Source organism: Streptomyces olivochromogenes (assembly GCF_021538895.1).
Classification (GTDB): domain Bacteria; phylum Actinomycetota; class Actinomycetes; order Streptomycetales; family Streptomycetaceae; genus Streptomyces; species Streptomyces olivochromogenes_A.
Genome location: NZ_JADDRL010000050.1, coordinates 1 through 56565, shown reverse-complemented (window position 1 = coordinate 56565; position 56565 = coordinate 1). Strand labels below are relative to the sequence as shown.

Here is a 56565-nt window from a genome sequence, read left to right as displayed (position 1 = left end):
GCTCCAGGATGTGCCGTTCCCGGGCACTGCGGTCACGGGTGCCGTCCCCGACGATCAGCGCCGCGAACTCGTCACCGCCCAGCCGGGAGGCGGTGTCGGTCTTGCGGACGGCGTCGTGGAGTCTGCGGGCGGCCTGGACGAGGAGCGCGTCCCCGGCCTGGTGCCCGATCGTGTCGTTGACGGCCTTGAACCCGTCCAGGTCGATGAAGAGGACGGCCGTGCCGCGCAGGGCGGCGCCGCGGTCGGAGGCGCGGCGGCCGGACAGGGCCTGCTGGACGCGCCGGGTGAACAGCGCGCGGTTGGGCAGGTCGGTGAGCGGATCGTGCTCGGCGTTGTGCTGGAGCTGCGCCTGCAGGCGCACCCGCTCGGTCACGTCACGGCTGTTGAAGATGAGGCCGCCGTGGTGCCGGTTGACGGTCGACTCGACGTTGAGCCAGCCGCCACCGCCGGACCGGAAGCGGCACTCGATGCGGGTGGTGGGTTCTTCGAGGGGGCTGGCGGCGAGGAAGCGGCGCGCCTCGTGCACCACGCAGCCCAGGTCCTCCGGGTGGATGAGGTTGGCCAGCTCCGTGCCCACCAGGTCCTCCGCGGGCCGTCCGTAGACCCCGGCGGCGGCCGGGGAGACGTACCGGAGGATGCCGTTGGGCGCGGCGATCATGATGACGTCGCTGGAGCCCTGCACCAGGGAGCGGAAGTGGTTCTCCTGCTGCGCCAGTTCCTGGGTGAGGGTGATGTTGTCGAGCAGCATGATGCCCTGGCGCGTGACGAGCGCGAGCACCACGGCACCGGCGGTGATCAGCACGACGTGGTCCGGGCTGCGGCCGTTGAGGACGTTGTAGAGGATGCCCAGGGTGCACACGGCCGCGGCCAGGTACGGCGTGAGCGCGGCCAGGGAGCCGGTGAGGGGCCGGCCGACCGGATACCGGCTGTGATCACCCCCCGGCACGGGCAGCGGCGTGCGGTGGTGGATGCCGCCGCGCTGTCCGGGCACGTGCTCGTGGACCACGCGCGTGTGCCCGTCCGGAGCGTGCCGCTCGGCCTCCTGCGGCCCTTGCCCGCGCGGTGCGGCCCACGGGGCGTAGGCGAGGAGCAGGGAGCCGGCGAACCAGCCCGCGTCGAGCAGCTGGCCGGAGTGGTAGCTGCTGTGCAGCAGCGGCGAGGTGAACAGGGCGTCGCACATCACGGTCAGGGCGAGCGCGCCGATGGCGGTGTTCACCGCCGTGCGGTTGCCCGGCGAGCGCCGGAAGTGCAGCGCCAGCACCATGCTGACCAGCGCGATGTCGAGCAGTGGGTACGCCAGTGACAGCGCGGTGTGCGCGACGCTCGGCCCGTCGAACCTGGCGGCCTGGGCGAGCGCGAGGCTCCACGACAGGGTGAGCAGCGAGCCGCCGATCAGCCAGGCGTCCAGCCCCAGGCAGATCCAGCCCGCCTTCGTCACCGGCCGCTTGGCGAGCACCAGCAGCCCCACGATCGCGGGCGGCGCGAAGCACAGGAAGAACAGGTCGGCGTAGCTGGGGCTGGGTACGGGGCGGGCCAGCACGACCTCGTACCACCCCCAGACCGCGTTGCCCAGGGCCGCCATCGCCGAGGAGAGGGCGAACAGCAGCCACGCGGGTCGAAAGCGGACCCGGGGCGTGCGCGCGTAGAAGAAGCAGGACACGGCGGCGGTGCCCGCCGCCGCCGTCAGCCCGAAGTCACCCATGATCAGGGCGACTTCGGCCGAACCCCAGCCGAGCGCGGAACCGACGGCGTAGGCCGCGCACACCAGGGTCAGAACCAGTTGCCGGACCATCCGCGCCCCACCGCCGACGGCCGGCGGTCGGGACAGCGGCGTCCCCGACGGAGACTGCGCCCGCAGCGCTCCATTGAGGGCGGTCGTCACGGTAGGCGGCGAGCTCACCGGGGCCTCCCGGTCCGCGCCGCTCCCGGGGCCCGCGAGTCCCGGTGCGCTGGGTGCGCATGCCTCTTGCGTGCCGTGTGCCCGCGCTGGTGGTGATGGCTGTTGTGGTGGCCGCGTCTGCGCGCGGTCGTGCGCCAGGGTCGCCGCCGGCGGCTCCGCCGCGTCGGATCGTTCGTCCATAGGCCGTGCATCGCCCGTCGCCCCCCTCACAAATCTGAAATGTCCATCCCCGGCGCCGAACGGTGCGCGGCGCAGCCCCTGTCGGGACGATACACCAGTCTCGTCACTCAGGGACATAGCTTCTCTACGCTCCGTGACGACCAGCGGCGATGCGGGCACGCACCGCGTCCGGGGGATTGCGCAGGGTGCCGGAACCGGACCGCCTGCCTGCCATGGCGGCCGTCAGGCGTCTGCGCTGCCCGTCGTAAGGATCACGTTGCGCAGGGGCTCCCGGTTCACGAAGCGGGTCAACTGGTCCACCAACAGCCGCTTGGCGCGCGGCAGGAAGGCCGAGCTGGGTCCGCCGACGTGCGGGCTGATCAGCACGCCCGGCGCCTGCCACAAGGGGTGACCGGGGGACAGCGGCTCGGGATCGGTGACGTCGAGCGCGGCGGTGATGCGGCCGGTCCGCAGCTCCGCGAGCAGCGCGTCCGTGTCCACGACCGGCCCGCGGGCCACGTTGACCAGCAGTGCCCCGTCCTTCATCCGGCCGAGGAAGTCCGCGTCGACCAGGCCTCTGGTGGTCTGGGTGAGCGGGGTGGACAGGATGACGACATCCGCCTGCGGAAGCAGGGAGGACAGTTCGGTGAGCGGATGCACCGGTCCGCGCGCCGAGGTGCGCTCAGAGCGCGCGACGCGCGCCACCCGCGCGAGCTCGAACGGCGTGAGCCGGTCCTCGATGGCGGCGCCGATGGAGCCGTAGCCGACGATCAGAACGGTCTTGTCGGCAAGGGCCGGCCGGAACCCGCTCAGCCATTCCCCCCTGTCCTGGGCCCGCACGAAGTCGGGGATGCCGCGCAGCGAGGCGAGGACGAGCGTCAGCGTGAGCTCGGCGGTGCTGGCCTCGTGCACCCCGCGCGCGTTGCACAACCGCACCCCCGCGCGCAGGTTCTTCAGACCCGGCTGCACATGGTCGATGCCCGCGGTCAGCGTCTGTACGACCTGAACGGACCGCATCCGGGCCATCGGCCGCACGCAGAGCTCACTGGGCTTCATGTAGGGCACGACGTAGACGGCACAGTCGCCCGGGTCGGCGGGGAACTCCTCACCCCCGTCCCAGAACCGATAGGCGGGCCCCTGGGGAAGCCCGGCGATCTCCTCCGGCGGGATGGGAAGCCACACGTCAGCAGTCATGGTCGGGAGGCTATGTCAGCGAAGCGGAGGCCAGAGGTTAGGTTGGGGGCCGGACGAGGGAGGTTCACGAGCAGGTGGAGTGCAGGACGATCGGCGCGGGGGGACTCGCGGTGGGGGCCGTCGGACTCGGATGCATGCCGATGAGCTGGGCGTACAGCGGGTCGCGGCAGCGGGGCGACGCATCGCTCAGAACCGTGCACCGGGCGCTCGACGCGGGCTCGACACTCCTCGACACGGCGGACATGTACGGCCCGTTCACCAACGAGCTGCTGGTGGGCCGGGTGCTGAAGGAGCGGCGCCCGGACGCCTTCGTGTCGACGAAGGTCGGCCTGCTGGTGGGCGAGCAGCACGTCGTGGCGAACGGCCGCCCGGGGTACGTGAAGCGGGCCTGCGACGCCTCGCTGCGCCGCCTCCAGACGGACGTGATCGACCTCTACCAGCTCCACCGGGCCGATCCCGAGGTCCCGGTCGAGGAGACCTGGGGCGCGATGGCGGAACTGGTCCGGGCCGGGAAGGTGCGGGCGCTGGGCCTGTGCGCGATGGGGGCGCGCGGCGGTCGCCGCTCGGGGGCGGGGCTGCACGACACGACGCTGCGCCAGCTCCAGCGGGTGCAGCAGGTCTTCCCGGTGAGCGCGGTGCAGGCGGAGCTGTCGGTGTGGTCGCCGGAGGCGCTGCGGTCCCTGCTCCCCTGGTGCGAGGCGCGGGGCGTCGGCTTCCTGGCCGCGATGCCGCTCGGCAACGGTTTCCTGACCGGCACCCTGACCCCCGGTGAGGGCTTCGAGCCGGACGACCTGCGTGCCCGGCACCCCCGCTTCACGGCCGAGATGATGGCCGCCAACCAGCCGATCGTGGCCGGCCTGCGCCGGGTGGCCCGACGCCACGGCCCCGAGGTCACCCCGGCCCAGGTGGCCCTGGCCTGGGTCCTGTCCCGGGGCCGCCATGTGATCCCGGTCCCCGGCACCAAGCAGGAGCGCTGGGCGGCGCAGAACGCCGCCGCGGCACAGCTGCGCCTGACTCCGGAGGACTTCACGGAACTCGCCCGGCTGCCCGCGGCTCAAGGGTCGTGGGACTGAGCGTGCACGCGATCAGGGGCCCGCGGGCGGATTCTTGACGGGAGACCGGGAACCCGGGCGGGGCCGACGGTGTATGAGAAAGGAGAGCCCTCGCTCGAACCGCCGCGTCGAAGGGACCCTGATCGTGCAACGTCGAGCTGTACCGGCCGTATGCGCCGCGGCCGCGCTCCTGCTGGCAGCCGGCTGCTCCTCGGGCGGCGGCGGAGCCCCGTTCGGTGCGGGGAGTACGGCGTCGAGGGGTACGGCGTCCACGGCGTCCCCCTCCGCGCGGTCGACCGAGGAGACCGCGCCCGCCAAGGGCTCGGTGAAGGTGGTGCGCACGGTCACCGAGGGTCTGAAGACCCCGTGGGGCCTCGCGCCCCTCCCCGAGGGCGACCTGCTCGTCTCCTCCCGCAACGACGGGACGATCACCCGGATCGACGCGAAGACGGGCAAGCGGACGGAGCTGGGCACGGTCTCCGGTGTGTCCGCGGCCGGCGAGGGCGGCCTCCTGGGCATCGCGCTCTCCCCCGACTTCGCCTCGGACCACATGATCTACGCGTACTTCACCTCGGCCTCGGACAACCGCGTCGTCCGCATGCTGTACGACGAGCAGCGGCCGCCCGGCGAGCAACTGGGCGCGCCCGACACGATCTTCAGGGGCATCCCCAAGGGCTACATCCACAACGGCGGCCGTATCGCCTTCGGCCCGGACAACATGCTCTACGCGGGGACGGGTGAGAGCGGGCAGCGGGGGCTGGCGCAGGACAAGAAGTCCCTGGGCGGCAAGATCCTGCGGATGACACCGGAGGGCGAGCCGGCCCCGGGCAATCCCTTCCCCGGCTCCCCCGTGTACTCCTACGGCCACCGCAATGTGCAGGGCCTCGCCTGGGACGACAAACAGCGCCTGTTCGCCTCGGAGTTCGGCCAGGACACCTGGGACGAGCTGAACGCGATCAAGCCCGGGGGCAACTACGGCTGGCCGGACGCCGAGGGCAGGTCGGACAACCCCGCGTACCAGAACCCGATCGCCCAGTGGCAAACCGACGACGCCTCCCCCAGCGGCATCGCGTATGTCCACGGCGTCATCTGGATGGCCGGTCTCAAGGGTCAGCGTCTGTGGCGCATCCCCCTCAAGGGCACACAGGCCTCGGCGGTCCCGCAGGCCTTCCTCACCGGCGCCTACGGCCGCCTGCGCACGGTGGTCGCGGCGGGCGGCGACAAGGTGTGGCTGGTCACCAGCAACACCGACGGCCGGGGGACACCGAGGAAGGGCGACGACCGGATCCTGGAGCTGGAAGTGAAGTGAGGGGCGTCCCTGCCCGGGTCACGATCCGTGCACTCCCGTCCGTTGTCTCGCGCCGAGGGCGTCGCCCGTCCCGGCCGGAAACAGGCCCAGGCGGTGTGCGACGGCCGCTGCCTCCCCTCTCCCGGCCACGCCGAGCTTGCCCAGGATGTTCGAGACGTGGACGCTCGCGGTCTTCGGGGAGATGAAGAGCTCCTCGGCTATCTGGCGGTTGGTGCGGCCGACGGAGACCAGGCGCAGGACGTCGCGCTCCCGGCTGGTGAGGCCGAGGGCGGCCACGGGGTCGTCCGGCGCCTGCCGCGGGGCGCAGGTCAGGGCGAGCCGGGCCCGCTGGGCGAGGAGCGCGACGGAGTCGGCCAGCGGGCGGGCGCCCAGGTGGTCGGCGACGGCCCCGGCCAGGCGGAGCAGCTCCGTGGCGCGGTCGCGTTCGTCGTCCCCGCCGCCGGACAGCAGGGCCTGGGCGAGGCGGTGGCGGACGCGGGCGAGGTCGTAGGGGCGCTCGAGGGACTCGTAGGCGGTGACCACCTCCGACCAGGTGTCCGGGGTGTCCTCGCCGTCGGCGCGGCGGAGTTCGGCGCGGACCCAGGTGTTGTGGGCGAGCCAGACGGGCGCGCCGGTGGTGAGCCTCTTGGCCGCGCCGCGGATGCGGTCGATGGCCTCGGCGCTGTCCGCCCGCGCGGCGGGCAGGGTGCGGGCGTCGGCCTCCGCGGTGGCGGCGGCCAGCAGCAGGGGCCAGGCGTAGCGGTGCGTGCCGGGCGGGAAGCCGGCCTCCAGGGCGCGCTCGAACTCGGCACGGACGTCGAGCAGGCGGCCCTCCGCCGCGGCGAGGCCGACGGCGATGCGGGCCAGCGGCAGCCACTGCTGGGGCATCGGGTCGTGGGTGCCGAAGTAGCCGCGGGCGGCGGCCAGTTGGCGGGCCGATTCGGCCAGGTCGCCGCGGCCCAGGGCGAGGTGGGCCAGGCACAGGGCGGCCGTGCCGAGGGGCTTGGTGCTCGGTCCGCGCCGGGCGGCGGTGGCCGCGGCCCCGACGGCCTCCTCCCAGCGGCCGAGGGAGTACAGCGACGCGGAGAGGTTGGCCCAGGTCCAGGCCTCGGAGCCCAGCAGACCGAACTTCCGGGTGAACCGGGCCCCTTCTTCGAGGATGGGAGCGGCCTCCCGGGAGCGGCCGACGGATTCGAGCTCGGAGGGGAGGTTCACATAGGCGCGCCCGGCGACGTAGGTGTAGCCCTCCTGGATCGCCTGCTCCTTGACCCGGTACATGTCGGCGAGGCCCGCCTCGACGTCGCCGGCGTCGACCCGGAGGCCGCCCAGGGTGACGCGCGCGTTCAGTTCGATCTCGCGGGCGTCCACCATGCGCGCGTACTGCACGGCGCGTTCCGCGGCGGCGAGGGCCTCGGGGCCCGGCTCGTGCAGCATGGACCAGTTGGCGACGCTGCCCAGCACCTCGGCGTGCACCTCGGAGGGCGGCAGGCCGCGCACCAGCTCCTGGGCGGTGGCCAGTTCGCGCCATCCGTCGCCGCGCCCCAGGGACTGGACCAGGCTGGAGCGCTGGGTCCAGAACCAGGCGGCGCGCAGCTGGTCGCCCTCGTCCTCCAGCAGGCGCAGCGCCCGCTTGGTGATCTTCAGGGCGCGTTCGCGTTCCCCGCACAGCCGGCCGGCGAAGGCGGCCTCCGCCAGCAGGTCGAGGAAGCGCAGCGGGGTGGTGGCCGGGTCGCAGCCGCAGGGCGGGTAGACCTCGGCGTAGTCGATGGGGCGCAGGGCGGCGCGGACGTCCTCGGGGGCGGTGTCCCACAGCTCCATCGCGCGTTCCAGGAGCCCCAGTTGCTCGCTGTAGGCGTGGCGGCGGCGGGCGGCGACCGAGGCGTTCAGGACGGCGGGCAGGGCCTTGGCGGGGTCGTGGGCGTGGTACCAGTAGCTGGCCAGGCGCATAGCGCCCTCGTCGGCGGGGACGAGGGTCGGGTCGTCCTCCAGCGCTTCGGCGTAGCGCCGGTTGAGGCGGGAGCGTTCGCCGGGCAGCAGGTCGTCGGCGACGGCCTCGCGGACCAGGGAGTGCCGGAAGCGGTAGCCGTCGCCGCCGGGCGCGGCGATGAGGATGTTGGCGTTCACGGCGGCGCGCAGCGCCTCGATGAGGTCGTCCTCGGCGAGCCGGGCGACGGCGGCGAGGAGCCGGTACTCGACGGTGGAACCGCCCTCGGCGACGATCCGGGCGACCCGCTGGGCGGTCTCGGGCAGCGCCTCCACCCGGACCAGGAGCAGGTCGCGCAGGGAGTCCGAGAGGCCGGCGCAGCAGCCCTCGCAGGCGGCGACGGCGAGTTCCTCGACGAAGAAGGCGTTGCCGTCGGAGCGTTCGAAGATCTCGTCGACCTGGGCGGGGTCGGGTTCGGCGGCGAGGATGCCGGCGATCTGGCGGCCGACCTCCTCGCGGGTGAAGCGGGCGAGTTCGAGGCGGTGGACGGTGCGCAGCCGGTCGAGTTCGGCGAGCAGGGGGCGCAGCGGGTGGCGGCGGTGGATGTCGTCGGAGCGGTAGGTGGCGAGGACGACGAGGCGGCCGGTGCGCAGGGTGCGCAGCAGGTAGGAGAGGAGGTGGCGGGTGGAGGCGTCGGCCCAGTGCAGGTCCTCCAGGGCGACGAGCACGGTGCGGTCGGCGGCGACGCCTTCCAGCAGACGGGCGGTGAGCTCGAAGAGGCGGGCCATGCCCTCCTCGTCGTGCCGGCGCGGGGGCCGGGCGGGTGCGGTCTCGCCCAGCTCGGGCAGCAGCCGGGCCAGTTCCTCCTCCTGACCGGCGGCCGCGGCGGCGCACTCGTCGGGCAGGGCGCGGCGCAGGGCGCGCAGCGCGGTGGAGAACGGGGCGAACGGCAGCCCGTCGGCGCCGATCTCCACACAGCCGCCGAGCGCCACGACGGCGCCCTGGCGGCAGGCGGCGGTGGCGAACTCCTCGACGAGGCGGGTCTTGCCGACTCCCGCCTCGCCGCCGACCACCAAGGCCTGCGGCTCGCCCGCTGCGGCGCGGGCGAGCGCGGCGTTCAACGTGTCCAACTCGTCCCTACGACCGACGAACACCGGACTGACGGACCTGGTCTCCACAGGTGTGAGCATGGCACGGGGGTCCGACGGCACGGCATCGGTTTTCCACAGCACCGGTGTGCTTGTCGCACCGGGTGCCATGACCGGCCGTGCGGTGCTCACGCGGTGCGGGCGGCTCGGTGCCGGCGGGAGCGGTCGGTATGGGCCTCGGTGGCCGCGGCCCGGCGGGCCTCCTCCTCCCGGCGTGCGGCGCGGCGGCCGCGTACGGCCTCGCGGGCGAGGCGTTCCTGCTCGGCCTGGCGGCGCAGCTCGGCGGAGCGAAACTGGTGGAGTGCGTACTCGAACATGGTGTCCCCTGAGGGTTGAGAGTGGGTTTCTGGCTTCGCTCTTCGCGATGCCTCAACCTTCGTCTCCCAGGGGGGTGCGCCACATCGGGAGAGTTCCGCATCTTCGGCCGGGCGCGGGGCGCCGGATGCGCGTAAGGGGCCTTAGGGCGCCCGTAAGGTGCTTACGGATGCCCTAAGACCCCTGGTGAACTGCGGGGATTCAGCTCGTGGACGGCAGTCCGAGGAGCGCGTCGGAGTACTTGAGGACGGCCAGGAGCAGGCCGATGACGCCGAGCGCGACGCCCGCCCAGGCGACCGACTTGATCCAGGGGGCCTGGGACCTGCCGGGGGCGCCGAACGCGGGCCGGGCCAGCACGACCACGCCGGTGATCAGCGCGGCCAGCGCGAACAGGCCGGCCCACAGCGCGGTGGTGTGCCAGGCGTCGCCGTACACCTCCTTGATCTGCTGGGCGACGCCCGCGTTCGACGCGGTCCGCAGCTGGCCGACGAGGGTCTCGCGCGCGGAGGCGACGGTGCCGATCCAGCCACCGTTCAGCGAGACGAGGCCGAGCGCGGCGGACACGACGGCGGCGGCGCCCTGTCCGACGCCGACGGGACGCTCCGCATCCTCGGCGGCCTCGTCGTCGCCGGCCGTGTCGGACTCCTCGGCCACGTCGGCCCCGGCCTCGGCCTCGGTCACCGCCCCGGCCCGCTCGTCGGCCTTCGTCACGTCGGTCTTGTCGGTGGCGTCCACCGCCGCCGCCTCGTCATTCGCCCCGGCGCCGGTCCCGGCCCCGTCAACAGTCTTGGTTCCCATGCCCCGCACCGTACGGACGCTGTCTGAGAAGTCCCTTAATGATCGTCGCGGGCGCGGCGCGCACGGCCCGCACGCCACTCGGGGGCCAGTACCGCCCACACCTCGATGTCGTGCCGGACGCCCCGGTGGAGGTGGCTCTCCCGGAGCACGCCCTCCCGCGTCATCCCCAGCCGCCGGGCCACGTTGAGGCTCGGCTGGTTGCCGGACGCCGCCCACCACTCCACGCGGTGGATGCCGCGCTCCTCGACCGCCCAGTCGATGAGCACGGTGATCGCACGCGTGATCAGCCCCTTGCCGGCCGCCGCGGGCTCCAGCCAGCAGCCGACCTCGCAGGTGCCCTGGGCCGCGTCGAACGTCCGGAACAGGACCCCGCCGACCAGTTTCCCGTCCAGCCAGATGCCGTGCAGGCTGCCGGAGTCGGCGGTGCGCTTCTCCGCGTACCTGAGCAGCAGGGCCCGCGCGGACTCGACGTCGGTCTCCCCCGCCCCGAAGGCGATGAACTGCCCGATGAACTCCCGGCCGCGGTCCAGGTGCGCGAGGAGCTCCTCGGCGTGTCGGGGCTCCAGGGGCCGCAGTTCCGCGCCGTCGTCACCCAGGGAAATCGCGTACATCCTGCCGTTGCTCCTTCTCCAGTTCCTGTACGACCCGGGTGAGCCTCTCATGCGCGGCGCGGCACTCGGGCGGTTCGATGCTGATCCGCGGCATACGACGGTCCAGCCAGCCCGGCAGCCACCAGTTGGCGCCGCCCAGCAGATGCATCAGCGCGGGCACGAGCAGGGTGCGCAGGACGAAGGCATCCAGGGCGACGGCGGAGGCCAGCGCGATGCCGAACATGGCGATCACGCGGTCGCCGCTGAGCACGAAGGCGAGGAAGACCGAGATCATGATGACCGCGGCGGAGTTGATCACCCGGCTGGTCTCGGCGAGGCCGATACGGACGGCGCGCCGGTTGTCGCCGGTCTCCAGCCACTCCTCGTACATCCGGCTGACCAGGAACACCTGGTAGTCCATGGAGAGTCCGAACAGGACCGACACCATGATCACGGGGAGGAACGGCTCGATCGGGCCCGCGCGGCCGAGTCCGAGCAGTTCGCTGCCCCAGCCCCACTGGAAGACGGCGACGACGATGCCGAAGGCGGCCGCGACGGCGGCGATGTTCATCGCGGCGGCCTTGAGCGGGATGCCGAGCGACCGGAAGGCGACCAGGAGCAGCAGGCAGCCGAGCCCGATGACGACGCCGACGAACAGCGGCAGCTTGCCGACGATCACGTCGGCGAAGTCGTCGTAGCTCGCCGTCACTCCGCCGACGTGGACGTCGAGCGAGGTGCCCGTCTCCGCGCGCGGGAGGACCTCGGTGCGCAGCCGGTCGACGAGCTCGCTGGTCTGTCGCGACTGCGGCGCGAAGGCGGGGACGACGGTGAGGTACGCGGTGTCGCCTGCGGTGTTGTAGCGCGCCGACGTCACCGAGGTCACGCCCTCGGTGGCGCGCAGGGTCGTGTCGAGGTTGTCGAGGGCCAGCTTGTCGTCGGCGCCGTCCACGCGGGTCACCAGGGTCAGCGGGCCGTTCACGCCGGGGCCGAAGCCCTCGGCGAGGAGGTCGTACGCCTGCCGAGTGGTCGACGTCCGGGGGTCGTTGCCCTGGTCGGAGGTACCGAGGTGGAGGGAGAGCGTGGGCAGGGCGAGCAGGGCGATGACGGCCACGGCGACGGCGCCGAGCAGCTTGGGGTGGCGTTCGACGAACGCGGACCAGCGGGCGGCCAGACCGGTCGGCAGCTCGGGTGCCGGTCCGTGCTCGGCCAGCCTGCGCCGTTCGCGGCGGCTGAGGGCGCGCGGCCCGATGTACGACAGCAGGGCGGGCAGCAGGGTCACGGAGGCCGCGACGGTGAGGACGACCGTGAGCGAGGCCGCGACGGCGACGCCGTTGAGGAAGCCCAGGCGCAGGATCAGCATCCCCAGCAGGGCGATGCACACGGTGGCGCCCGCGAACACGACCGCGCGTCCGGTGGTGGCGACGGCGGTGGTCACGGCCTCGGTGACGGTGAGGCCGCGCTTCAGTCCGCGCCGGTGCCGGGTGACGATGAACAGCGCGTAGTCGATGCCGACGCCGAGCCCGATGAGCAGGCCGAGCATGGGCGCGAAGTCGGCGACGGTCATGGCGTGGCCGAGCAGCCCGATCGCGGCGTACGCGGTGCCGACGCTCAGCAGCGCGGTGACGATCGGCAGCAGCGAGGCGGCGAGCGAGCCGAAGGCGAGGAACAGCACGACGGCGGCGACGACCACGCCGACCAGCTCGGCCACGTGCCCGCTCGGCGACTCGGTGAGGCCGATGGCGCTGCCGCCGAGCTCCACGTCGAGTCCGTCGGTCCGTGCGGACTCGGCGGCGCGGACGACGCGCCGCGCCTCGGACTTGTCGATGTCCTCGGCCGGTTCGTCGAAGGTGACGGTGGCGTACGCGGTGCGGCCGTCCTCGCTGATCCGGTCGCGGCCGTGTGCCGCGTAGGGACTCGTCACGGACGCCACGCCGGGCAGGTCGGCGATCTCTTCGAGGGTCCGTCTCATCGTCCGCTTGACGTCGGCGGCGCGGACGGTGCCGTGGGTGGTGTGCCAGACGACGGTGTCGGTGTCGCCGCCGAGTCCCGGGAAGCCCTCGTTCAGCAGGCGGGTGGCGCGGCCCGATTCGGTGCCGGGGGCCTCGTAGTCGTTCGAGTACGCGGAGCCCATGACGGCGGCGGCAGCGGTGACGCCGCCGAAGGCGAGGAGCCACAGCAGGACGGCGACCAGGCGGTGCCGGACACACCAACGCGCGAGGGCTGCCACGGACGTGCTCCCAGGGTGACGATTTGTGGATCTTTGTTCGGGAACATCCGTCCATGAACTGAACAACCCGCAAAGAACGCATGAGGATTCGGGGGACACTCTTGCAGGCAAAAGTGATCGTTTACCGCGTTCGTGGGGTTCTTCGCCAGAGTGGGAGACACGTCACAGGACAGTTGAGTGAACTCTGTCGTCCCGGCGGGTACTTCAGTCGAACTGGTCCCCGAGCGCCATGATCATCGTCCCCGCGACGAGGAGCCACAGGGCCCGGCGGGTACGGCCCCGGGCGCCGAGCACCGCGGCCAGCGCGCACACTCCGGCTCCGACGGCGTAGGCGGCCGGGACGACGACCGGCTTCGAGCCCGTGAGGCGCAGCAGCGCGGCGGCGAGGCCCGCGAGCGTCAGCAGGACACCGGTGCCGGTCGCCACCCAGCGCGCCCGGCGGGCGTCCTCGGCGTGGTCCGCCACGTCGTCGGCGTCGTCCATGTCCCCGGTGTCATCCATGTCGTCCACCTCGGCCGTTTCGGCCACCTCGGCTATGCCGGGTCGTACGTCGGAATCCGTGCGTCCACTCATGGCGGGCGAGCGTAGTACGTGTGGATGAATGCGTCGGACGCACCCAGGGGGATGCGTCGCGTACGACGCATCCCCCTGGGGCCGGTGACGGAGCGGGCTCAGCCTTCGCCGACGCCCAGCCTCTCCAGGATGAGCTCCTTGACGCGGGCCGCGTCGGCCTGGCCGCGGGTGGCCTTCATGACCGCGCCGACCAGGGCGCCGGCCGCCGCCACCTTGCCGCCGCGGATCTTGTCGGCGATGCCCGGGTTGCCGGCGATGGCCTCGTCGACGGCCGTGCCGAGGGCCGAGTCGTCGGAGACGACCTTGAGACCTCGCTTGTCGACGACCTCGTCCGGGGTGCCCTCGCCCGCGAGGACGCCCTCGATGACCTGGCGGGCCAGCTTGTCGTTCAGGTCACCGGAGTTCACCAGCTCGGTGACCCGGGCGACCTGCTCCGGCGTGATCGCCAGCTCGTCCAGCGCCTTGCCGGACTCGTTGGCGCTGCGCGCCAGTTCGCCCATCCACCACTTGCGGGCGGAGGCGGCGTCGGCACCGGCGTCGATCGTGGCGACGATCGGGTCCAGCGCGCCGGCGTTGAGGATCGCCTGCATGTCGGTGGCCGAGATGCCCCACTCCGCGAGCAGGCGGGTGCGGCGGGCCAGCGGCATCTCCGGCAGCGCGGCGCGGATCTCCTCGACCCACTCGCGGGAGGGGGCCACCGGAACGAGGTCGGGCTCCGGGAAGTACCGGTAGTCCTCGGCCTCCTCCTTCACGCGGCCCGAGGTCGTGGACCCGGTGTCCTCGTGGAAGTGGCGGGTCTCCTGGATGATCGTGCCGCCCGACGAGAGCACCGCGGCGTGCCGCATGATCTCGAAGCGGGCCGCTCGCTCCACGGAACGCAGCGAGTTGACGTTCTTCGTCTCGGAGCGCGTGCCGAACTTGTCGGCGTCCTTGCGCATCAGCGACAGGTTGACGTCGCAGCGCATCTGGCCCATCTCCATGCGGGCCTCGGAGACACCGAGGGCCCGGATGAGCTCGCGCAGCTCACGGACGTACGCCTTCGCCACCTCGGGCGCGCGGTCGCCCGCGCCCACGATCGGCTTGGTGACGATCTCGATGAGCGGGATGCCCGCGCGGTTGTAGTCCAGCAGCGAGTGCTGCGCGCCGTGGATTCGGCCGGTGGCGCCGCCGATGTGCGTCGACTTGCCGGTGTCCTCCTCCATGTGGGCGCGCTCGATCTCCACGCGGAAGGTCTCGCCGTCCTCCAGCTGCACGTCGAGGTAGCCGTTGAAGGCGATCGGCTCGTCGTACTGGGAGGTCTGGAAGTTCTTCGGCATGTCCGGATAGAAGTAGTTCTTCCGGGCGAAGCGGCACCACTCGGCGATCTCGCAGTGGAGCGCGAGACCGATCTTGATCGCGGACTCGACGCCGGTCGCGTTGACGACCGGGAGCGCGCCGGGCAGGCCGAGGCAGGTCGGGCAGGTCTGCGAGTTGGGCTCGGCACCCAGCTCGGTCGAACACCCGCAGAACATCTTGGTCTTGGTGCCGAGTTCGACATGGACCTCAAGGCCCATGACGGGGTCGTACGACGCGAGCGCGTCCTCGTACGACACCAGGTCGGTCGTGGTGGTCACGGTGAAACTTCCCTCTCAGCCCAGCAGGACGTCGTCGTCGCCCAGCCGCTTCAGCTCGCGGTAGAGGAGGGCGAGGCCGGTGACGATCGCGACGGCCGACACGGTGGCGTCGATCAGACGCAGCGTGTCGTGCTCGGCACGCGCCTTCTTGATCTGCTTGCAGACACCGACCGCGCCGAACGCGGTGGTACCCATGGACAGGTACGTGCCGGACTTCGACTTCTTGAAGCCCTTGGCCTTCGACAGTGCATTGCTCACAGCGACGGAGCCTCCTCGAGCAGCGGGTGACCCCACTTTTCCACGAACGCGGCCTCGACAGCAGCGCCGACCTTGTAGAGGCGGTCGTCCTTCAGCGCCGGCGCGATGATCTGCAGGCCGACCGGGAGGTTGTCCTCCGGGGCGAGACCGCAGGGCAGCGACATGGCCGCGTTGCCCGCCAGGTTGGTCGGGATGGTGCACAGGTCGGCCAGGTACATCGCCATCGGGTCGTCGGCACGCTCGCCGATCGCGAAGGCCGTGGTCGGCGTCGTCGGGGAGACGATGACGTCCACCTGCTCGAAGGCCTTCTCGAAGTCGCGCGTGATGAGCGTGCGGACCTTCTGGGCGGAGCCGTAGTACGCGTCGTAGTAGCCGGAGCTGAGCGCGTACGTGCCGAGCATGATGCGCCGCTTGACCTCGGGACCGAAGCCCGCCTCACGGGTGAGCGAGGTGACCTCCTCGGCCGAGTGGCTGCCGTCGTCGCCGGTCCGCAGGCCGTAGCGCAGGCCGTCGAAGCGGGCGAGGTTGGAGGAGCACTCGGACGGGGCGATCAGGTAGTACGCCGACAGCGCCAGGTCGAAGGACGGGCAGTCCAGCTCGACGATCTCGGCGCCCAGCTCCTTGAGCAGCTCGACCGACTCGTCGAAGCGCTGGATGACACCGGCCTGGTAGCCCTCGCCGCGGAACTGCTTGACGACGCCGACACGCATGCCCTGGACGCTGCCGTTGCGGGCGGCCTCGACGACCGGCGGGACCGGGGCGTCGATGGACGTGGAGTCGAGCGGGTCATGTCCGGCGATGACCTCGTGCAGGAGCGCCGCGTCCAGGACCGTACGGGCGCAGGGCCCGCCCTGGTCGAGGGAGGACGAGAAGGCGACCATGCCGAAGCGGGAGACCGCGCCGTAGGTCGGCTTCACGCCGACCGTGCCGGTGACGGAGGCCGGCTGGCGGATGGAGCCGCCGGTGTCGGTGCCGATGGCGAGCGGGGCCTGGAAGGAGGCGAGGGCGGCGCTGGAGCCGCCGCCGGAGCCGCCGGGGATCTTGGTGAGGTCCCAGGGGTTTCCGGTCGGCCCGAAGGCGCTGTTCTCCGTCGAGGACCCCATGGCGAACTCGTCCATGTTGGTCTTGCCGAGGATGACCACGTCGGCGGCCTTCAGCCGCTTGGTGAGCGTCGCGTCGTACGGCGGGATCCAGCCTTCGAGGATCTTCGAACCGACGGTCGTCGGAACGCCCTCGGTGGTGAAGATGTCCTTGAGCGCGAGGGGAACGCCGGCCAGCGGGCCGAGCTTCTCCCCCTTCGCCCGCTTCTCGTCGACGGCACGGGCCTGCGCCAGGGCGCCCTCGCGGTCGACGTGCAGGAAGGCGTGCACCTTCTCGTCGACGGCCTCGATCCGGGCGAGGTGGGCCTCGGTGACCTGGACGGCCGTGAGCTCGCCGGAAGCGATCTTCTCGGCGGTCTCGGCGGCCGTGAGCTTGATGATGTTGACGTTGTCCGTCATGGGATCAGTCCTCCCCCAGGATCTGCGGCACCTTGAAACGCTGCTGCTCCTGGGCCGGGGCGCCGGAGAGCGCCTGCTCGGGGGTGAGCGAGGGACGGACCTCGTCCGGCCGCATGACGTTCGTCAGCGGCAGCGGGTGAGAGGTCGGCGGTACGTCTTGGTCGGCGACCTCGCTGACGCGGGCGACCGCGCCGATGATGTCGTCCAGCTGGCCGGCGAAGTGATCGAGTTCTTCGGGCTTCAGCTCCAGACGCGCCAGCCGGGCGAGGTGGGCGACCTCCTCGCGCGTGATGCCAGGCATGCAGCGATCCTCTGGGGTGAGAGTTTGCGGTTTGGGCTGGGGCTAGTCGTCCCCTTCCCGTCGTCCGCCCGGAGGGCGGGGCGCGCGGCGTCTGGTGCGTGCGATCGCAAGGCGCCGGAGCGTCCTCGTGGCGGAGCCACGTGGACGATTCGGCAACGCGGCGAGCGTGCGTGCCAGGCGTCGCGCGCCAGACGGGAAGGGGACGACTAGCCCCAATCCTATGGGGCGGGACCTGGAAGCCGTTACACGGTTTGCCGGGTCCCGCCCCATGGTCATCCCATGGCCGCCCCTCGGGCGCCCCCTGGGCTCAGTGGCGGCCCTCCCAGGCCGCGCTCTTGAGGAAGTGGTTGTCGTACAGGTCCTGTACTTCGAGGAGGCTCTCCGGGGTGAGTTCGCCGAGGCGGATGCGCTGGAGGTGGCGGAAGTACTCGAAGCGCTCGACGCCCGGGGTGATGACGATGAGGAGATCCGCGGTGGCCCCGGGGGCGGCGGCGAAGGCGTGCGGCCGGCCCGGCGGGACGACGATCAGGTCGCCGCGTTCGGCGGTGACGACGTCGTCGCCGGAGAGGACCTCGGCGGCCCCGTCGAGCAGGTAGAACATCTCGGCAGAGTTGTTGTGCACGTGCGGGAAGGCCCCGTCGGCGCCCTCCGCGAGGGTGACCCGCACGGTGGACAGCGCACCGCCGGTGGCGCTGCTGTCGGCCAGCAGCTTCACACCGACCGGGTCACCGCCGATGACCTCGGCAGCGGCGTCACGGACGATCACCGATTCATCGAACTTCGGAACGAACAGCGACATTTCTGAACCCCCTGGTACCTGGTAGCGATTCGGACGTGATCAGACGGCGAAGAGCAGTGCGGCACTGATGAGAACAACGACGGCCGTGGCGAAGTGGATCCCGAAGGCCACGATCCGGGCGCCGCCGTTGCGCAGCACGATCAGGGTGTCGAAGAGCGGCACGATCGCGACGGCCACCATGAACCACGCCTCGGCGCGGGCGCCGGCGAAGGCCAGCAGAACCAGGCCCATCACGCCGGAGGCACCGTCCCTGAGGCCCTTGATCGTGAGGTAGGCGCCGGCGTCCCCCTCGGGCCTGGCCGGGACGCCGTAACCGGTGGCGGCGGCAGCGGGCTGGAACAGGAAACGGGCGCCTATGAACAGGACGAGCAGGTCGAGCAGGACGGCGAGCGTGTACGCGGTGACAGTCATGCCGGATCTCCTTGCTAGCAGCGCTAGGGACATGAGCAAAGCTAGCAGAGCACGGGCAGGATTGCTAGCGGTGCTAGAATCGGGAGCATGTCGATTCAAAGGCGCCGGGAGCGCGAGCGGGCAGAGCGCGAGAAGCTGATCGTCACGGCCGCGCGGGAACTTGCGGAGGCCGAGGGCTGGGACGCGGTGACCACACGGCGGCTGGCCGCCGAGATCGAGTACAGCCAGCCCGTCCTGTACAGCCATTTCAAGGGCAAGGACGCGATCATGGCGGCGGTCGCGGTGGAGGGCTTCGCGGAGCTGGCCGTGGAGCTGCGGGCGGCGCGGGCCGCGGCCGAGGGCGCGCGCGAGGCGCTGGCGGCGGTCGGCGAGGCGTACACGGACTTCGCCCGACGCCGGCCCGCCCTGTACGACGCCATGTTCACCCACACCGTGGACCTGCCGTTCGCCACGCCACAGGCTCCGGCGGCGCTGCACGAGGCGTTCGGCGAACTGCTGCGGGCCGTGGAGCCGATCGTGACGGAGGGCGACGACCCCGGCCTTCTCACGGAGACCTACTGGGCGGGCCTGCACGGCCTCATCACCCTGATGCGCAGCGGCCGCCTCCCCAAGGAGGCCCACGCCGCCCGTCTGTCCCTCCTGACGGCCCACTTCACGGCATGCGCGACCTGAATCCACACACGGACCCGCGGCCGCGGACACCGAGCACCCCTATGGCAAGCGGGCGGGCGGGTGGGAAAGTCCCGTCACTCCCCCGCCGGCAGGGCGGCCCGCGGACGCTGCCACCCCCGCGACCCCCGTGCCCGCAGCCACGCCGTCGTCTCGTCCGGCGGCATCGCCGCGGCGACCAGCCACCCCTGCACGGCGTCGCACCCCAGATCCCGCAACCGCTCCCACGTCTCGTCGTCCTCGACCCCCTCCGCGACGACGAGCAGCCCGAGCGAATGGGCGAGGTCGACGGTGCAGCGCACGATCTCCGCGTCCTCGGTGTCCACGGCCAGCCGCGCCACGAACGACCGGTCGATCTTCAGTTCGCTGACCGGCAGCCGGCGCAGGTGCACCAGCGAGGAGTACCCGGTACCGAAGTCGTCGAGGGACATCTTCACACCGTGCCCGGTCAGCCCGGCGAGCGTGTCGGCGGCGCGCTGCGGGTCCTCCAGCAGCACGTGCTCCGTTATCTCCAGCTGCAACGCCCCCGCCGGGACCCCGTGCCGGGCCAGTCGCGCGGCCACCGATCCGGCGAACCCCGGCGTATGGACGTCACGGGGGGAGACGTTGACCGCGACCGGCACCGTGAGCCCCTGCGCGCGCCAGCGCGCGACCTGTGCGAGGGCCGTCTCCAGCACGTACTCGGTGAGATGGGGCATCAGCCCCGAAGACTCGGCGATCGCTATGAACTCGTCCGGCGGCACCTTCCCGCGCTCGGGATGCACCCAGCGCACCAGGGCCTCGAGGCCGGCGACCTGTCCGTCGAAGCGGACCTTGGGCTGGTAGTGCAGCTGGACCTCGTGCGCGTCCAGGGCGCGGCGCAGATCGCCCAGCAGCCCGAGCCGGTCCGGTGTGTTGGAGTCCCGCTTGGACTCGTAGACCTCGACGCCCGTGCGGTCCCGCTTCGCCTGGTACATCGCGACGTCCGCCCGGCGCAGCAACCCCTCGGCGTCCAGGGCGTGGTCGGGGAAGACGGCGACACCCGCGCTGGCCTCCAGCACGAGCGTGAGCCCGTCGAGGTCCAGCGGCGAGCTGAGCGCGGCCACCAGACTGCGGGCGACACGGGTCGCCGACGTCGTGGAGTCGGCGACGGGCAGTAACACGGCGAACTCGTCGCCACCGAGCCGCGCGGCCTCCGCCCCGCGCGGCAGGGCCACCCGCAGCCGGTCGGCTATCTGCAGCAGCAGCCGGTCACCGGCGAGATGGCCGAGAGTGTCATTGACCGAACGGAAACGGTCGAGGTCGATCAGCATCAGCGCGGCCCGTGCGCCGATGCGTTCGGCGTCGTCGAGGGCCGTCCAGATCCGCTCCAGCAGCCACTGCCGGTTCGGCAACCCGGTCAGCGGGTCGCGCAGTTGCTCCTCCGCCCGGGCTCTGGCGATCCACAGGGTGGAGTCGAGGGCGATGAGCGGGATGGCGAACAGCGGGAGCAGCACCGGCTGGGCGTCGGCGACCACGCAGACCAGCGGGGCTATGCCGAGCAGCGCGACCGCGACCAGGCCCTGTCTGATCAGGGCGGTGCGGGCGACGGTGGGCAGGCCGCCGGGCGGCGCGTGCAGGTACCACAGCAGGATGCGGGTGACCGCGAGATAGGCGGCCGCGACCAGGACGACCTGCGGGACGGTGCTGACGCTCCAGCGGTCGGGGCTCCAGGGCGCCTCGACGCTCGGTACGCGGCCGAAGGCGCCGAGCACCAGGGCGCCGGCGCCGATGCCGAGGATGTCCACCGCGCCGTGCAGCACGCCCTGGCGCCAGCGGTTGCGGCGGGCTATGCCGACCAGGACGACGACGGTGAGGCTGACCATTCCGGCCGGCACCCAGCCGTACAGCAGCAGGACGGCGAGGGTGAGCGCGGCGCCGGAGCCGGTGCCGCCCCACCAGCGGGAGCGGCCGAGCATCACGAGGTGGCCGACGATGATGCCGGTCAGCACGGCCAGCGACCAGCCGACCGAGCCGGACGGGAAGAGCGCGTGGTGGCCGGTGAACGCGCGCAGGAAGCCGGCGCCCAGGGCGACTCCGGCTGCCGCGACGACGGCGGCCGGCAGCGCGGGCCAGGACAGCTGCCGTTCGGGTTCGGCGCCCGGCAGCGCGGGGGCGGCCTCGATGGCCAGCGGTACGGGGGTCAGGGCGTCCGGCGCGGTGCGGGGTCCGGCGGGGCGCGGCTGGGGCCGCGGGCGCCGCACGGTCCGTGCCACCCACCGACTCCCCCGCCACGCGCATGCCCGGCGGCGCAGACGCAGCCGTGAGTCCGGGGCGGCGCTTTCGGTCGGTTCCATTCCCGTCCCTCTCACAGCCGGCGGTGCCCACGCCACGCGGTCCGATGCCCGACGACCCTCAACGGCTCCGCGTTGGAAAACCCTTCCCCGCACTCCGCGCGAGCACGGGGATGCCCCGACCGCAGCTGGGCACGGCAGGCGCACATCTCAACAGTAGGCCGCAGAAGGCATTCACGGGCAGCGGTCGTCGACGGTTGCCCGAATGCGCCCCAGCCACCCGTATGCATCTGATATGCGCCGATCGGGTGGCCTTCAACCGCTACTCCTCGGCCGAAAGCGCGACTTCGGCCGCCGCTTCCGGTCCCTGTTCCAACAGGACGCCGAAGCCGTCCTCGTCCAGAACAGGCACTTTGAGCTGCATTGCCTTGTCGTACTTTGATCCCGGGTTGTCACCTACAACGACGAAAGATGTCTTTTTCGACACCGAGCCGGTCACTTTCGCTCCGCGACTCTGCAGCGCCTCCTTGGCGCCATCGCGGGTGAAGTGCTCCAGAGTTCCGGTGACGACGACAGTAAGCCCTTCCAGTGGACGAGGTCCTTCGTCCTCCGCGGACACCTCGTCCTCCAGGGGAACTCCGGCGGCCTTCCACTTGCGGACGATCTCGCGGTGCCAGTCCTCGGCGAACCACTCCTTGAGGGCGGCGGCGATGATGTCCCCCACACCGTCGGCGCTCGCCAACTCCTGCTCGGTCGCCTGTTCGATACGGTCGATGGAGCGGAACTCGCGGGCCAGGGCCTGCGCCGCCACCGGACCCACGTGCCGGATGGAGAGGCCGTTGAGGAAGCGGGCCAGCGGGCGCAGTTTGGCCGCCTCGATGTTCTCCAGCAGGGCCAGGGTGTTCTTCTTCGGCTCGCCCTTCTGGTTGGCGAAGACCGTGGCGATCTTCGCCTCGCCCGTGACGGGGTCCCGCTTGGGCAGGCCGCTGTCCGGGTCGCGGACGTACGCCTTGATGGGCAGCAGCTTGTCCACCGTCAGGTCGAACAGGTCGCCCTCGTCGACCAGCGGCGGTTCGGCCGGCTCCAGCGGGCGGGTGAGCGCGGCGGCCGCCACGTCGCCGAAGTGCTCGATGTCCAGGGCCTCGCGGCCCGCGAGGTAGGACACGCGCTCGCGCAACTGGGCCGGGCAGGTGCGGGCGTTGGGGCAGCGGAGGTCGATGTCGCCCTCCTTCATGGGCCGCAGCGCCGTCCCGCACTCGGGGCACTCGGCCGGCATCACGAACGCGCGCTCGCCGCCGTCGCGCAGGTCGACCACCGGACCGAGGATCTCCGGGATGACGTCACCGGCCTTGCGGATCACCACGGTGTCGCCGATGAGCACGCCCTTGGCCTTGACCACCTCCTGGTTGTGCAGCGTGGCGAACTCGACCTCGCTGCCCGCGACATGGACCGGCTGGACCTGGGCGTACGGCGTGACACGGCCGGTGCGGCCGACGCCGACCTTGATGTCGATCAGCTTGGTGTTGACCTCCTCCGGCGCGTACTTGTACGCGATGGCCCAGCGCGGCGCGCGCGCCGTGGAGCCGAGGCGGCCCTGGAGGCGGATCTCGTCGAGCTTGACGACCACGCCGTCGATCTCGTGCTCCACGGAGTGGCGGTGCTCGCCGTAGTACGCGATGAACTCCCGTACGCCGTCGAGGTCGTCGACCACCCGGTTGTGCGGGGAGGTGGGCAGGCCCCAGGTCCCCAGCAGGTCGTAGGCCTGGGAGAGACGGGTGAGGCCCGTGTAGCCCTCCAGGGCGCCGATGCCGTGGACGACCATGTGCAGCGGGCGGGTGGCGGTGACGCGCGGGTCCTTCTGGCGCAGCGAACCGGCCGCCGCGTTGCGCGGGTTGGCGAACGGCTTGTCGCCGGCCGCCACCAGGCGCTCGTTGAGCTCCGCGAACTTCGCCATCGGGAAGTAGACCTCGCCGCGGATCTCCACGAGGTCGGGGACGTGGTCGCCGTGCAGCCGGTCCGGGATCTCCGCGATCGTGCGGACGTTGGGCGTGATGTCCTCGCCGGTGCGGCCGTCGCCGCGGGTGGCCGCGCGCGTGAGACGGCCGTGCTCGTAGGTGAGGTTGACCGCGAGGCCGTCGACCTTCAGCTCGCACAGGAAGTGGTACTCCTGGTCGCCGAGTTCGCGGGCGATGCGATCGGCCCAGGCGGCGAGGTCGTCGTCGTTGAAGGTGTTGTCCAGGGACAGCATCCGCTCGCGGTGCTCGACCGAGGTGAACTCCGTCTTGTACGCCCCGGCGACCTTCTGGGTCGGCGAGTCGGGCGTGCGCAGCTCGGGGTACTCCTCCTCCAGCGCCTCGAGCGAGCGCAGGAGTCGGTCGAACTCCGCGTCGCTGACGACGGGAGCGTCCTTCACGTAGTACCGGAAGCGGTGCTCCTCGATCTGCTCGGCGAGCCGCGCGTGCTGCTCCCGTGCCTCGGCGGGCACCGCTGTCTCCGCTTGCTGCTTGTCGCCGGCCACCGTGTGGTCCTCCCGTCACTCAGGGTTGTCCGCGAGGGATCTCGCCGCCCGGGCGCAGTGCGCGAGAACCCGGCGCGCGTACGCGGGGGAAGCGCCCGCGAGTCCGCATGCCGGGGTGACGGTGACCGCCTCCGCGAGTAGCCCCGGATGCAGCCCCAGCCTGCGCCACAGCGTCCTGACACCCATGACGCTACCGGCCGGGTCCGACAACGGGCCCTCCGTGGTCGGCACGACACCGGCGAACAGCCGCGTCCCTCCTTCCACGGCCTCACCGATCGCGTCGTCGTCACGCTCGGTGAGGAGCGAGAAGTCGAAGGAGACCGCGGCGGCGCCCGCCCGGCGCAGCAGCGCGAACGGGACGTCCGGGGCGCAGGAGTGCACGACGACCGGGCCGTCGGCGTGCGCGGCGACGAGGTCCCGCAGGGCGGCCTCGACGACCTGCCGGTCCACGGCGCGGTGGGTGCGGTAGCCGCTGGCGGTCCTGACCTGGCCGCGCAGGACGGCGGTGAGCGAGGGCTCGTCGAGCTGGAGGACGAGCTCCGCGCCGGGGATGCGGCGGCGCAGCTCGGCCAGATGCAGCCGCAGCCCCTCGGCGAGGGAGGCGGCCAGGTCGCGGCAGGCGCCGGCGTCGGAGAGGACGGACTCGCCGTTCCTCAGCTCGACGGCGGCGGCCAGCGTCCAGGGCCCCACCGCCTGCACCTTGAGCGGGCCCTCGTACCCCTGGGTGAACTCCTCCAGGGCGTCGAGGTCCTCGCCCAGCCAGGAGCGGGCCCGCTTGGTGTCACGGCCCGGCCGGTCGCCGAGCCGCCAGCCGCTGGGCTCCACGCGCGCGTACAGCTCCACGAGCATCCCGGCGGTCCGCCCGATCATGTCGGCGCCGGGCCCCCGGCCGGGCAGTTCCGGCAGGAACGGGAAGTCCTCGAAGCTGCCGGTGACGGTCTTGACGGCCTCCCGGGCGTCCCCGCCGGGCATGGACCCGACACCGGTGGCGGCGCCGAACCTGAACTGGCTGTTTTCACTCACCCCGGAAGCCTATGTAACCGACCGGGGGTGGCTTCAACGGGTAGGCCACGTGCCGTTCCAGGAACGCGAGCAGCCCGGCCGGGTCGGCGACCGCGAGGTTGTTGCGGAAGCGGCGGGGTTCCCAGGAGACGTCGGTCTCCCCGTGCAGGCTGCCGCCGCCGAGGAAGTCGCCCCGGGCGTCCAGCAGGCCGACGGTCAGGCTGCCGTGACAGCGGCAGATGTCGCCCGTGAAGTCGCCGGTCGTGGTCAGGACGCGCAACTCCGCGAGGACGTCGTCGTCGTAGATCTCGGCCAACACGGGACGGCGGCCGAGCGGCCCGGCGTCGTCGCCGCCCCGCAGGATCAGCGCGGCCTCGGTGCGGTCCCAGACCTCGTCCAGCCAGGCCCGGACCTCGTCGGCGGACGCTCTCATCGCCCGGGGCGGACCGTCAGGTCGTTGACCTCCGCGTCCCTCGGCAGGTCGATGGCCATCAGGACGGTCGTCGCCACCGACTCGGGGTCGATCCACCGCTCGGGGTCGTACTCCTTGCCCTCCTGCTGGTGGACCTTGGCCTGCATCGGGCTCGCGGTGCGGCCGGGGTAGACGGAGGTGACGCGGACGCCGTTGTCGTGCTCCTCCTGGCGCAGGGAGTCGGCCAGGGCCTTCAGACCGTGCTTGGAGGCGGCGTACGCGGACCAGCCGGCGTGGGCGCTCAGGCCCGCGCCGGAGTTCACGAAGACCACGTGGCCGCGCGCGGCGCGCAGTTGCGGCAGGAAGTGGCGGGTGAGCTCGGCGGGGGCGACGAGGTTGACGTTGAGCTGGTGGCGCCAGGACTTGGGGGTCAGCTCGCCGACCGGACCGAGGTCGACGACCCCGGCGATGTGCAGCAGCGAGTCCACGCGGTCCGGGAGCGTCTGGTGGGAAAAGGCCCAGGAGAGCTTGTCCGGGTCCGAGAGGTCGCCGACCAGCGTGCGGGCGCCGGGGAACTCCCCCGCCAGTTCCTTCGCGCGGCCCGCGTCGCGTGCGTGCAGCACGAGTTCGTCCCCGCGCGCGTGCAGACGGCGGGCGACCGCCGCGCCGATGCCGGAGCCCGCCCCGGTGATCACATGAAGAGCCATGCCCGCCATGCTCGCATCATTCGACGCCCAGACGCTCCTCCGGGTGGGCGAGCGCCCCCGCGGGCTCCTACGCGAAGAACACCAGGTCGCTCAGCGGGCGGGGCAGGAAGCCCTCGGCCTCCATACGACGGAACTGCTGCTTCAGGCCGTCGTAGAAGCCGGCAGCCGCTTCTTGCTCCCCCACTGCCCCAAAGGCGTGGGGGAACCCCCATGGCGAGGTCCGCGGCGACCGCCTTCATCAGCCCCACGTCGTACCCGCCCCACCTGGGGGTGCCCCCACGCCCTTAAGGCAGTGGGGGAGTGTGACCGCCCTTGCCGATCAGTCGCGCGAACTCGCGCGCGGGTCGTGTGTAGCGGTCGTCGAGGTCGGCGGCGGAGAGGAAGACGCAGATTCGCATGGAGCCGGCCTAGGCGGGAAGAACCACGGGCCCGCGGGTGCTGTTCGATGTATGGCCGAAGGACACACGATCACCATCGAACAGGGCGAGCAGCGCGTGCGCGTGGTGCACGGGGAGCAGGTGCTGGCGGAGTCCAGCCGCCCGCTGGTACTGCGCGAGACCGGCTGTCCCCCGCGGTACTACATCCCCGGCGAGGACGTGCGCCTCGACCTCCTCACGCCCTCCGACACCCACACCTACTGCCCCTTCAAGGGCACGGCGTCCTACTGGTCCCTGCCGGACGCCAAGGACCTCGTATGGGCCTATCCCGAGCCCAAGGACGGGGTCGCCCGGATCAAGGGACACTTCTGCTTCTACGAAGTAGAAGTGTCGTAACCGACGAGCCGCCCGGGCGGTGGCAGTCTCCACAAGCATGGACAAGCAGATCACTTCGCGCGACGGGACGCCCCTCGCGTACGCACGCACCGGGCAGGGCCCCGCGGTCGTCCTCGTGAGCGGCGCGATGTCCACGGGCGCCACGGTGGCCCCGCTGGCGGCGCGGCTCGCGGACCGCTTCACGGTGGTCCCGTACGACCGCCGGGGCCGCGGCGCGAGCGGCGACACCCCGCCGTACGCCGTGGCCCGTGAGGTCGAGGACCTGGCGGCACTGATCGAGGCGGCGGGCGGGGACGCCGCCCTGTACGGCATCTCGTCGGGCGGCGCGCTCGCGCTCACCGCGGCGGCGAGCGGGCTGCCGGTCCGTCAGGTGGCGGTGTACGAGCCGCCGTTCGCCGTGTACGAGGGCGGCGCCGAGGAGCGCGCGCGGTACACCCGGAACCTGACGGAGGCCCTCGCTCAGGGGCGGCGCGGCGACGCCGTGGAGCACTTCCTGCGGCTGACCGGGCTGGCCGAGACGATGATCCAGGGCGCCCGTCAGTCCCCCATCTGGGCCGACATGGAGGCGATCGCGCCGACCCTGGCCTACGACGACGCCGTGATGGGCGACGGACTGGTGCCCCGGGAACGGCTGGCCGCGATCACCGTCCCGGTGCTGGCCGTGGCGGGCGGGGCCAGCCCCGCCTGGCTGCGCGAGGCCACCCGGGCGGTGGCGGAGACGGCACCCGAGGGCTCGTACCGCACCCTGGAGGACCAGACCCACATGGTGGACCCGGACGTCCTCGCACCGGTGCTGGCGGAGTTCTTCGCCGGCTCCTAGACCGCCGCGGCCGTCGCGCGGGTCGTCGAGGCGATCGTCGCCGAGCCCACCACGCGCGTGCCGTCGTACAGGACGATCGCCTGGCCGGGGGCGACGCCGCGGACCGGCTCGGCGAAGGACACCCGCAGCTCGCCGTCCACGGGGCGGGCCGTCACCTCGGTCTCGCCGCCGTGCGCGCGCAGCTGCGCGGTGTACGTGCCGGGGCCGGTGGGCGCCGCGCCGCACCAGCGCGGCTTGATCGCGGTGAGGGCGGTGACGTCGAGGGCGGCGGCCGGGCCGACGGTCACCGTGTTGTCGACCGGGGAGATGTCGAGGACGTAGCGCGGCTTGCCGTCGGCGGCCGGGGTGCCGATGCGCAGCCCCTTGCGCTGGCCGATGGTGAAGCCGTACGCGCCCTCGTGCGAGCCGACCTTGGCACCGGACTCGTCGACGATGTCGCCCTCGGCCTTGCCGAGGCGGGAGGTGAGGAAGCCCTGGGTGTCGCCGTCGGCGATGAAGCAGATGTCGTGCGAGTCGGGCTTCTTCGCGACCGCGAGGCCGCGGCGCTCGGCCTCCGCGCGGATCTCGTCCTTCGTCGTCACCGTGTCGCCCAGCGGGAACAGGGCGTGCGCGAGCTGCTTCTCGTCCAGGACGCCGAGGACGTACGACTGGTCCTTGGCCATGTCGGAGGCGCGGTGCAGCTCCCGGGTGCCGTCCTCGTTCACGATCACCTTGGCGTAGTGGCCGGTGCAGACGGCGTCGAAGCCGAGGGCCAGCGCCTTGTCGAGCAGGGCGGCGAACTTGATCTTCTCGTTGCAGCGCAGGCACGGGTTGGGGGTGCGGCCGGCCTCGTACTCGGCGATGAAGTCCTCGACGACGTCCTCGCGGAAACGGTCGGCGAGGTCCCAGACGTAGAACGGGATGCCGATGACGTCGGCGGCGCGGCGGGCGTCGCGCGAGTCCTCGATGGTGCAGCAGCCCCGCGCGCCGGTGCGGAACGACTGCGGGTTCGCGGAGAGCGCGAGGTGGACGCCGGTCACGTCGTGGCCCGCCTCGGCCGCGCGGGCGGCGGCGACGGCGGAGTCCACGCCGCCGGACATGGCGGCGAGGACGCGGAGGGGGCGGGTGCGCTGCGGTGTCTCAGTCATAACCCCTCCAGGGTACGGGTGCGTGGGAACCGGGATCCGCGCGTATGCGTTGACGATCACATGGGGGCGACACGGGCGGGTGCGGCGAGCGGCGACTCGGATCGACGGCTGGGGCGGCGCGCCCTGCTCATCGGCGGGGCCGCGGCCGCCGTCGGCACGGCCGCGCTCGCCCGGGACGAGCTCTCCCACCTGTGGTGGCGGCTGCCGGGTGTGGAGAAGCCGCGGGTGGCGGGGGCGGTGGACTTCAGGGGCGCACGCTGGGTGGCCGCGTCCCCGGCGAACTACCGGCGGGCGGACCGGCCCGACGACTACCGGATCGACCGGGTGGTCGTCCATGTCACCCAGGGCAGCTACCGGACCGCGGTGAAGGTCTTCCAGGACCCGGCGCACGAGGCGGCGGCGCACTACATCGTGCGCAAGGACGGGCGCGTGACCCAGCTGATCCGCGAGCTGGACGTGGCGTTCCACGCGGGAAACAGGTCGTACAACGAGCGCAGCGTCGGCATCGAGCACGAGGGGTTCGTGGAGCACGCCTCGTCCTTCACGGACGCGATGTACGCGTCCTCGGCGCGGCTGACGGCCACGATATGCGGGCGGTACGGCATACCGGTCGACCGGGAGCACATCATCGGGCACGTGGAGGTGCCGGGCACCGACCACACGGATCCCGGGCGGTACTGGGACTGGGACCGGTACATGAGGCTGGTGGGCCGGGCGAGCGCGAAGTGACGCGTGTGCACGCGGTGGTGGGCGGTGGCGCCGCGGGCCTCAGCTGAGTCCCGCGGCGCGAGCGCGTTCGACCGCGGGGCCGATGGCCTTGGCGACCGCGTCGACGTCGGCCCGAGTGGAGGTGTGGCCGAGGGAGAAGCGCAGGGTGCCGCGGGCCAGGTCCGGGTCGGCGCCGGTGGCGAGAAGGACATGGCTGGGCTGGGCGACGCCGGCGGTGCAGGCGGAGCCGGTCGAACACTCGATGCCCTGGGCGTCCAGGAGCAGCAGCAGGGAGTCGCCCTCGCAGCCCGGGAAGGTGAAGTGGGCGTTGGCCGGGAGGCGGTCGACGGGGTCGCCCCCGAGGATCGCGTCCGGAACCGCCGTACGGACGGCCTCGATCAGGGCGTCGCGCAGGGCGCCGATCTCGCGGGCGAACCACTCGCGCTGCTCGGCGGCCAGCCGCGCGGCCACCGCGAACGAGGCGACGGCCGGGACGTCGAGGGTGCCGGAGCGGACATGGCGCTCCTGCCCGCCGCCGTGCAGGACCGGTACGGGGGTGTACTCGCGGCCGAGGAGGAGCGCGCCGATGCCGTACGGGCCGCCGATCTTGTGGCCGGAGACCGTCATCGCGGCGAGGCCCGAGGCGGCGAAGTCGACCGGTACCTGGCCGACGGCCTGGACCGCGTCGGCGTGCAGGGGGATGCCGAACTCCCCCGCCACGTCGGCCAGTTCACGGACGGCCATGACCGTGCCGATCTCGTTGTTGGCCCACATCACGGTGGCGAGCGCGACGTCGTCGGGATCGCGGGCGACGGCCTCGCGCAGGGCGTCGGGGTGGACGCGGCCGTAGGCGTCGACGGGGAGGTACTCGACGGTGGCGCCCTCGTGTTCGCCTAGCCAGTGGACGGCGTCGAGGACCGCGTGGTGCTCGACGGGGCTGGCGAGGACCCGGGTGCGGCGGGGGTCGGCGTCGCGGCGCGACCAGTACAGGCCCTTGACGGCCAGGTTGTCGGCCTCGGTTCCGCCGGAGGTGAGGACGACCTCGCTGGGGCGGGCGCCGAGGGCGTCGGCGAGCGTCTCGCGGGACTCCTCGACCGTGCGGCGGGCCGCGCGGCCGGACGCGTGGAGGGAGGAGGCGTTGCCGGTGACGCTCAGCGCGGCAGTCAGTGCCTCTGCCGCCTCCGGGAGCATGGGGGTGGTCGCGGCGTGGTCGAGGTAAGCCATGGTGAGCCCGATTCTACGGGGCCCCGTTCGGCGACCCTGCGTCAAGGCCGGGCGGTGGCGGCGGCCGTGCCCCGTCGCCCTCGGGGCGTCAGCCGTCGGTCAGGGCTCGTTCCTCGGGTTCACAGGCTCCACGACACGGTGTGGGACAGCTCCATGGCGACCACCAGGACCGCCAGGTCGGCCACGCCCAGCCCCAGGCCCAGGTACGCGCGGCCGCGGCGGCTCGTACCGCGCCAGAGCGCGACGGCGGCCAGGGCGATGGCGATGGGACCGAGGAAGACGTTGAGGACCAGCAGGCCGAGGAGGCCGAGGATGAAGGACGCCACGGCCATGCCGTCGGCGTCGCGGGTGGGCGTACGGGTTTCGGTGCGGCCCGGGGCCGGTGCGGTGAGTTGCATGGTGCTCAGCTCCTGAAAGTCGGTTCGGACGGTCAGTTGGCCGATGAGTGGCGACGGCGGCCGTGGCGCTCGCGGAGCGCGAAGACGCCGAGCCAGACGGCGATGACGGCGGCCACGACGGCGGTGACGCCCAGCGGCGCGTGGGCGACGGTGCCCAGCACCACACCGAGCAGCATCAGCGCGGCGACAAGGAACAGCATGGGATTCGATCCCCCTCCGTAAAGTTTCGGTGAACAGTTGTAGTAACAGTTGTTCACTGACTCTGAGTCTAGCGCGCCGCACGGCTTTTCAATTCCGGAGAACAGTTGTTAACTGGATGACATGAGTCACACCCTCGGGATCCGGCAGGCCCAGAAACAGAAGACCCGGCAGGCGCTCCTGGACGCGGGGCTCGGGCTGCTGGAGGAGCAGAGCCTGAGCAGCCTGGGCCTGCGCGAGGTCACCCGTGCCGTCGGCGTCGCCCCGACCGCCTTCTACCGGCACTTCCGCTCCACGGCGGACCTCGGCGTCGCGCTCGTCGACGAGGCGCTCGGCAGCCTGCACCCCATGGTGCACACGGCGGTGTCCACGGCCGGCGACAGCGACGAACGCATCACCCGCGCCATCCGGCTGATCGCCCGGCACGTGGAGACGCACCCCGCGCACGTCCGGTTCATCGCCCGCGAACGGCACGGCGGCGTCCAGCCGGTGCGGGAGGCCATCCGCGCCCAATTGACCCGGTTCGCCGAGGAGGTCAAGGCCGAGCTGGCCAACGACCCCGAGGCGACGGGCTGGAACGACGACGACCTGCGCATGCTCGCGCACCTCTACGTCGACCAGATGCTCATCACCGCCTCCCTGTTCCTGGAGGCGCTGGAGGCCTCGGCCTCGCAGGAGGAACTGGAGCGCGTCGCCCAGGTCGCGACCCGCCAGCTGCGGCTGATCACCATCGGCCGCCGGCACTGGCTGGACTGACCCCGCCACGACGCGCGGGGGCGGCGCGCCCGCTTCCCGGACGCGCCGCCCCGTCGTATCCCGTACGCCTTCCGTACGGCCGAACCCCGTACGCCTTCGTACGGCCCTCCCCCTCAGCCCTGCCGGGCCTGCTGCCCCTCCTGCCCCTGCCCCTGCTGCCCTCCGCCGGGGCCGCCGCAGCCGCCGCCCTGAGCGCCTCCGGGGCCGCCCTGGCCGCCGCCGGGCGCGCCGCTCGGCATGCCCGAGGGGGCGCCACTCGGGACGCCGGTCCCCGTGCCGGTCGGCCTGCCCGCGGCGGCGCCGGTCGGCATGCCGGACGGGGTGCCGCTCGGGCGCCCGGACGCGCCGCCGGCGGGCAGCCCGGAGGGCGCCTGACAGCCCTTCCGCGCACCGGAGTTGCCACCGGACGACGACGAGTCGCCCGAGCCGCACGCGGTCAGCAGCAGCGGGGACAGGGCCAGCAGGGCGACGGCGGGGACGAGGCGTGCACGCTTCATGAGGGACAGCTCCACGAAAGATGAGGGGGACCTGAGGCGGGCACTCAATCAACTGCGCCTGGGCCGTACTTGGGCCCGCCCTGTCCCTGGCCTGTCAATCGGGCAAAGCACGCCCCAAGGACCCCCGTCGACCTGCCACGTCAGTCGGCGGTCCGGGCCGCCGGCCGGTACAAGGCCGTGACGGAACCCGCCGCCTCGGCGAGATCCGCGCGTACCTCGGGCGGCGAGAGCACCTCCACCCGGTCGGCGAACACGAGCAGTTGGCGGGCGGCGAGGACCGCGGGATACGTCAGCCGGGCGGTCACCCACTCGCTCTCGCCGTCGTCCTCGGGGGGTTCGGCCAGCGACGGGGCCGTCAGGCGCAGGAACAGGCCGAGCCGCTCCCGGTGGACCCGCACGGTGACGTCGACGCCGCCCGGCCGGTCCTCGACCTGGCGGCGCAGCGCCTCCCAGGCGTCGGCGAGTTCGACGCCGGGCCTGCGCCGCACGGGATCGTCGAGGAGCGTGGCCGACACCACCCGGTCCGCCCGGAACAGCCGCGGCTTCGCCCGCCGGTCGGCGACCAGGTACCAGATGCCCGCCTTGGCGACCAGTCCGTACGGATCGACGGTGTACGTCCGCGTCTCCCGCTCCCCGCCGTGCCGGTAGCGCAGCCGCAGCCGCCGGTCGGCGAACACCGCGTCCTGCAGCACCGCCAGGTCGACCAGCTTGCGCGGGCCGCCCCGCCAGCGCGTGGCGTCGACCAGGATGCGGCGCGAGGTCACCTCCGCCGCCGGGCGGTGCGGCGCCGGCAGGGCGGCCATCACCTTGCGCAGCGCCGAGCCGAGCGCCGCGTCGAGGCCCAGCGCGGCGTGCGCGCCCTGGGCGGCCAGGATGAACAGCGCCCGGGACTCGTCGGCGGTCAGCCCGGTGACGTCCGTACGGAATCCGGCGAGGAGCTCGATGCCGCCGTGCCGCCCGCGTTCGGCGTACACCGGGACGCCCGAGGCCGACAGGGCCTCGATGTCCCGGTAGATGGTGCGCACCGACACCTCCAGTCGGCCGGCCAGTTCGTGCGCGGGGACCCGGCCGCGGGTCTGCAGGAGCAACAGGATCGACAGCAGGCGGTCGGACTTCACCCGGTCAGGGTCGCGCCCCGGAGCGTCCGAGGCAAATGTTGACGGAAACTGTCAGGTTATTCGCTGATCATCGTCGCATCGCCATACCGACGCACGGAGAGGCACACCATGAACCCGATCGACCCCCGCCCCCTCTACACCCGCGCCACCGAGCAGGCGGCCGCCCTCGTCAAGACCGTGGGGCCCGAGCACCTGGCCGGGCCGACGCCCTGTTCCGAGTTCGACGTCCGCACCCTGCTGAGCCACATGGTCGGCGGCACGCTGCGGATCGCGGTGGTCGGCGAGGGCGGCGACGGCCTGGCCGTGCACCCCTTCGCCGAAGGCGTCGGGGACGAGGACTGGGCGGCCGCGTACGAGGAGGCCAGGACGCGGGCCGTCCGGGCCTGGGAGCCCGACGAGCGGATGGCCGCGACCGTGCGCGTGCCCTGGGGCGAGATCCCGGGCCACGCAGCGCTGTCCGGCTATGTGATGGAGATCGTGACGCACACCTGGGACCTCGCCGAGGCCCTCGGCGGCCCGTACGAACTCGACCCGGAACCGGCCGAGTTCGCGCTCGCGGTCGCGCGCCGCGTGCTGCCCGACGCCGAGCGCGGGGCGGGCGTCCCCTTCGGCTCCGTACGGGAGGCCGCCGAAGGAGCGGACGTCTACGGGCGACTGGCGGCCTGGCTGGGGCGCGAACCGCTCAGCCGCGCTTGACCCGGGCCAGCTGGCGGGACTGCGCGACCAGCCGGTCCTCGCTGTCCCAGACCTCGGCGTCCTCCTCCAGGAAGCCGCCGGCCAGGTTGCGGGTGGTGATCGACACCCGCAGCGGGCCGGGGGCCGGGCGGTGACGCACGTGCACGGTCAGTTCGACCGTGGGGACCCAGCCGGAGATGCCGATCTCGAACGCGGTGGGCGGCAGGGCGTCCACCGCGAGCAGCATCGCGAGGGGGTCGGCGTCCCGGCCGTCGGCGAGGCCGAACCAGGAGCGCATCTCGCCCTTGCCGGACGGGGCACCGAGGGCCCAGCCCAGGGTGCTGGGGTCGAGCTTGAGCATCAGGCGCTCGGCGATGGGGGACGTGTCGTCGACGGGGCTCGGACCGTCCTCCGGGCCGATGCAGTGCTCCAGGGGCGGGAAGGCGGGCGGCCGGGCCGTCGTGCGGACGTCGTCCGGGAGCGTGCCGAGGTCGCCGTAGGAGGCGAGGACGCGGATGCGTTCGACCTCGTTGCCCGCCTCGTCCCGCTGGAGGAGCGAGGCCTGGCCGGTGGAGAGGGTGCGGCCGGTGCGCACGGTCTCGGTGCGGATCACGGCGGGGCCGGGCCGGGAGGCCGTCAGGTAGTGCGCCGAGATGGTGAACGGGTCGGGGTGCGGCAGGGCGTCCGCGAGGGCGCGGCCGAGGACGGCGAGCAGGTAGCCGCCGTTGACGGCACCGAAGATGGTCCAGCCCGCGGACAGGTCGATGTCGTAGACACCGGGCTCGCGCCGGGTGACCGCCGTGTCGCGGTCGAACTCGCTGTCGCCGATCGAGGCACGCGCGGCGGGTGCGGTAGCTGCTTCTGCCATGCGTGAACCGTACAACATAAAATTACTAAGCGGTAGCTTTTTCCCTTACCGCGAGGCGATCCGTCCCCCTGCTGGGTGAGGTTCCGGCAATTTCTCGGTAAGTGTCAGGACACGTCCACAACCCGGAGGCCGTCAATCCCCTCTATGGGGACATGAGCCTCACCGGGACTCCGTTCCTCTACACCGCGATGGCGCTGGCCGCCGTCGCCCTCATACTGCCCCTTGTCCTGTGGTCGCGGTTGCGCGGCCCCCGGTCCGTGCGCGCCGCGGCCCGGGTGCTGATGCTCCTCTTCGCCCAGGGCACCGCGGTGACCTTGGTCTTCGTGCTGGTCAACAACTCGAACAACCTGTACGACAACTGGGCCGACCTGCTCGGCACCGGCGACCACGTGCAGCAGGCCATCGACCTCGGCAGGGACGGTACCGGTGGGATAGCGGTGAAGAAGCTGCCCAAGGTCAAGCAGCAGTTCCACCGGGCCGCGGGGCCGGGCATGCACTCGGCAGGCGGGGTGCGGGTCACCCAGCTCAAGGGCCGGGTCTCGGGCGTGAACGCCGAGGTCTACGTCTGGCTGCCGCCCCAGTACAACGAGCCCGCCTACCGCCACCACCGGTTCCCCGTCGTGGAGGTGCTGCCCGGCTACCCCGGTTCCGCGAAGGCCTGGTTCGGCACGCTCAAGGCCCACGAGCAGCTGCTGCCGCTGATGCGCAACGGCCAGGTGGCGCCGTTCATCATGGTGTCTCCGCGCACCACCCTGCTGGCCGGAGTGGACACCGGCTGCGCCAACATCACGGGCACCGTCAACGCCGACAGCTGGCTGAGCATCGACGTGCCGAAGATGGTCATGGACAACTTCCGCACCGAGCCCGCCCCCAAGGGCTGGGCGGTGGCCGGGTACTCGGCCGGCGCGCACTGCGCGGTCAAGCTGGCGGTCGCCCACCCCGACCGGTACCGGGCCGCGGTCGGCATGTCCGGCTACAACGACCCGATCAGCGAGCGCAATTCGCTGGCCGCCCAGAACCCGGCCGTACGCGCCGCGAACAATCCTTACCTCCTTCTCAAGAAGGCGGCGGTTCCGCCCGCGATCGCGCTGTACATCTCCGGGCAGTCGGGCGACGGCTACCAGGCGGGCCTGGCCCTCCAATCGGTGGCCAAGGCACCGACCACCGTGCACGTCCAGTTCGTGCCGCGCAGCGCGGGCGGCCACAACATGGCGCTGTGGCGGCCGCAGGTGACGACGGTCTTCCGCTGGCTGACGCTGCAGATGGGCAAGAGCCGCCCCGGCGCGGGAATCGGCGCTACTCCTCCGTCACCGTCGACCGTCGATTCCAGGCGCGCGGCGCTCGCCAGTGGAAGCGCATCGCGAGAAGGCGCAGCACGAAAGCGGTGACCACGGCCAGGCCGCTGGTGAACGGGTTCAGCGCGTCGTAGTGGATGCACAGCGCCACCATGGTGGCGCCGACGATCGCCGGAACCGCGTACAGGTCCCGGTCCCAGCGCAGCAGCGAGGGCACCTCGTTGGCGAGTACGTCCCGGAGCACGCCGCCGCCGACCGCGGTGGCGAGGCCCAGGGTGGCCGAGGCGGTGAGGTTGAGGCCGTAGTCGTACGCCTTCGTGGTGCCCGCCACACAGAACAGCCCCAGGCCGGCCGCGTCGAAGATGTTCACGCCGACCTGGATCCGCTCCACCTGGGGATGCAGGAAGAAGACCAGGAGGGCGGCGAACAGCGGGGTGATGAAGTACCCCAGGTCCGTGAAGGCGGCCGGGGGCACGGCCCCGATGACCACGTCACGGAACAGCCCCCCGCCGAGTGCGGTGACCTCGGCGAGGACCGCTATGCCGAAGATGTCGAAGTTCTTGCGCACGGCCAGCAGCGCGCCGGAGATGGCGAACACGAAGATACCGATGACGTCGATCGTGTGCTGGACGGAAGGGCTGAAGAGTTGCTGGAACACCCTTACATTCTTACCTGCCGAGAGGCGTGAACCTTACAAAGCCAGGCTTACGCGGCCGTTTCCCTGCCGTGAAAAGCAGAAGAGCGCGACCAGGACCCTGGTCGCGCTCTCCCGTTTCTCGCCCTACTTGTCGGTCGACTCCGCCGCGGATTCCTCGGCGTCGGCCGCCGCCGCCTCGGCGGGGGCCTCCTCCGCGGTCTCGGCCTCGGCGTCGGCGTCAGCCGCCGGCTCGGCGTCGGTCTTGGCCTCGGGCGTCGTGTCCTCGGCGGTCGCCGAAGCCTCCGCGGCCTCGGTGGCCGCCTCCGTCACCGCCGCGGACTCCTCCAGGACCGCGTCCGGGACGAGTTCCGAGGCCTCCTTCGCCGCGGAGAGCAGGACCGTGTCCTGCGGCGCCTGGTCGGCGAAGTTCTCCGGGTGGTGGCAGGCGACGCGCTGGCCGATCTTCAGCTCGACGAGCTGCGGCTCGGTCGTCCTGCAGATCTCCGTCGCCTTCCAGCAGCGGGTGTGGAACCGGCAGCCGGAGGGAGGCGCGATCGGGGACGGGACGTCACCGAGGAGCAGGATGCGCTCGCTCTTGGCACCCCGGCGGGACGGGTCCGGGACCGGGACCGCCGACATCAGCGCCTTGGTGTACGGGTGCATCGGCGCCTCGTACAGCGAGGCGCGGTCGGCGAGCTCGACGATCTTGCCGAGGTACATCACCGCGATGCGGTCCGACACGTGCCGGACGACCGAGAGGTCGTGGGCGATGATCACGTAAGTGAGGCCCAGTTCCTGCTGGAGGTCGTCCATGAGGTTGACCACCTGCGCCTGGATCGACACGTCCAGCGCGGAGACCGGCTCGTCCGCCACGACCAGCTTCGGCTTCAGGGCGAGCGCGCGGGCGATGCCGATGCGCTGGCGCTGACCGCCGGAGAACTCGTGCGGATAGCGGTTGTAGTGCTCGGGGTTGAGGCCGACCAGCTCCAGGAGCCGCTGGACCTCCTTCTTCACCCCGCCCTCGGGCTCGACGCCCTGGAGCCGGAAGGGCGCCGAGACGATCGAGCCGATGGTGTGCCGGGGGTTCAGGGAGCCGTACGGGTCCTGGAAGATCATCTGGACGTCGCGGCGCATCGGGCGCATCTTCCCGGTGCTCAGCCGCGTGATGTCCCGGCCCTCGAACTCGATCGAGCCGCTGGTCGGGTCCTGGAGCCGGGTGATGACCCGGCCCATGGTCGACTTGCCGCAGCCCGACTCGCCGACGACGCCCAGGGTCTCGCCCTTGCGCACCTCGAAGTCGATGCCGTCGACGGCCTTCACGGCGCCGACCTGGCGCTGCAGGAGGCCCTTCTTGATCGGGAAGTGCTTCGTCAGGCCCTTGACCCGGAGCAGCACCTCACGCTCGGCGGAGCCGTCCGCGGGGGCCGACGCCTGATGCGGGACCGCAGCCGTCCCGGCGGTGTCCTTCTTGTTCGTCTCACTCACAGCTTCGGCGCAATCTCTTCGGTCCAGATCCGCGTACGGTCCTCCGCCGAGAGGTGGCAGGCGGACCAGTGGCCGCCCTCCACCTGCTCCAGCTCGGGACGCACCGTGCGGGTGACGTTCCCCTTGGGAAGGTCCGCGTACGGGCAGCGCGGGTGGAAGGCACAGCCCGAGGGGACGTTGATGAGGCTCGGCGGCTGGCCCTTGACCGGGGTGAGCCGGTCCGCGGTCTCGCGGTCGATGCGCGGCATCGAGCCGAGCAGGCCCCAGGTGTACGGGTGCTGCGGCTGGTCGAAGATCTCCCCGACCGGTCCGCGCTCCACGCACCGGCCGCCGTACATCACCAGGACGTCGTCGGCGATCTCGGCGACCACGCCGAGATCGTGCGTGATCATGATGACCGCGGAGCCGAACTCCTTCTGCAGGTCCCGGATCAGGTCGAGGATCTGCGCCTGGACGGTCACGTCGAGGGCCGTGGTCGGCTCGTCCGCGATGAGCAGTTCGGGGTTGTTGACCAGCGCCATCGCGATCATGGCGCGCTGGCGCATACCGCCGGAGAACTCGTGCGGGTAGCCGTCGATGCGCTTGTCCGGCTCCGGGATGCCCACCCGGTCGAGCATCTCGATGGCGCGCGTGCGGGCCACCTTCTTGCTGACCTTGTTGTGGACCCGGTAGGCCTCGACGATCTGGGCCCCGACCTTGTAGTACGGGTGCATCGCGGACAGCGGGTCCTGGAAGATCATCGCCATCTTGCGGCCGCGCAGCCGGCGCACCTCGTCCGGGTCGGCGCCGATCAGCTCCTGGCCGTCCAGCCACACCTGGCCGGAGACCTTGGCGTTCGCCGCGCGGTGCAGACCCATGAGGCCGAGGGACGTCACGGACTTGCCGGAGCCCGACTCACCCACGATGCCCAGGGTCTGGCCGCGCTTCACGTCGAAGCTGACGCCGTCCACGGACTTGACCAGACCGTCGTCGGTGCTGAAGTGGATGCGCAGATCGCGAACGGAGAGGAACGCGTCTTGGGCGTCGGAAGGGGCGGCGACGTCCGTGGCCGGTTCGCCCAGTGCCGCCTTTTCGAGCTTGCTCACGAGTACCTCACGCGGGGGTCGATGGCTGCGTACACCAGGTCGACGACCAGATTGGAGAAGACGATGAAGAAGGCGGCGACCAGGGTCACGGCCATCACGATGGGAAGGTCGTTGTCCTTGATGGCCTGGATCGAGTACGCGCCGATGCCCTGGAGCGAGAAGACCGTCTCGGTGAGGACCGCGGTACCGATGAGGGTGCCGAAGTCGATGCCGAAGATGGTGACGATCGGCGTGAGGGTCGCGCGCAGGCCGTGCTTGGTGACGACCGTGCTCTCCCGCAGGCCCTTGGCGCGGGCAGTCCGGATGTAGTCCTCGCTCATCGTCTCCAGCATGCCCGCCCGGGTGAGCCGGGCATAGGTGGCGGAGAAGAGGAACGCGAGGCTGACCCAGGGCAGCAGCAGGTGCCAGGCCCAGTCACCCGGGTTCTGGGTGAAGGGCACGTAGTCGGTGCTGTCCCAGATGGGCCACTGGTAGATGAACAGGACGTTGATGACCTGTCCGGTGAAGAAGATCGGGAGCGAGACGCCGGCGAGCGCGATGAACATCGAGATGCGGTCGACGGGCTTGCCCTTGCGCAGCGCCGAGATGACACCGGTGGTGACACCGAAGATCAGCCAGATCACGGCCGCGCCGACGGCCAGCGAGAAGGAGACCGGGATCCGCTGCGTGAGCTGCGGCCACACCTCGACGTGACTCTTGAAGGAGTACCCGAAGCAGGGGGCGTTGCAGTGTGTCGCGTCCGGACCGAACTTGTAGTCGGCGCCCACGAACAGGCCCTTGATGTAGTCCCAGTACTGCATGTAGATGGGCTGGTCGAAGCCCAGGTTCCTCTTGATCGCGGCGATGGACTCGGGGTTGGCGTCCTTGCCGACGTACTGGGTGGCCAGTTGGGTGGCCGTCTGGCCGCCCAGGCGGGGGACCAGGAAGAAGATTGCGAAGGTGACTGCGCTGACCACCAGCAGCAGCACCAAAGCGCCGAAGACGCGTCGGATGATGTACGCAGCCACAGCTGTCCGGCTCCGGGGGGCCGGGACGGAGTGTGTCCGTCCCGGCCGCCCGGTGCCTTCACCTGCCTTTCAGGGGTATCCGGCCTGCTGTTACTTCGAGGAGCCCAGCAGCGTGTAGTCGTACATGCCGAGGTACGCCTGCGTGACCGTGACGTTGGTCGCGGACGTAGGCCTGATCAGCAGGTTCTTGCGGTAGATCAGCGGGACGACCGAGGCGTTGTCCATGACCATCTTGTCGATGTCGCCCCAGGCCTTGGTGCGGGCCGAGGAATCGGTGTTCGAGATGGCGTCGGACAGAGCCTTGTTGATCTTCGGGTCGTTCAGCTCCATCAGGTTGTTGCCGCCCGAGGGCTTGATGGCCGAACCGTCGATGATCTGGTCCAGGAAGCCGTAGCCGGTCGGCCAGTCGGCGCCCCACGCCATCATCATCATGCCGAGCTTGTGCTGGTGGACGTAGCTCGGGACACCGGCGAAGTTGGAGAAGTACTTGCCGGAGGGGAACTGCTTGATGTCGACCTTGATGCCGGCACCCTTGAGCGAGTTCTGGATGGCCGTGGCGGCCGCGACCTCGGCGGGGCGGTCGGCGCGGGCCGTCAGCGTGGTGGAGAAGCCGCTCGGCTTGCCGCACTGCTTCAGCTCGTCCTTGGCCTTGGCCACGTCACCCTTGTGGCCCGCCGTGGCGTAGCTGTCGAACTTGGTGTAGCCGTTGACCGACGGCGGCAGCAGCGTGGTGGCCACGTCACCCTTGGGCGAGCCGCCCATGGCGTCGATGACCGACTGCTTGTCGAGGGCCCACTGGACGGCCTTGCGGCAGTGGACGTTGTCGAACGGGGCGACGTGCAGGTTCAGGGCCATGTAGCCCGTGGCGCCCGCGTACGAGTTGTCCGTCTGCTTGGCGTACTTGCCGTTCAGGATCTTCGGCTGGGTCTGCGGCTGCACACCGGCGCCGGTGATGTCGGCCGTGATCTTGTCGGCGAGCAGGTCGTTGTCGACCGTGACCGGGTTGACCTTGAACTTGACGTTGATCTTGTCCGGCAGCGCCTTGCGGATCGGGTCCGACTTCGGGTCCCAGTTCGGGTTGCGGACGAGGGAGGCGCTGGCGCCCTCCTCGTACGAGGCGAACTTGTAGGGGCCCGAGGACACGATGTGCTGGACGTACTTCGCGCCGTCGTCCTTCGCCTGCGGCACGGGGGCCGTCTGGGAGAAGGTCGCCAGGTAGTCGAAGTCGGCGAAGGGCTTGGCCAGGTGGAAGACGATCGTCTGGTCGTCCGGGGTCTCGATCGAGTCGAGGCCCTTCTTGTCCTTGTAGGGGCCCTTGTACTTGTCGCCGCCCTTCAGGTACGCCTTGAAGTACGTCGGACCGTTGGACAGGGCCTCGGGCGCGAAGTTGGAGCGCTCGACCGCGTACTTCACGTCCTTGGACGTGATCGGCGTGCCGTCGTCGAACTTCAGGCCCGAACGCAGGTGGTACGTCCAGGTCTTGGCGTCGGCGCTGGCCTTGCCGAGGGAGTCGGCGAGGTCGGGGACGACGGTCAGGCCGTCCTTGCCGGCAGCCGGCTTGAACGTGACGAGCGTACGGGCGTACAGACGCGAGAAGTTCTGCACGAAGCCGTAGTACGTGTTGCCCGGGTCGAGGGAGTCCGGAACGTCGGAGTCCTCAAGGTTGACCGTCCCTCCCTTCTTGCTCGACGCGTTGACGATGGAGTTCAGCGCCGAGTCCTTCGCGCCGCTGCTGCCACCACCGTTGTTGTTCTTGCTGTCGTTGCCGCCGCCGCACGCGGCAGCGCCGAGCGAGACCGCCAGGACCGTCGCCACGGCGGCGGTAACCCTTCTCGTCTTCACGTGAGGAATGCCCCCTCGATCGTTGGATCACTTGCTGCGAGGGTCGAGCGCGTCACGCAGCCCGTCACCCAGCAGGTTGAATGCCAGGACGGTGATGAAGATCGCCAGTCCGGGCACGAACATGAACTGCGGATCTGCGGTGTAGAGATCCACAGCATTGCTGAGCATTCCGCCCCAAGAAGCCTGCGGCGGTGCGATACCGACTCCGAGGAAGCTCAGCGCGGCCTCGAAGAGGATGTTCGTCGGGATGATCAGCGTCGAGTAGACGATGATCGGCGCGACGAGATTGGGGAGCAGCTCGCGGAACAGGATGTACGGGCCGCGGGCGCCCAGGCTGGTGGCGGCCTCCACGAACTCGCGTCGCGAGAGGCTCATCGTCTGGGCGCGGACGATACGGCCGATGTACGGCCAGCTGAAGAAGCCGATCACGAAGATCAGCACGCCGATGCGCAGCGACAGCCCGTTGAACCCGAAGAAGCCGTCCTGCACGGAGGCGGAGATGGCGATGGCGAACAGCAGCAGCGGGAACGCGAGGAAGGTGTCCATCAGCCGGCTGATGACGCTGTCGACCCAGCCGCCGTAGTAGCCGGCGACGATGCCGAGCACGGTGCCGATGATCACGGACAGCAGGGTGGCTCCGCCTGCGACCAGCAGCGAGACCCAGGAGCCCTCGATGATGCGGGCGAGCATGTCGCGGCCGTACTGCGGCTCCACGCCCAGCGGGTGGGCCCAGCTCATACCGCCCCAGCTGCCCTTGGGGGCCAGCAGGGCCGGGTCGATGAGGTCCTGGTGGAACTGGTTGGGGTCCAGACCGAAAGCCCACTCGATCGGCTTCGCGAGCACCGCCATCAGCACGAGCAGGATGACGACGACGCCACCCGCCACGGCCAGCTTGTCCCGCTTGAACCGAGTCCAGGCGATCTGTGAGAGCGAACGCCCTTCGATCTGGGCTTTCTTGGCCCCGGCGAGCACAGCCTCGGGCGGGGTCTCGGCCTCGGCCCCGGTGGTCTCGATCGGTGCGGTCACAGTGAACCCGACCCCTCTCGCCGGTGGTGACCGGCCTGCGCCTGCCGCGGATTGCGGCTTTGTCGACTTGCCATCGATCACCGGATCGACCGACCCGGTGTCTGAGTCGCGAGTCTTCAGCGTGGCCGCGATCACCCGCCAGAGCTGATGGCGAAAGTATGCGCAACCGTGATGCAGTGAAGGGGATTCCGTTATCCGAACAGCGGGTAATGCCCCTCGGACACCGGGCAGTTAGGACACAACGGCAATTTTGCGCGCTTCGCCGTGTTGGATCTTCGTCTACGCGCGCAGAGATGTGTCGGGGACGTAAAAACTGTGGGGAGACCGAAAAACGGGCCCGACGGGCCCGGTTCGGTTGTACGTCAGTAGCCGCCGCGTGCCGGTGGGTAACCGTAACCGGCGGCCGGGGCCGGCGGCTGGGCGGCGTGCGCCTCACGGTCGTAGAAGGGGCGGGCGTTCTCCCGCATCCACATCACGACCGGGTCGTACTCGTCGGTCATCGCCACGGTCGACACCGGGAGTCCGTCCGGGACCGCGCCGACGGACTGCTGCATCATCGCGCGCACCGAGTCGACGGCGGGCGGACTGGTGTCGTAGACGTCCAGCCCGATCGCGAGGTACGGCGCGCCGAGCGCCGGCTGCACCCAGGCGCGGCGCAGGGAGCGGATCGCCGGGGTGCGATGGGCGTTCTGCGTGAGCAGGGCGTAGAACTGGGGGATCTCGATGCCGGGCTCCGACAGGCGCAGCGGGCCGGCGGGCTGGCGGTCCAGGCCGGTGGCGATGCGGCGCAGGTCCAGCCAGGGGACGCCGACGCCGCCGCCCGGGGCGTGCGGGTTGAGCCAGAGGCCGTACTGGTCCGGATAGAGGGTGCGGGCCACGTCGAGCCCGTCGACGACCTCGTACGACCGGTTCCAGCCGCTGGCCGACAGCTCCTGCGCGGAGGTCACACAGGGGGCGTAGCCGAAGCCGTCGACCTCCATGTTTCCGTACTGGGCGTCGGGCGAGCCGGACTGGCCGTGCCACAGGAGCATCCAGATCTGGCCGGAGTTCGGGGTCGCGAGCGCGCGCAGCAGTGCCTCGTAGGCGTCGTAGCGCCCGGGCGTGACTTGGCGCAGCATGTGCTCGACGCTGCCGCTGCGGCTCGGGCTCACCTGTCGTACCGCCCCTTCAATTCGTTCCCCGCGTTCGGAGACAGCTTAAGCGCCCTGAAGCGCGGGGCCCGTAGGCCGTACGTCAGCCGCCGTGCTGAAAGAAGGGCCGGACGTTCTCCCTGAGCCAGTGGCCCACCGGGTCCTCGGCCACGTCCAGGAGGACCAGGTTGACCGGCCACGGGAGCGGGACCTTGCCGAGGGCGCGGCCGAGTGCCTCCAGGGGCTGGGCGCGCAGGTCGCCCTCCCACTGCGAGAGTTCGACGCCCACGAACATCACCGGGTCCGCCGTCTCGATCGCGGCCAGGCAGCGGCGGGCCGTGCGGACGACGCCCGTGGCCGCGAACTCGGCGGAGGCGGCGGCGAGGAAGTCGACCGGGTCGTCCTGCCAGTCCGGTTCGAAGAGGCGGACGCGGCCGCCGGAGGCGGGACCGTCCAGCGGGGTGCGGCCCGCGCGGCACAGCTCGGCCACCGCCTCGGGCGGGAGCGGGATCCCGACCACGCCGTCGGGGTTGACGGCGATGCCCACCTGCGGGGGCAGCCCGCGGGCGAACTCGGCGGCGGGGGCGATGGTGAACGAGATATGGGCCCCGACGACCTGGCGGAACTGCTCCTCGGAGCTGAACACCGGGACGTAGACCTGGCCGTCGATCTCCATCGTGGGCAGGTCGAGGTTGCCGCTGTCCGGGCCGCCGCCGTTGGGCAGCGGGATCCACAGGAAGCTGCGGCCCAGGACCTCGATGACGCGGCCGCCCGCCGAGGGGACGCCGATCGAGGCCGACAACACCTCCTCCAGCTCGTTGCCGGGCCATCCGCCGTGCGGATGGGGGTGCGCCTGTGCCGGGAAGTCCGCGGGAATGTCCGCCGGGAAGTCCATCTGCCTACCGCCTGCTGGGAACCACTGGTATGGCTGGAAAGGCTAGCGGGTGCGGGTGACAGGGCGTCCCCACCGCGGGCCTCACCGCCAGAAGCCGATGTGGCGCAGCGCGTCCGCCGCCGCCCGGTCCAGCAGCACCGCCGAGCCGCAGCCGGCGGGCGGGCGGCCCTGTTCCACCGCGCGCACGAGGCGGGTGGCGGCCCTGCGGTGGCGCAGGAAGGCGTAGCGGGAGACGCCCCGGCCGCGCTCGCGCTGGCCCTCGCGCGCGGTGCCCGGGGTGACGTCGAGGAGCAGCAGGTGCAGCGTGCCGCCGCGCCTGCGGGCCTCGCGGGCCAGCCAGTCGCGCACCCAGGCCTGCGTACCGCAGTCGTGCACGACGACCCCGTCGCCGGTGCGCAGGGCGCGGCGCAGCCCGGCGTAGTGGGCGAGGCGGACCAGGGGGCGGTAGAGCGCGTACGGGAGGAAGCGGGGCAGGCGGGCCGCCCAGCGGTCGCGGGTGTCCTGGGAGTCGATGCGCAGTCCCCGCACCGCCCGCTGCATGAGCGTCGACTTGCCGCTGCCGGGCAGCCCGGTGATCACGACCAGGTCGCGGGGGCCGAAGAGCAGGCCGTGCGGGCTGCGGCCGGCCCGCTCGCGCAGATCGCGGACGACGGCTGCGGGGCGCTCCTCGCACCGCTCGCGGGCCGGTGCCGCGGGCTGCTCGGGCAGCGCGATGCCCGTGGTCGTCGCGTACGCCGTGTGCCTGTTCACCGTGATCGTCCTCCCCTTGGGCCCGGAGAATCCCCTGCCCATCGAGTGTAAAGAGAAGGTAATGCGCGGTGTCTCGTGTTTTCGTGCGCGTACTGCCACAGCCCGGTTACAGATGCGGACCCTGCCATGCGCGGGCGAGGCGTGCAATGATGTGCGCGCCAACTGCATACCGGCCGTTTGAATCCGCGCGGGAGAGTCCCCAGCAGCCAGCTGCGCCGGGGCGCCGAAGGAGCAAGTCCCTCCCTTGAATCTCTCAGGCACCGTTACCGCGCGGGCGAGGCACATCTGAAAAGCGGGCCGCTGTGACAGCGGCTCCACCCAAGGTGCAAGCCGTGTCCTCCCTATAGGGGTGGTCATGGCGAACCTCTCAGGTTCCGATGACAGATGGGGAGGAACGACCTCGCCTGTCATGCCTTTGGGAGACGACCGACCGATGAGCAGTACCGAACTCCGGCACACCGCGCTCGACGCCCTGCACCGCGCGCTCGGTGCGACCATGACCGACTTCGCGGGCTGGGACATGCCGCTGCGCTACGGCTCCGAGCGCGACGAGCACGTCGCCGTGCGGACGAAGGCCGGGCTCTTCGACCTCTCCCACATGGGCGAGATCACCGTGACCGGCCCCGAGGCCGCGCGCCTGCTGAACTTCGCCCTGGTCGGCAACATCGCCTCGGTCGGCGTCGGCCGCGCCCGCTACACCATGATCTGCCAGGCCGACGGCGGCATCCTGGACGACCTGATCGTCTACCGGCTGGCCGAGACCGAGTACATGGTCGTGGCCAACGCCTCCAACGCCCAGGTGGTCCTCGACGCGCTGACCGAGCGCGCGGCGGGCTTCGACGCCGAGGTGCGCGACGACCGTGACGCCTACGCGCTGATCGCCGTCCAGGGCCCCGAGTCCCCCGGCATCCTGAAGTCCCTCACCGACGCCGACCTGGACGGCCTGAAGTACTACGCGGGCCTGCCCGGCACGGTCGCGGGCGTCCCGGCGCTGATCGCGCGCACCGGCTACACCGGCGAGGACGGCTTCGAGCTGTTCGTGAAGCCGGAGCACGCCGTCGAGCTGTGGCAGGCGCTGACCAAGGCCGGCGAGGGCGTCGGCCTGGTCCCCTGCGGCCTGTCCTGCCGCGACACGCTGCGCCTCGAGGCGGGCATGCCGCTGTACGGGCACGAGCTGACCACGGACCTGACCCCGTTCGACGCCGGTCTCGGCCGCGTGGTGAAGTTCGAGAAGGAGGGCGACTTCGTGGGGCGCGAGGCGCTCACCGAAGCCGCTTCCCGCGCCGAGCAGAACCCGCCGCGCGTCCTGGTCGGCCTGGTGGCCGAGGGGCGTCGCGTCCCGCGCGCGGGGTACGCGGTCGTCGCCGGCGGCGAGGTCGTCGGCGAGGTCACCTCGGGTGCCCCCTCCCCCACGCTGGGCAAGCCCATCGCCATCGCGTACGTCGACGCGGCGCACTCCGCGCCGGGCACGGCGGGCGTCGGTGTGGACATCCGCGGCAACCACGAGCCCTACGAAGTCGTGGCACTGCCGTTCTACAAGCGTCAGAAGTAAAGACTGATCTTCCAGGGACCCCCGGCGCGCCCAGCTGTGACGCCGGGCACAGCCCCCCTGCCCACCAGCGCATTCATCAGTCCCCTCGTCATCAGCACACCCTCGCGTACAGGAGAATTCAGGCCATGAGCAACCCCCAGCAGCTGCGTTACAGCAAGGAGCACGAGTGGCTGTCGGCCGCCGGCGAGGACGGCGTCGCGACGGTCGGCATCACCGAGTTCGCGGCCAACGCGCTCGGTGACGTCGTCTACGCCCAGCTCCCCGAGGTCGGCGACACGGTGACCGCGGGCGAGACCTGTGGCGAGCTGGAGTCGACCAAGTCGGTCTCCGACCTGTACTCCCCGGTCACCGGTGAGATCGTCGAGGCGAACCAGGACGTGGTCGACGACCCGTCGCTGGTGAACTCCGCCCCCTTCGAGGGCGGCTGGCTGTTCAAGGTCCGCGTCACCGAGGAGCCGGCCGACCTGCTCTCGGCCGACGAGTACACCGCCCAGAACGCGGGCTGAGGAGGGGTAGCCGTATGACTGTCCTGAACACGTCCCTGCACGAGCTGGACCCGGAGATCGCCGCGGCGGTCGACGCCGAGCTGCGCCGCCAGCAGTCCACGCTGGAGATGATCGCCTCCGAGAACTTCGCGCCGCTCGCGGTGATGGAGGCCCAGGGCTCGGTCCTGACCAACAAGTACGCCGAGGGCTACCCGGGCCGCCGCTACTACGGCGGCTGCGAGCACGTCGACGTCGCCGAGCAGATCGCCATCGACCGGATCAAGGAGCTGTTCGGCGCCGAGTACGCCAACGTGCAGCCGCACTCCGGCGCCTCCGCCAACCAGGCCGCGCTCTTCGCGCTGGCCAAGCCCGGCGACACCATCCTCGGTCTGGACCTGGCCCACGGCGGCCACCTCACCCACGGGATGCGGCTGAACTTCTCCGGCAAGCAGTTCGACGTGGTCGCCTACCACGTGGACGACGCCGGCCTGGTCGACATGGCCGAGGTCGAGCGGCTCGCCAAGGAGCACCGCCCGAAGGTGATCATCGCGGGCTGGTCGGCGTACCCGCGCCAGCTGGACTTCGTCGAGTTCCGCCGGATCGCCGACGAGGTCGAGGCGTACCTGTGGGTCGACATGGCGCACTTCGCGGGCCTGGTCGCGGCGGGTCTGCACCCGAACCCGGTGCCGTTCGCCGATGTCGTCACCTCCACCACCCACAAGACGCTGGGCGGCCCGCGCGGCGGCATCATCCTCGCCAAGAAGGACTTCGCGAAGAAGCTGAACTCCTCCGTCTTCCCGGGATTCCAGGGCGGTCCCCTGGAGCACGTGATCGCGGCCAAGGCGGTCTCCTTCAAGGTCGCCGCCTCGGAGGACTTCAAGGAGCGCCAGCGCCGTACGGTCGAGGGCGCGCGTATCCTCGCGGAGCGGCTCACCGCGGCCGACGCCCGCGAGGCCGGTGTGAACGTCCTGACCGGCGGCACCGACGTGCACCTGATCCTGGTGGACCTGCGCGCGTCCGAGCTGGACGGCCAGCAGGCCGAGGACCGCCTCCACGAGGTCGGCATCACGGTCAACCGCAACGCGGTCCCGAACGACCCGCGTCCGCCGATGGTGACGTCGGGTCTGCGGATCGGCACGCCGGCCCTGGCCACCCGCGGTTTCACGGCCGAGGACTTCGCCGAGGTCGCGGACGTGATCGCCGAGACGCTCAAGGCGCCCTCCCCCTTCCCGGAGGCCACCGCCGAGGCTCTGAAGGCCCGGGTGACCGCCCTCGCCGACAAGCACCCGCTGTACCCCGGGCTGAACAAGTAGTTCAGTCGTCTTCGAGCGGCACCGCGCACACTGGAGGAAAACCGTATCTCCGTGGGCGCGGTGCCCGCCCCTCTCCCCGCACCACCCCGTATTGAGGAGTCACCGTGGCCATCTCGGTCTTCGACCTGTTCTCGATCGGCATCGGCCCGTCCAGCTCCCACACGGTCGGCCCGATGCGCGCGGCGCGCATGTTCGCCCTCCGCCTGCGCAACGAGAGCCTGCTCGGCTCCGTCGCGTCCATACGCTCCGAGCTGTACGGCTCCCTGGGCGCCACCGGCCACGGCCACGGCACGCCGAAGGCGGTGCTGCTCGGCCTGGAGGGCGAGTCGCCGCGCTCGGTGGACGTGGAGACGGCGGACGAGCGCGTGGCGGCGATCAAGGAGTCGGGGCGCCTGTCCCTCCTCGGCGAGCACGAGATCGCCTTCTCCTTCGACGACGACCTGGTCCTGCACCGCCGCAAGGCACTGCCGTACCACGCGAACGGCATGACCATCTGGGCGTTCGACGCCGCCGGGACCGAGCTGCTGTCGAAGACGTACTACTCGGTGGGCGGCGGCTTCGTCGTCGACGAGGACGCGGTCGGCGAGGACCGCATCAAGCTGGACGACACGGTCCTGAAGTACCCCTTCCGCACGGGCGACGAGCTGCTGCGTCTGACCAAGGAGACCGGCCTGTCGATCTCCTCGCTGATGCTGGAGAACGAGCGGGCCTGGCGCACCGAGGAGGAGATCCGCTCGGGCCTGCTGGACATCTGGCAGGTGATGCGGGCGTGCGTCTCCCGCGGCATGTCCCGCGAGGGCATCCTGCCGGGCGGCCTCAAGGTCAAGCGCAGGGCGGCCGTGACGGCCCGCCAGCTGCGCGCCGAGGGCGACCCGCTGGCGCACGCGATGGAGTGGATCACGCTCTACGCGATGGCGGTGAACGAGGAGAACGCGGCCGGCGGCCGGGTGGTGACCGCCCCGACGAACGGTGCGGCGGGCATCATCCCCGCGGTCCTGCACTACTACATCAACTTCATCCCCGGCGCGGACGAGGACGGCGTGGTCCGCTTCCTCCTCGCCGCCGGCGCCATCGGCATGCTGTTCAAGGAGAACGCCTCCATCTCCGGGGCCGAGGTCGGCTGCCAGGGCGAGGTCGGCTCCGCCTGCTCGATGGCCGCGGGCGCCCTCGCCGAGGTCCTCGGCGGCTCCCCCGAGCAGGTCGAGAACGCCGCCGAGATCGGCATGGAGCACAACCTCGGCCTCACCTGCGACCCGGTCGGCGGCCTGGTCCAGATCCCGTGCATCGAGCGCAACGGCATGGCCGCGGTGAAGGCGGTCACGGCCGCCCGCATGGCCATGCGCGGCGACGGCTCCCACAAGGTCTCCCTCGACAAGGTCATCAAGACCATGAAGGACACCGGCGCGGACATGAGCGTGAAGTACAAGGAGACGGCCCGGGGCGGGCTGGCGGTGAACATCATCGAGTGCTGACCGGGGGCGGGGGTTCCTGGAGGAGCGCCTGGCGGGAAATGACTGTTCGACCTGACGTTCGGGATTTCGACCGCTACTGTCCTCGACCGTGGAGGCAACGGGAACAGGGCACCTCCGGTTCTCCCTGCTGGGTCCGCTGCGGGCCTGGCGCGGCACCAGGGAACTGGCGCTCGGCTCCCCCCAACAGCGGGCCGTCCTGGCGATGTTGCTGCTGCGCCGAGGGCACGCGGTCGGTGCGGCCGATCTCGTCGACGGGCTGTGGGGGACACAGCCACCGCCGGGCGCGGTCCCGGTGCTGCGCACGTACGCGTCCCGGCTCCGCAAGCTGCTGGAGCCCGAGCGGGCGAAGGGCGAGCCGCCGCGGATCCTGGTCTCCGCCGGGGACGGATACGCCCTGCGGACCGACACGGTCTCCAGCGACCTGGCCGACTGCACGCGCGAGGTGGCGCGGGCCGAGCGCCACCGCGCCGCCGGCGACGGGGACCTCGCCCTCCGGCTGCTGCGCACCGCGCTGGCCGCCTGGGGAAGTCCCGCGCTGGCCGGAGTCCCCGGCCCGTACGCCGAGGCGGCGCGCGCGGAGCTGGCCGAACGGCGGCTGAAGGCCCTGGAGTCCAGGCTGCGGGTGGAGCTGGAGCTCGGCGGGCACGAGGCGGTGGTGCCGGAACTCCACGCGCTGCGTGACGCACACCCGCTGCGCGAGGCCGTGAGCGAGCTGCTGATCGTCGCCCTGAACCGGTGCGGGCGGCAGGCCGAGGCACTGGAGGTCTACGCGAGCACGCGCCGCACCCTGGTCGACGAACTCGGTCTTGAACCGAGGCCGTCCCTGCGCGCCCTGCACGCCTGCCTCCCGGCCGGCGCCCCTCATGCCCCCGACCTCCCTGATGACGCGCCCCGGCCGGAGCCGGACGCTGCCGCCGCAGCCCGCCGCGACGACGGGAGCCTCACGGTGCGCCCGTCCCAACTCCCCGCGGATCTCGCCACGTTCACCGGCCGCCGCACCGAACTCGACCGTGTTGCCGCGCTGCTGGCCGACGACGACCACACGGCCACGGCCGTCGGCGGAGCCGCCACCACCGCCGCCACGGCCACCGCCATTGGCGTCATCGACGGGATGGCCGGCGCCGGCAAGACCACCCTCGCCGTGCACTGGGCCCACCGGGTCGCCCACCGTTTTCCCGACGGGCAGCTCTACGTCAACCTCCGCGGCTACGACCCGGGCGGCTCCCGGGCGGACACCGGCGAGGCGATCTCGACCTTCCTCGTCGCGCTCGGGGTGGCCCCGCACGCCGTACCCGAAGGCCTCGACGCGCAGACCGCCCTGTACCGCAGCCTCCTGGCCGACCGCAGGGTGCTGATCGTGCTGGACAACGCCCGCGACACCGAGCAGGTACGGCCGCTGCTGCCCGGCGCGTCCGGCTGTCTCGTCATCGTCACCAGCCGCAGCAGGCTCACCGGCCTGGTGGCCCGGCACGGGGCGCGTCCGTTCGCGCTGGGCCTGCTGAGCGCCGCGGAATCGCGGGAGCTGCTGATCCGGAGGCTGGGCGGCTCCCGCGTCGATGCCGAGCCGGAGGCGGCCGACGCCATCGTCGGCCGGTGCGCCGGGCTGCCGCTGGCCCTGGCCATCGTGGCGGCGCGGGCCGCTCTCCACCCCGGCTTCCGGCTCGCCGACATCGCCGCGGAGCTCCGGGCCGGCCGTGGCGGCCTCGACGCGTTCGCCGTCGGCCACGACACCGGCTCCGACGCCCGGGCCGTCTTCTCCTGGTCGTACCAGGCGCTGTCGCCCGAGGCCGCCGTACTCTTCCGGCGCCTCGCCCTGCACCCCGGCCCGGACCTCAGCACCGCCGTGGCCGCCGCGCTGGCCGGAGCGCCCCGACGTCAGGTCCGCGCCCTGCTCACCGAGCTCACCGGGGCGAGCCTGCTCATCGAACACGCCCCCGGCCGGTTCGTCTTCCACGACCTGCTGCGCGCCTACGCCCACGAACTCGTCACGCACCAGGACAGCGCGGCCGAGCGCGACGCGGTGGTGCTGCGCATGAACGACCACTATCTGCACACCGCCCACCACGCCTCCGCCGTGCTCGGCCCGTTCCGGGAGACCATCCCCCTGGCAGCGAGCACAACGGACTGCGGGCCGCTGCGGTTCAACGACAGCTTGCAGGCCACCGCCTGGCTGCGCACCGAGCGTCATGTGCTGCGCTCGGTCGTCGAGCACGCGGCCGACCACGGTCACCACGACCACGCCTGGCGCACCGCCTACGCCCTGGACCTCTACTTCGACCGCCTCGGTTACCGGCACGACCTGATGGAGATCAACAAGGCCGCGCTGCGCGCCGCCCGAGCCCTGGGCGATCCGGTCGGCCAGGCGCACGCCCTGCGCAGCCTCGGCTTCGGCCACACCCGCTTCGGCCACGAGGACGAGGCGTTACGGCTCCTCGGTCGGGCACTGGAGCTCTTCCGGCAGGCGGGCGACGCCTTCGGCGAGGCCCGCACCCGGCGCGCCCTCGCCTACCAGGCCAACCGGTCGGAGCGGTACGACGTCTCGCTCGACCACTACACGCGCGCCGGCGGGCTGTACCGCTCCCTCGGCCACCGCAGCGGCGAGGCCAGCGTCCTGAACGAGATCGGCTGGACGTACATCCTGCTCGACGACCTCGAACGGGCCCTGGAACACTGCGAGAAGTCCGTCTCCCTGCACCAGGAGGTCGGCGACCTCAACGGCGAGGCCTCCGCGCAGGACAGCGTCGGCTACGCCCTTCACCACCTCGGCGCGTACGAGGCGGCCGTCGGGCGGTTCGAGCGGGCCGTGGAGTTGTACCGGGAGATCGGCAGCGGCTTCCTGGAGGCCGACACCCTGCGCCACCTCGGAGACGCCCACCGCGCCGCCGGCGACCACGGACCGGCCCGCGAGGCGTGGGCGGCGGCACTCGCCCTGCTGGAGGAGGGCGGCCACGCGGAGGCGGACGAGGTCCGGCGGGCCCTGCGCGAGCTGGACCCGTAGGACCGCCGTGCGCACCACCGGGGCACACGGCGGTCCGCCGCTCTCGGTCCCTACCGCATCCCTCGCTCCTCCAGCGCCACCTTGAGACTGCGCAGGGCGTAGTACACGCGGGACTTCACGGTGCCCTGCGGGACGCCGAGGACCGAGGCCGCCTGCTGGGTGGTGCGGTCCGCGAAGAACGTCGCCCGCAGCACCTCACGGTGCGCGGGTGTCAGTGCCTGTAAGGCGTCCCGCACCACGATGGACGACAGCATCCGGTCGATGTCGTCGAACTCGATGCCCAGTTCGCTCACCCAGGTGGCGCCGCTGACCTCCTGTGGCCGTGCCGCCCGCGTACGGTGCGCGTCGATGACGAGGTTGCGGGCGACCCGGAACATCCAGGGACGCACCGCCATCGCCTCGTCGTCGACCAGGTTCCGCTTGTTCCAGCACCGCAGCAGCGTCTCCTGGACGACGTCCTCCGTGCGGTGCGTGTCCCCGCCCACCATACGCAGCACGTACGAGTAGAGCGCCGGGCCGTGCTCCAGGTAGAGATCGCGCAGGGCCCGTTCCTCCGGGGAGGCCGCGCCCGCCGATCCGATCACCGTCACCTTCATGGTGTGCTCCTGCTCCGTGGGATGAGCGACTCCGGTCCGGACGGGGGTGAGAGCCGGGTCTGCTGGGCACGGAGTGTTGCCAGGGGCGTTCCACGTTCGTTTGACGCTGCTTGTACGAATCGATGGACGAGCAGGTCAGGGGCGGTGCGCGCCGGTGTGAGCGGGGCTTGCCCGCGGTGGTTCAGACGTACGCCGCCAGCGCGTCGACATGCCTGCGGACCTGTCCGACGAGTGCGGCGTGGCCGGGCGGCAGCAGACCCCGGAGGTCCAACTGGCTCCACATGTGGAGCAGTTCGCGCCCATGGACGAAGGCGGCTCGGTCGTCGTCGATCCGCTGCCATGCTGCCGCCGCCCGCGCCACCTCCGCCGACGCCCGCCCGTCCCCGGCCCCGCACCGGATCCGGGCCACGCCCAAGGCCAGCACGGTTGCCTCCCGGTGGTCGCCGCGCAGATGCGCGAGGTACGCCTGCACCGAACGGGCCTCCAGCGCGTGCGGATGATCGGCGCCCAGCGAGCCGGCCAGGCTCTCGTGCAGCGCGCTCGCGTCGGCGTACGCCTCGTCGAGACGGCCGCCGGTCGCCAACGCGTGGATACGGCTGATCCGTTCGGCGTGCTCGGCGGGGAGGTCGGTGGTGGCGGCCGGGACCGTGGCACGGGCACGCGCGCGGGCGCGGGCGACCGCGGTGGCGACGGCGGACACGGGGGGCGGCTCAGGTTCCCGGTACTCCGGGGACTCCGGGGAGTCGAGGACACGGCTCGAACCGTCCGGAGACACCTGGAGGACGAAGTGGGCCGCGCCGGACCCGTCGTTCACCGTGGCCTCCACGGCGGTGGCACGGTCCTGCGCGTACTGCTGCAACCGGTCGAGTACGGCGTCGTGCACGGACTGGCCCGGCTCGGGGGCGAGGGGTTGTCCGTCGATCTCGGCGCGCTCCTCGTCGGTGATGTGCACCTCGAAGGGAGTCATGGCTGTCCTCCTCATGCGGTGGGAATGGGGAATGGGGAATGGGGTGGATATGACCCGGGGCGATCAGGTGGGACCGGGGGAGACACCGGGTGTGACGCCGGGGGTGGCTCCGTCGGGCGGGGCGGCGATGCCCGCGTACTTGGCGAACTGGGCGCGGACGGCCAGGACGTAGCCCTGGGCGTCGTTCGTGTTCGGCACCCCTTTGGCCGCTCGGACGGCGTCCATCCCCAGGTGGTAGCCGGCCAGGGCGAGGTCCAGGACGCTGTTGGAGGTGTCGGTCCGGACGACCTCGCCGCCGTCGATCATCTTCTGGGCCTGGTTCGCGAGGTCGCACAGGTAGCGGCCCTGCGCCATGATCGAGTCCTTCGCGTCCAGGGCGGAGACCTTGTCGTTCTTGTCGTCGTCCTTGCCGTACTTCGTGAAGACGTCGGGCGGCAGCTGCGAGATGCCCTGCTTGCCGTTCGGACCGACCAAGGACGCGTTGAAGCCGGACTCCTTCTCGATCTGGGACGCGATGACGATCGGGCCGATCGCGCCACACAGCTTGCCCGCGTCCTGAATCGGCTCCACCAGGTCGTCGGGGACGGTCGAGGTGTCCAGCTCACCCGAGCCGTCGCCCTGCAAGGAGGCGACCACCTGGTCCGCGACGTCCTGGTTGTCGGAGTCGCCGCCCCCGCCGCCGAAGAGCAGGATCAGCGCGATGAGCGGGGCCAGCAGCACCCCGAACCCGCCGATGACGATCACGACGATCACGGTGCCGACCAGGGCGACCGGCGCGAGCATGCAGCCGCAGCCGGTGCCGGCGGCGACGGTGTTCCGGACGGCGGTCGAGGTGCCGCCCTCTCCGTTGTCTTCCGTTGCGGAACCCATGGGCTCGTGCCTTCTTCCCCTCGCCTTGAACCGCTGTGCCCGGACGGCCCGTTGTGCTGTCCGACGGGCTCGGCAGATCCAAACGAGCCTCGGAGCAAATAAGTTCAAACCGGTGGAAACCAGATGAGTCAGAGCAGCGGAAGCACGAGCGAAGAGGGGGGCGGAGCACACATGGGCACACCTTCGGCAACGCCGTCGAGCCCGTCAGGATGGGTACGGGGACCGAAATCCCCCCGGCCGGCCCCGGCCTCGGCCCCCGGCACGAGCCCGGCGTCCCCCTCCGAACCCGGCGGGCACCAGGCCGCGACCGCCGCCGCGCCGGGTCTACCGACGGCAGCCGCACACTCGGCAGCCCCGGCCCCGGCAGCGACCGCCGTCCCGGCTCGCGC

Annotated in this window: 51 protein-coding genes, 2 pseudogenes and 2 riboswitches (1 of these 55 only partly in view); of the genes and pseudogenes, 14 read left to right on the top strand and 39 right to left on the bottom strand. The window is 71.7% G+C overall.

What is annotated here, in order from left to right:
• Together IPZ69_RS24775 and IPZ69_RS24770 are read right to left on the bottom strand one after the other, a co-directional pair.
• Positions 1–1900: the 5' portion of a putative bifunctional diguanylate cyclase/phosphodiesterase gene (locus tag IPZ69_RS24775; protein WP_235456581.1), read on the bottom strand. It extends 1118 nt beyond the left edge of the window; only the first 1900 of its 3018 coding nucleotides appear in the window; its start codon is at positions 1898–1900; the stop codon falls past the left edge of the window.
• A 402-nt stretch (positions 1901–2302) separates the two neighbouring features.
• Positions 2303–3253, bottom strand: a complete 951-nt coding sequence (locus IPZ69_RS24770; protein WP_235456580.1) for a 2-hydroxyacid dehydrogenase — start codon at positions 3251–3253, stop codon at positions 2303–2305.
• A 74-nt stretch (positions 3254–3327) separates the two neighbouring features.
• On the opposite strand from IPZ69_RS24770, the gene IPZ69_RS24765 reads away from it, so the two are divergent.
• Positions 3328–4326 (top strand): aldo/keto reductase, encoded by a 999-nt coding sequence (locus tag IPZ69_RS24765; protein ID WP_235456579.1) that lies wholly within the window; start codon positions 3328–3330, stop codon positions 4324–4326.
• Positions 4327–4450: 124 nt separating this feature from the next.
• On the top strand, positions 4451–5614 hold the full coding sequence (locus IPZ69_RS24760; RefSeq protein ID WP_235456578.1) for a PQQ-dependent sugar dehydrogenase: 1164 nt from the start codon (positions 4451–4453) through the stop codon (positions 5612–5614).
• 18 nt (positions 5615–5632) lie between these two features.
• On the opposite strand, the gene IPZ69_RS24755 is transcribed toward IPZ69_RS24760, so the two are convergent.
• The 12 genes from IPZ69_RS24755 to IPZ69_RS24700 all read right to left on the bottom strand — a co-directional run bounded on the left by IPZ69_RS24755 (position 5633) and on the right by IPZ69_RS24700 (position 18049).
• Positions 5633–8707 (bottom strand): helix-turn-helix transcriptional regulator, encoded by a 3075-nt coding sequence (locus tag IPZ69_RS24755; RefSeq protein ID WP_235456577.1) that lies wholly within the window; start codon positions 8705–8707, stop codon positions 5633–5635.
• A gap of 86 nt (positions 8708–8793) precedes the next feature.
• Entirely contained in the window at positions 8794–8982 is a 189-nt protein-coding gene (locus IPZ69_RS24750; protein ID WP_235456576.1) for a hypothetical protein, read from the bottom strand.
• Between the two features lie 199 nt (positions 8983–9181).
• The gene (locus IPZ69_RS24745; RefSeq protein ID WP_235456575.1) at positions 9182–9778 is read right to left on the bottom strand and encodes a hypothetical protein; all 597 of its coding nucleotides are present in this window, start codon (positions 9776–9778) and stop codon (positions 9182–9184) included.
• 35 nt (positions 9779–9813) lie between these two features.
• Positions 9814–10389: a GNAT family N-acetyltransferase gene (locus IPZ69_RS24740; RefSeq protein ID WP_235456574.1), complete on the bottom strand. Its 576-nt coding sequence runs from the start codon at positions 10387–10389 to the stop codon at positions 9814–9816.
• Positions 10367–12595: an MMPL family transporter gene (locus IPZ69_RS24735; protein WP_235456573.1), complete on the bottom strand. Its 2229-nt coding sequence runs from the start codon at positions 12593–12595 to the stop codon at positions 10367–10369. The genes IPZ69_RS24740 and IPZ69_RS24735 overlap by 23 nt, the downstream gene beginning before the upstream one ends.
• Positions 12596–12799: 204 nt before the next feature.
• Positions 12800–13168, bottom strand: coding sequence for a hypothetical protein (locus IPZ69_RS24730; RefSeq protein ID WP_235456571.1), 369 nt, complete (start codon positions 13166–13168; stop codon positions 12800–12802).
• A gap of 98 nt (positions 13169–13266) precedes the next feature.
• Positions 13267–14781, bottom strand: a complete 1515-nt coding sequence (gatB, locus tag IPZ69_RS24725) for an Asp-tRNA(Asn)/Glu-tRNA(Gln) amidotransferase subunit GatB (RefSeq protein ID WP_235456569.1) — start codon at positions 14779–14781, stop codon at positions 13267–13269.
• A 15-nt stretch (positions 14782–14796) separates the two neighbouring features.
• On the bottom strand, positions 14797–15039 hold the full coding sequence (locus tag IPZ69_RS24720; protein ID WP_235456567.1) for a hypothetical protein: 243 nt from the start codon (positions 15037–15039) through the stop codon (positions 14797–14799).
• Positions 15036–16538, bottom strand: a complete 1503-nt coding sequence (gene gatA / locus IPZ69_RS24715) for an Asp-tRNA(Asn)/Glu-tRNA(Gln) amidotransferase subunit GatA (protein WP_235456565.1) — start codon at positions 16536–16538, stop codon at positions 15036–15038. Before gatA ends, IPZ69_RS24720 begins: the two co-directional genes overlap by 4 nt.
• A gap of 4 nt (positions 16539–16542) precedes the next feature.
• Complete coding sequence (gene gatC, locus IPZ69_RS24710) at positions 16543–16839, bottom strand: Asp-tRNA(Asn)/Glu-tRNA(Gln) amidotransferase subunit GatC (RefSeq protein ID WP_031117542.1); 297 nt, start codon at positions 16837–16839, stop codon at positions 16543–16545.
• A gap of 307 nt (positions 16840–17146) precedes the next feature.
• Positions 17147–17638 (bottom strand): cupin domain-containing protein, encoded by a 492-nt coding sequence (locus tag IPZ69_RS24705; protein ID WP_235456564.1) that lies wholly within the window; start codon positions 17636–17638, stop codon positions 17147–17149.
• A gap of 39 nt (positions 17639–17677) precedes the next feature.
• Positions 17678–18049, bottom strand: a complete 372-nt coding sequence (locus tag IPZ69_RS24700; protein WP_235456563.1) for a DUF4267 domain-containing protein — start codon at positions 18047–18049, stop codon at positions 17678–17680.
• An 87-nt stretch (positions 18050–18136) separates the two neighbouring features.
• Between IPZ69_RS24700 and IPZ69_RS24695 the strand changes: the two genes are divergently transcribed.
• A complete protein-coding gene (locus tag IPZ69_RS24695) occupies positions 18137–18721 on the top strand; it encodes a TetR/AcrR family transcriptional regulator (RefSeq protein WP_235456562.1) in 585 nt (194 codons plus the stop codon).
• A 74-nt stretch (positions 18722–18795) separates the two neighbouring features.
• Here the strand turns inward: IPZ69_RS24695 and IPZ69_RS24690 are convergent.
• The 6 genes and pseudogenes from IPZ69_RS24690 to IPZ69_RS24665 form a co-directional block, all read right to left on the bottom strand.
• Positions 18796–21033 (bottom strand): annotated as a pseudogene (locus IPZ69_RS24690) (putative bifunctional diguanylate cyclase/phosphodiesterase).
• 259 nt (positions 21034–21292) lie between these two features.
• On the bottom strand, positions 21293–23488 hold the full coding sequence (gene ligA / locus IPZ69_RS24685; protein ID WP_235456560.1) for an NAD-dependent DNA ligase LigA: 2196 nt from the start codon (positions 23486–23488) through the stop codon (positions 21293–21295).
• Positions 23489–23503: 15 nt separating this feature from the next.
• Positions 23504–24511, bottom strand: a complete 1008-nt coding sequence (locus IPZ69_RS24680; protein ID WP_235456559.1) for a methionine synthase — start codon at positions 24509–24511, stop codon at positions 23504–23506.
• Positions 24504–24923: a hypothetical protein gene (locus IPZ69_RS24675; protein WP_235456557.1), complete on the bottom strand. Its 420-nt coding sequence runs from the start codon at positions 24921–24923 to the stop codon at positions 24504–24506. Before IPZ69_RS24675 ends, IPZ69_RS24680 begins: the two co-directional genes overlap by 8 nt.
• Positions 24920–25618: an SDR family oxidoreductase gene (locus tag IPZ69_RS24670; RefSeq protein ID WP_235456555.1), complete on the bottom strand. Its 699-nt coding sequence runs from the start codon at positions 25616–25618 to the stop codon at positions 24920–24922. Before IPZ69_RS24670 ends, IPZ69_RS24675 begins: the two co-directional genes overlap by 4 nt.
• 58 nt (positions 25619–25676) lie before the next feature.
• A pseudogene (locus IPZ69_RS24665) lies at positions 25677–26007 on the bottom strand (hypothetical protein).
• Between the two features lie 51 nt (positions 26008–26058).
• Here IPZ69_RS24665 and IPZ69_RS24660 point away from each other — a divergent pair.
• Both IPZ69_RS24660 and IPZ69_RS24655 read left to right on the top strand, forming a co-directional pair.
• Positions 26059–26382, top strand: coding sequence for a DUF427 domain-containing protein (locus IPZ69_RS24660; RefSeq protein WP_235456553.1), 324 nt, complete (start codon positions 26059–26061; stop codon positions 26380–26382).
• A 37-nt stretch (positions 26383–26419) separates the two neighbouring features.
• On the top strand, positions 26420–27202 hold the full coding sequence (locus IPZ69_RS24655; protein ID WP_235456550.1) for an alpha/beta fold hydrolase: 783 nt from the start codon (positions 26420–26422) through the stop codon (positions 27200–27202).
• On the opposite strand, the gene mnmA is transcribed toward IPZ69_RS24655, so the two are convergent.
• Positions 27199–28329 (bottom strand): tRNA 2-thiouridine(34) synthase MnmA, encoded by a 1131-nt coding sequence (gene mnmA / locus IPZ69_RS24650; protein WP_235456548.1) that lies wholly within the window; start codon positions 28327–28329, stop codon positions 27199–27201. The two genes, IPZ69_RS24655 and mnmA, sit on opposite strands and share 4 nt — an antisense overlap.
• Positions 28330–28389: 60 nt before the next feature.
• On the opposite strand from mnmA, the gene IPZ69_RS24645 reads away from it, so the two are divergent.
• Entirely contained in the window at positions 28390–29058 is a 669-nt protein-coding gene (locus tag IPZ69_RS24645) for an N-acetylmuramoyl-L-alanine amidase (RefSeq protein ID WP_235456547.1), read from the top strand.
• A 39-nt stretch (positions 29059–29097) separates the two neighbouring features.
• On the opposite strand, the gene IPZ69_RS24640 is transcribed toward IPZ69_RS24645, so the two are convergent.
• The 3 genes from IPZ69_RS24640 to IPZ69_RS24630 form a co-directional block, all read right to left on the bottom strand.
• Positions 29098–30261, bottom strand: coding sequence for a cysteine desulfurase family protein (locus IPZ69_RS24640; protein WP_235456546.1), 1164 nt, complete (start codon positions 30259–30261; stop codon positions 29098–29100).
• 119 nt (positions 30262–30380) lie between these two features.
• Complete coding sequence (locus IPZ69_RS24635; RefSeq protein WP_235456545.1) at positions 30381–30659, bottom strand: DUF4190 domain-containing protein; 279 nt, start codon at positions 30657–30659, stop codon at positions 30381–30383.
• 32 nt (positions 30660–30691) lie between these two features.
• Positions 30692–30859, bottom strand: a complete 168-nt coding sequence (locus tag IPZ69_RS24630; protein WP_235456543.1) for a hypothetical protein — start codon at positions 30857–30859, stop codon at positions 30692–30694.
• 121 nt (positions 30860–30980) lie between these two features.
• Here IPZ69_RS24630 and IPZ69_RS24625 point away from each other — a divergent pair, with 121 nt between their 5' ends.
• Positions 30981–31613, top strand: a complete 633-nt coding sequence (locus tag IPZ69_RS24625) for a TetR family transcriptional regulator (protein WP_235456542.1) — start codon at positions 30981–30983, stop codon at positions 31611–31613.
• 113 nt (positions 31614–31726) lie between these two features.
• Here the strand turns inward: IPZ69_RS24625 and IPZ69_RS24620 are convergent, their stop codons facing one another.
• Together IPZ69_RS24620 and IPZ69_RS24615 are read right to left on the bottom strand one after the other, a co-directional pair.
• On the bottom strand, positions 31727–32110 hold the full coding sequence (locus IPZ69_RS24620; RefSeq protein WP_235456540.1) for a hypothetical protein: 384 nt from the start codon (positions 32108–32110) through the stop codon (positions 31727–31729).
• A 140-nt stretch (positions 32111–32250) separates the two neighbouring features.
• Positions 32251–33228, bottom strand: coding sequence for a helix-turn-helix transcriptional regulator (locus IPZ69_RS24615; RefSeq protein ID WP_235456539.1), 978 nt, complete (start codon positions 33226–33228; stop codon positions 32251–32253).
• Between the two features lie 108 nt (positions 33229–33336).
• On the opposite strand from IPZ69_RS24615, the gene IPZ69_RS24610 reads away from it, so the two are divergent.
• Positions 33337–33924, top strand: a complete 588-nt coding sequence (locus tag IPZ69_RS24610; RefSeq protein ID WP_235456537.1) for a TIGR03086 family metal-binding protein — start codon at positions 33337–33339, stop codon at positions 33922–33924.
• Here IPZ69_RS24610 and IPZ69_RS24605 read toward each other — a convergent pair.
• The gene (locus IPZ69_RS24605) at positions 33911–34771 is read right to left on the bottom strand and encodes a thioesterase family protein (protein WP_235456535.1); all 861 of its coding nucleotides are present in this window, start codon (positions 34769–34771) and stop codon (positions 33911–33913) included. The genes IPZ69_RS24610 and IPZ69_RS24605 overlap by 14 nt on opposite strands.
• Positions 34772–34923: 152 nt before the next feature.
• Between IPZ69_RS24605 and IPZ69_RS24600 the strand changes: the two genes are divergently transcribed.
• A complete protein-coding gene (locus IPZ69_RS24600) occupies positions 34924–36159 on the top strand; it encodes an alpha/beta hydrolase (RefSeq protein ID WP_235456533.1) in 1236 nt (411 codons plus the stop codon).
• On the opposite strand, the gene IPZ69_RS24595 is transcribed toward IPZ69_RS24600, so the two are convergent.
• The 9 genes from IPZ69_RS24595 to IPZ69_RS24555 form a co-directional block, all read right to left on the bottom strand.
• Positions 36068–36724 (bottom strand): trimeric intracellular cation channel family protein, encoded by a 657-nt coding sequence (locus tag IPZ69_RS24595; RefSeq protein ID WP_235456532.1) that lies wholly within the window; start codon positions 36722–36724, stop codon positions 36068–36070. The genes IPZ69_RS24600 and IPZ69_RS24595 overlap by 92 nt on opposite strands.
• Positions 36725–36847: 123 nt before the next feature.
• Entirely contained in the window at positions 36848–38188 is a 1341-nt protein-coding gene (locus IPZ69_RS24590) for an ABC transporter ATP-binding protein (RefSeq protein ID WP_235456531.1), read from the bottom strand.
• Complete coding sequence (locus IPZ69_RS24585) at positions 38185–39273, bottom strand: ABC transporter ATP-binding protein (RefSeq protein WP_235456530.1); 1089 nt, start codon at positions 39271–39273, stop codon at positions 38185–38187. Before IPZ69_RS24585 ends, IPZ69_RS24590 begins: the two co-directional genes overlap by 4 nt.
• A complete protein-coding gene (locus IPZ69_RS24580; protein ID WP_235456529.1) occupies positions 39270–40280 on the bottom strand; it encodes an ABC transporter permease in 1011 nt (336 codons plus the stop codon). Before IPZ69_RS24580 ends, IPZ69_RS24585 begins: the two co-directional genes overlap by 4 nt.
• 90 nt (positions 40281–40370) lie before the next feature.
• Entirely contained in the window at positions 40371–42122 is a 1752-nt protein-coding gene (locus IPZ69_RS24575) for an ABC transporter substrate-binding protein (protein ID WP_235456528.1), read from the bottom strand.
• Between the two features lie 27 nt (positions 42123–42149).
• Positions 42150–43148 carry an ABC transporter permease gene (locus tag IPZ69_RS24570; protein ID WP_235456527.1) on the bottom strand — a complete coding sequence of 333 codons (999 nt, stop codon included), beginning with the start codon at positions 43146–43148 and terminating at the stop codon, positions 42150–42152.
• 362 nt (positions 43149–43510) lie between these two features.
• Positions 43511–44266 (bottom strand): enhanced serine sensitivity protein SseB C-terminal domain-containing protein, encoded by a 756-nt coding sequence (locus tag IPZ69_RS24565; protein ID WP_235456595.1) that lies wholly within the window; start codon positions 44264–44266, stop codon positions 43511–43513.
• A gap of 115 nt (positions 44267–44381) precedes the next feature.
• Positions 44382–45173 carry an enhanced serine sensitivity protein SseB gene (locus tag IPZ69_RS24560; protein WP_235456526.1) on the bottom strand — a complete coding sequence of 264 codons (792 nt, stop codon included), beginning with the start codon at positions 45171–45173 and terminating at the stop codon, positions 44382–44384.
• 81 nt (positions 45174–45254) lie between these two features.
• Positions 45255–45929, bottom strand: coding sequence for an AAA family ATPase (locus IPZ69_RS24555; RefSeq protein ID WP_235456594.1), 675 nt, complete (start codon positions 45927–45929; stop codon positions 45255–45257).
• A gap of 172 nt (positions 45930–46101) precedes the next feature.
• A riboswitch (glycine riboswitch) is annotated at positions 46102–46202 on the top strand.
• Positions 46203–46317: riboswitch (glycine riboswitch) on the top strand. It abuts the riboswitch before it with no gap.
• Positions 46318–46356: 39 nt separating this feature from the next.
• Here IPZ69_RS24555 and gcvT point away from each other — a divergent pair.
• From gcvT to IPZ69_RS24530, 5 genes are all read left to right on the top strand, one after another.
• Entirely contained in the window at positions 46357–47475 is a 1119-nt protein-coding gene (gene gcvT / locus IPZ69_RS24550; protein WP_235456525.1) for a glycine cleavage system aminomethyltransferase GcvT, read from the top strand.
• Positions 47476–47600: 125 nt separating this feature from the next.
• Positions 47601–47981 (top strand): glycine cleavage system protein GcvH, encoded by a 381-nt coding sequence (gene gcvH / locus IPZ69_RS24545; RefSeq protein ID WP_235456524.1) that lies wholly within the window; start codon positions 47601–47603, stop codon positions 47979–47981.
• A 14-nt stretch (positions 47982–47995) separates the two neighbouring features.
• Positions 47996–49273: a serine hydroxymethyltransferase gene (glyA, locus tag IPZ69_RS24540; RefSeq protein WP_235456523.1), complete on the top strand. Its 1278-nt coding sequence runs from the start codon at positions 47996–47998 to the stop codon at positions 49271–49273.
• Positions 49274–49377: 104 nt separating this feature from the next.
• Positions 49378–50745 (top strand): L-serine ammonia-lyase, encoded by a 1368-nt coding sequence (locus IPZ69_RS24535; RefSeq protein WP_235456521.1) that lies wholly within the window; start codon positions 49378–49380, stop codon positions 50743–50745.
• 88 nt (positions 50746–50833) lie between these two features.
• A complete protein-coding gene (locus tag IPZ69_RS24530; protein ID WP_235456520.1) occupies positions 50834–53743 on the top strand; it encodes an AfsR/SARP family transcriptional regulator in 2910 nt (969 codons plus the stop codon).
• Positions 53744–53793: 50 nt separating this feature from the next.
• Here IPZ69_RS24530 and IPZ69_RS24525 read toward each other — a convergent pair whose 3' ends face one another.
• From IPZ69_RS24525 to IPZ69_RS24515, 3 genes are all read right to left on the bottom strand, one after another.
• A complete protein-coding gene (locus IPZ69_RS24525; RefSeq protein WP_235456518.1) occupies positions 53794–54339 on the bottom strand; it encodes a sigma-70 family RNA polymerase sigma factor in 546 nt (181 codons plus the stop codon).
• 181 nt (positions 54340–54520) lie between these two features.
• Complete coding sequence (locus tag IPZ69_RS24520) at positions 54521–55306, bottom strand: hypothetical protein (protein ID WP_235456517.1); 786 nt, start codon at positions 55304–55306, stop codon at positions 54521–54523.
• A gap of 63 nt (positions 55307–55369) precedes the next feature.
• On the bottom strand, positions 55370–56176 hold the full coding sequence (locus tag IPZ69_RS24515; protein WP_235456515.1) for a lytic transglycosylase domain-containing protein: 807 nt from the start codon (positions 56174–56176) through the stop codon (positions 55370–55372).
• Between the last annotated feature and the right edge of the window lie 389 nt (positions 56177–56565).

What these genes read in the sequence shown, in the direction of transcription:
- IPZ69_RS24625 (WP_235456542.1), top strand. Translation starts at nt 30,981, where the DNA reads ATGAGTCACACCCTCGGGATCCGGCAGGCCCAGAAACAGAAGACCCGG.
- IPZ69_RS24600 (WP_235456533.1), top strand. Translation starts at nt 34,924, where the DNA reads ATGAGCCTCACCGGGACTCCGTTCCTCTACACCGCGATGGCGCTGGCC.
- IPZ69_RS24675 (WP_235456557.1), bottom strand. Translation starts at nt 24,923, where the DNA reads ATGAGAGCGTCCGCCGACGAGGTCCGGGCCTGGCTGGACGAGGTCTGG.
- IPZ69_RS24645 (WP_235456547.1), top strand. Translation starts at nt 28,390, where the DNA reads ATGGGGGCGACACGGGCGGGTGCGGCGAGCGGCGACTCGGATCGACGG.
- IPZ69_RS24610 (WP_235456537.1), top strand. Translation starts at nt 33,337, where the DNA reads ATGAACCCGATCGACCCCCGCCCCCTCTACACCCGCGCCACCGAGCAG.
- IPZ69_RS24605 (WP_235456535.1), bottom strand. Translation starts at nt 34,771, where the DNA reads ATGGCAGAAGCAGCTACCGCACCCGCCGCGCGTGCCTCGATCGGCGAC.
- IPZ69_RS24755 (WP_235456577.1), bottom strand. Translation starts at nt 8,707, where the DNA reads ATGCTCACACCTGTGGAGACCAGGTCCGTCAGTCCGGTGTTCGTCGGT.
- IPZ69_RS24655 (WP_235456550.1), top strand. Translation starts at nt 26,420, where the DNA reads ATGGACAAGCAGATCACTTCGCGCGACGGGACGCCCCTCGCGTACGCA.
- IPZ69_RS24635 (WP_235456545.1), bottom strand. Translation starts at nt 30,659, where the DNA reads ATGCAACTCACCGCACCGGCCCCGGGCCGCACCGAAACCCGTACGCCC.
- IPZ69_RS24515 (WP_235456515.1), bottom strand. Translation starts at nt 56,176, where the DNA reads ATGGGTTCCGCAACGGAAGACAACGGAGAGGGCGGCACCTCGACCGCC.
- IPZ69_RS24745 (WP_235456575.1), bottom strand. Translation starts at nt 9,778, where the DNA reads ATGGGAACCAAGACTGTTGACGGGGCCGGGACCGGCGCCGGGGCGAAT.
- IPZ69_RS24705 (WP_235456564.1), bottom strand. Translation starts at nt 17,638, where the DNA reads ATGTCGCTGTTCGTTCCGAAGTTCGATGAATCGGTGATCGTCCGTGAC.
- IPZ69_RS24730 (WP_235456571.1), bottom strand. Translation starts at nt 13,168, where the DNA reads ATGAGTGGACGCACGGATTCCGACGTACGACCCGGCATAGCCGAGGTG.
- IPZ69_RS24560 (WP_235456526.1), bottom strand. Translation starts at nt 45,173, where the DNA reads ATGGACTTCCCGGCGGACATTCCCGCGGACTTCCCGGCACAGGCGCAC.
- IPZ69_RS24640 (WP_235456546.1), bottom strand. Translation starts at nt 30,261, where the DNA reads ATGGCTTACCTCGACCACGCCGCGACCACCCCCATGCTCCCGGAGGCG.
- IPZ69_RS24700 (WP_235456563.1), bottom strand. Translation starts at nt 18,049, where the DNA reads ATGACTGTCACCGCGTACACGCTCGCCGTCCTGCTCGACCTGCTCGTC.
- gatC (WP_031117542.1), bottom strand. Translation starts at nt 16,839, where the DNA reads ATGCCTGGCATCACGCGCGAGGAGGTCGCCCACCTCGCCCGGCTGGCG.
- IPZ69_RS24620 (WP_235456540.1), bottom strand. Translation starts at nt 32,110, where the DNA reads ATGAAGCGTGCACGCCTCGTCCCCGCCGTCGCCCTGCTGGCCCTGTCC.
- gcvH (WP_235456524.1), top strand. Translation starts at nt 47,601, where the DNA reads ATGAGCAACCCCCAGCAGCTGCGTTACAGCAAGGAGCACGAGTGGCTG.
- IPZ69_RS24630 (WP_235456543.1), bottom strand. Translation starts at nt 30,859, where the DNA reads ATGCTGTTCCTTGTCGCCGCGCTGATGCTGCTCGGTGTGGTGCTGGGC.
- glyA (WP_235456523.1), top strand. Translation starts at nt 47,996, where the DNA reads ATGACTGTCCTGAACACGTCCCTGCACGAGCTGGACCCGGAGATCGCC.
- IPZ69_RS24520 (WP_235456517.1), bottom strand. Translation starts at nt 55,306, where the DNA reads ATGACTCCCTTCGAGGTGCACATCACCGACGAGGAGCGCGCCGAGATC.
- IPZ69_RS24770 (WP_235456580.1), bottom strand. Translation starts at nt 3,253, where the DNA reads ATGACTGCTGACGTGTGGCTTCCCATCCCGCCGGAGGAGATCGCCGGG.
- IPZ69_RS24750 (WP_235456576.1), bottom strand. Translation starts at nt 8,982, where the DNA reads ATGTTCGAGTACGCACTCCACCAGTTTCGCTCCGCCGAGCTGCGCCGC.
- IPZ69_RS24670 (WP_235456555.1), bottom strand. Translation starts at nt 25,618, where the DNA reads ATGGCGGGCATGGCTCTTCATGTGATCACCGGGGCGGGCTCCGGCATC.
- gcvT (WP_235456525.1), top strand. Translation starts at nt 46,357, where the DNA reads ATGAGCAGTACCGAACTCCGGCACACCGCGCTCGACGCCCTGCACCGC.
- IPZ69_RS24525 (WP_235456518.1), bottom strand. Translation starts at nt 54,339, where the DNA reads ATGAAGGTGACGGTGATCGGATCGGCGGGCGCGGCCTCCCCGGAGGAA.
- IPZ69_RS24660 (WP_235456553.1), top strand. Translation starts at nt 26,059, where the DNA reads ATGGCCGAAGGACACACGATCACCATCGAACAGGGCGAGCAGCGCGTG.
- IPZ69_RS24695 (WP_235456562.1), top strand. Translation starts at nt 18,137, where the DNA reads ATGTCGATTCAAAGGCGCCGGGAGCGCGAGCGGGCAGAGCGCGAGAAG.
- IPZ69_RS24740 (WP_235456574.1), bottom strand. Translation starts at nt 10,389, where the DNA reads ATGTACGCGATTTCCCTGGGTGACGACGGCGCGGAACTGCGGCCCCTG.
- gatA (WP_235456565.1), bottom strand. Translation starts at nt 16,538, where the DNA reads ATGACGGACAACGTCAACATCATCAAGCTCACGGCCGCCGAGACCGCC.
- mnmA (WP_235456548.1), bottom strand. Translation starts at nt 28,329, where the DNA reads ATGACTGAGACACCGCAGCGCACCCGCCCCCTCCGCGTCCTCGCCGCC.
- IPZ69_RS24565 (WP_235456595.1), bottom strand. Translation starts at nt 44,266, where the DNA reads ATGCTGCGCCAAGTCACGCCCGGGCGCTACGACGCCTACGAGGCACTG.